Source organism: Geodermatophilus sp. SYSU D00815, from assembly GCF_054050035.1.
In genome coordinates, this window is sequence record NZ_JBJGYO010000013.1 from 57,008 (window position 1) to 114,152 (window position 57,145).

A 57,145-nucleotide genomic window follows, 5' to 3' on the forward strand; every position below is an offset into this window, starting at 1 on the left:
CGACCACGAGGGCGGGCGGGTCTTCGTGGTGGGCGGCGGCAACTCCGCGGGGCAGGCGGCGCTCTTCCTCTCCCAGTTCGCCGCCTCGGTCACCGTGCTGATCCGCGGCAGCGACCTGACGGCGACCATGTCGCGCTACCTCATCGACCGGCTGGAGGCCTCGGAGAAGATCACCGTCGAGAGCCACACCGAGGTCGCCGGCGCGCTGGGGTCGCGGCGGCTGGAGGGCCTGCGCCTGCGGACCGGGACCGACGAGCGCGAGGTGGCCGCCGACGCGCTGTTCGTCTTCATCGGCCAGGCCCCCCGCACCGCCTGGCTGGACGGCGTCGTCCGCCGCGACGAGCGGGGCTTCGTGCTCACCGGCATGGACCTCGGGGCGTCGCCGGAGGACTGGCCGCTGGCGCTGCCACCGCTGCCGCTCGAGACGTCGGTGCCGGGCGTGTTCGCCGCCGGCGACGTCCGGCACGGGTCGGGCAACCGGATCGCCGCGGCGGTGGGGGAGGGGGCCATGGCGGTCCGCTTCGCGCACCAGCGGCTGGCCACCCGGTGACCCCGCGGTGACCCCCCGGTGACCTCGGCCCCGGACCGCGACGTGCGGGCGGCGCTGCGCGGCTCGCGGCTGTTCGCCGAGCTGCCCGCCGAGGACCTCGACGACCTCGCGGCGACCAGCCGCACCGTCGAGGTCGCGCCCGGGGAGGTCGTCATGGCCGAGGGCTCGCCGCCCGAGGCCATGTACGTCGTCCTGGAGGGGGAGCTGGAGGTCAGCCGCGACGTCGGCGGGTCCGAGGTGCTGCTCAACGTCTGCGGGCCGGGCGAGCTGCTCGGCGAGCTCGGCATCGCCCACCGCCGGCCCCGCTCGGCCACCGTGCGGGCCCGCACCCGCAGCACGCTCCAGCGCATCGGCGCCGAGGCCCTGGACAAGCTGCTCACCCACCCCGAGTCGGCGCGCGCCCTGCTCCTGGCCGCCACCCGGCGGCTGGACCGGGAGGAGGGCCTGGTGCGCCAGCACGAGCGGATGGCGGCCCTCGGCGCGCTGTCGGCGGGGCTGCTGCACGAGCTGAACAACCCGGCGAGCGCGGTGCAGCGCGGCGCCGCCCGGCTGCGCACGCTGCTGGCCCCGCAGGACGGGGCGGCCAACCCCCTGCGGCCGCTCGCCGGCACCGTGCCCGTGCCGGCGGACCCCCTCGCCCGAGCCGACGCCGAGCGGCTGCTCACCGACGTGCTCGCCGCGGCGGGGGTGGAGCGGGGCTGGGAGGCGGCGGCGGAGCTGGTCCGGCTGGGCGTCGAGCCGGGGGCGCTGGGCCGGGCGCTGGCGGAGCTGCCCGCCGGGCAGCGCACCGCGGCGGTCCGGGAGGTCGCCCGCGACGGCGAGGTCGGCGCGCTGCTCGAGGAGATCTCCGCCGGCGCCGAGCAGCTCTCCCGGATCGTCTCCGGGGTGCGCCCGCTGGCGTACTCCTCCGACCAGTCGCTCACCGACGTCGACGTGCACGCGAGCCTGCGGCAGGCGCTGGTCCTGCTGCGGCACAAGGTGCCGCCCGGCGTGCGGGTGGTCGAGGACCTCGACCCGCGGCCGCAGACGGTCCAGGGCTGGCCGGCCGACCTGGCGCTGGTGTGGACCAACCTGCTCGACAACGCGCTGGCCGCGGTCGAGCGGGACGGCACGGTCACGGTGCGCACCCGCGGGGAGGACGCCGCCGTCGTCGTCGACGTCGACAACACCGGCCCGACGGTGCCGCCGGAGGTCCTGGCGCGGGCGTTCGACGCGTTCTTCACGACCAAGCCGGTCGGCCAGGGCACCGGGCTGGGCCTGGCGACGTCGCTGGCGGTGGTCGCCCAGAAGCACGGCGGCCGGCTGACGCTGACCTCCGAGGGCGGCGTCACCCGGGCCCGCGTCGTCCTCCCCCGGCGCCGCTGAGCCGGGCGCCGGCCGGTCAGGCCGCCGGCTGCCGGAACTCCGCGAGCCGGCGCAGGCCGAGCTCGTCGACGTCCCGGCGGGCCCGGGCGAGGTGCGCGGCGCGGTCCGGCGAGCCCTCCGGCAGCTGCGCGGCGAGCAGGAACCGCATCCGGGCGCCGTCGAGCAGCAGGCCGGCCTGGTCGGCGGCGCGCACCCCCCGGGTCCACGACCGGCGGGCGGCCCGCGGCCGGCCGACCGCGGCCCGGTAGCGGCCGGCGTGCAGCAGGTGGCGGGCGCGGGCGAAGGGGTACAGCCGGGCGTACCGCCGCAGGGCGCGCACCGCCCGCCGGGCCGTGGCGCGGTCCTCGCCGACCAGCTCCAGGCAGCCCCGGGCCAGCGCCGTCAGCCCGGGGAGGTGGAAGAACGACGGCACGCCGAGCCGGCGCAGGGCCGACCGCGCGGCGGCGAGCGCCTCGCCCGTGCGCCCGCGCAGGACGAGCGCCTCGACGTGGCTGCCGGCGAAGATCGGCGCGGCCAGCGCGTGCTCCTCGCGGAAGACCTCGGCGGCGTCCTCGTCGACCCCCAGGGCTTCGGCCCGGCGGCCGAGGTCGACCAGCAGCGGCACCAGCAGGGCCGTGCCCCAGACCTCGTGCTCGGTGTTGCCCCGCCGGCGGGCCGAGCGGAGCAGCTCCTCGAAGTCGGCGCGCGCCGCGCGCAGCCGCCCCGCCACCTCGGCGAACACGCCGCGGACGGCCAGGCAGATCTCGAGGTCCTGGGCCTGGCCGAGCGTCCGCGCCTGCCCGACGACCCGGTCGAGCATCGGCACCACGTCGACGCGGCGGTCCATCGTGCGCAGGTACACGGCCTCGGCGACCGTCGCGGTGAGGCCGTACTGCCAGGCGCGGTCGGGCAGGACGCCGAGGGTGAGGGTGCTGGCCGACCCGGTGGGCTGGGAGCGCATCGGCGCGCGCGAACGGCGGAGGTAGCGCGCGGCCAGGCGGTGCAGGCGCAGGGTGCCGACGAGGGCCGCCAGCCCGCTGTACGCCGGGGCCGCGACGCCCTGCTCGCCGGCCCGCTCGGCGCGGTTGACCGAGGCCAGGGCCGCGACCGCCCACGGCAGGGCGGCGGCCTTGAAGTAGTAGGCCTCGGCGAGCTTGGCGAGGATCCAGGCGGCCTGGCCGAGCGCCGCGGCGTCCCCGCGCCGCAGCCGGGGCGCCCGGGCGAGGTGGCCGAGCTGGACGATCGCCTCGCGGAGCAGGCGGAGCAGCATGCCGGGGCGGCTGCGCGGCAGCGGCCGGCCCACCAGCGCGAGCGCCGTGGCGAAGTGGGCGACGGCGTCGTCGAGCCGGTTCTGGTTGGTCAGCGCCTCGGCCAGCTCGTCGTGCCAGAAGGCGCGCCGGCCGTCGGGGACGCCGGGCAGCGGGGCGGGCTCGGCGGCCCGCGCCAGCGCGGTCCGAAGCAGCGCCGCCGCCTCCTCGTCGGCCCCCTTCGCCAGCGCGTGCGTGCCGGCCGCCTCCAGGTACTCGACCTCCCGCGCCGGGTCGCCCGCCTCGGCCCAGTGCCGGGCGAGCAGCGCGTAGTCCGCCGGGCCGGGGTCGTGGGCCTCGTACCACTCGGCCAGCGCGCGGTGCCGCTGCCGCAGCTCCGAGGGCAGGAACGACTGCCGCGCGACGTCGCGGAGCAGCGCGTGCACGAACTGCCACCCGTCGGGCGCGGCGGTGACCACCTTCCGGCGTTCGAGCTCGCGGAGGTCGTCGGTGAGGGTGCCCGGGTCCAGCGCCGGGTCGGCGCCCCGCAGCCGCCGCTCGTCGAACGTCGTCCCGACCACGCTGGCCGCGCGGACCACCGCCCGCTGGTGCTCCGACAGCACCCCCAGCCGGGCCCGGAACACCTCCTCGACCCGGACCGGCAGCCGGAGCCGGGCCAGCTCCTCCGGGGGGACGGCGAGGCGCGCGTGCTCGCGGCCCGGGCCGCCGGTCACGGAGACGACCTCGTCGGTGCGGAGCTGGAACGCCAGCTCGACGGCGAACAGGGGGCTGCCGTCGACCCGGCCGCGGAACAGCTCCCGGAGCGCGTCGTCGAGGACCGCCACCCCCAGGTAGTCCTGGGCGATCTCCTCCGTGGCGTCGGCCGGCAGGGGGTGCAGGCGCAGGGTGAGCGCGCCGTGCTCGCGCAGGTCGGCGAGGGCCCCGGCGGCGGCGTCGGCCGCCCCGCCGCCGTCGTCGGGCAGCGGCCGCGTGAACAGCACGAGCATCGCGGGGGACACCTCGCGGCGGACCGCGCGGAGCAGCTCCCACGACGCCGAGTCCAGCCACTGGCAGTCGTCGAGGAGGACCAGCAGGGGGTGCGCCCGCGCGGCGTCGGCGAGCAGCCCGGTGAGCAGCCGGACGGTGTTCTCCCGCCGGGCCGGCCCCGTCATCCCGGCCACCGCGGAGGCGTCGAGCGCCAGCTCGAGGACGTCGTCCAGCAGCGGGGCCCAGGGCGCCAGGTCGGGCCGGTGCGCGAGCCGCTGCTGCACCAGGCGGCCCCGTTCGGCGGGGTCGCGCACCGAGGTGAGGCCCAGGGCCTTGGCCGCGACGCGCCGCCAGGCGGAGAACGGCCGGCGGTCCACCTCGTCGGCGCTGCCGGCGAGGACGGTCACCGACCCGTAGGCGCCGCTGGCCTGGAGGAGGTCCACGGCCAGGTGGGTCTTGCCCACGCCCGGCTCGCCCTCCACGACCACGGCGGACGACGTCCCCGCGCCGAGGGCGACGAGCCGGCCGGCCAGCTCCTCGCGCTCCCGGTCGCGGCCCCGGGTGACCACCGAGCCGGCCGGGCCGGCCAGGCGGCGCAGCGCGAGCGGGCCGGGGTCGGCCTCGTGCCACTCCGGCCGGAAGACCTCCACCGGGCCCGCGAAGCCCTTGACGTCGACCCGGCCGTGGCCGGAGAACCGCAGCCGGTCGCGGCCGAGGTGCTGGGTGACCGGGTCGCAGAGGACCTCGTTCTGCGCGCGCTGCATGAGGCGCGCGGCGAGGTTGACGACGGGGCCGACCATCATGAACTGGCGGTAGGCCGGGCTGCCGCAGACGCCGCAGAAGGCGTGGCCGGTGGCGATCCCGATGCCGTGCTCGACGACCTCCCGCAGCCGGCGGCCGAGCTCGACGCCCGCCAGCGCCGCGTGCGCCGCCTCCCGCTCCCGGACCGTGGGCGGCAGCCCGTAGCCCGCGACCAGGGTCAGCCCGTCGGCGTCCTGCCCCGCGTCGACGACCGTCGCCCCGTACCGGCCGAGGACCTCCAGCGCCTGCTCGGTCGCGTCGCGGAGGAGCCCGAGCGACTCGTCGTCGCCCGGCCGGGCGCGCAGGGAGACGAACACCGCCGTCACCGGCGCGATCTCGGGCCCGAGCCGCACCTGGTCGGGCACGTAAGGGGCGGCCAGCTCGGGGACGGCGGGGCCGGGCGGGAGGCGCGGGGTCGGGTCGGCGGCCGCGTCCCCGTCGACGGCGACCAGCCGCCGCACGCCGGGGTGCGCGTCGGCCGGCTGCGTCGTCGCCCTCCCGTCGAGCAGGCCGGCGGCCGCCGCGCTCAGGCCGATCTCGGCGGCGGCGACGGACTTCTGCGCCCGCGCCATCCCCTCCAGCGCCGGCCCCACGGGGGCGAAGACGCGCCGGCCCCCGGCCGTCCCGACGTCGAGCAGCCACGCCGGGCCGGCGCCCACCCCGGCGCGCACCCGGATCGGGTAGCCACCGACCGGCGCCAGCCCGCCGATCCGGTCCTGCACCGCCACCGCCGCCCGCGCCGCCCGGACGGCCGCCGCCGGCCCGCCGGGGCCACCGGCCGGCCAGACCGCGACCACCTCGTCGCCGGCCAGGGTGAGCACCGAGCCGGCGTGCTCCACGACGGCGTCGGAGACGAGGGCGAACACGTCGTCGAGCGCGCGGGCGACGGCCTCCGGCCCCTCCGGGCTCCAGCGGACCAGGTCCTCCGTGATGGAGGTCGACTCGGAGACGTCCAGGCCGAGGACCACCAGCTCGGTGGCCTCAGGCGGCCGGCCGGGGAGGGGCTGCGGGCCCTCGCCGAGGCGCCGCACCAGCAGGTCCGGCACGAAGCCGGTGAGATCGTCCCTCGCGACCGGCACGGGCGCTCCCGTGGTGTCTGGCGGCACGGCTGCGCCAGGCTAGCGCCGTCGCCCCGCGCGCGGGTACGGTGAGCGGCCCTCGCGCCGGACGAACGGTGAGCGGCCATGCTCGATCGTCGGGAGACCAGACTCCTGGTCGACCAGCACCTGCGCGCCGCCGCCGACGCCATGCCGGCGCGCCTGCGGCGGTCGTTCGGCCGGCTGGTGCGCGAGCGGGGGCTCGTGGGCGCCGACCCGGACGCCTTCCCCGGACCGCTCGAGCACCCGGTCCTGGAGCTGCCCGTGTGGGTCGCCGACCGGCTGGACGCGGAGGGCACCGGCGTCGACGGCGGCGACCTCGCGGACGTGCTCGGGGTCAGCATCCTCGGCTACCTGCACGTCCGGGCGCACGACGACTGGCTGGACTCCGCCGCGCGGGACGACCCGGCGCTGGTCGCCCTCGCCGAGGCGCTCCTGGCCGCGTGCGACCGGCTGCTCGGCCCGGTCGTCGGCCCCTCCCGGCGCTTCTGGCAGCTGCGGGCGGAGGTGCTCACCGCGTACGGCGAGTCCCTGCTGCAGACGCAGGAGCTGCGCTCCCGGCGGGCCCCCGTGCCGCGCGCCGTCTTCGAGGAGCTGCTGGCCCAGTCCCGGCCGCTCGTGCTCCCGTCCGCCGCCCTGCTGGACCGGGCGGGCCGGTGGGAGCTGCTACCGGCCCTGGAGGAGTTCGTCTTCGCCGCCACCGCCGCCGCGCAGCTGGTCAACGACCTCACCGACGTGTTCCGGGACCGGCGCAACGGCCACCGGACGTGGACGCTGCAGGACGTCGGGGAGTCGGCCGCCGACGGGCTGTGGACCGAGGTGGCGGGGACGCCGCGCGCGCAGGGGCGCATCCACGGGCGGGTCGCCGAGGCCCTCCGCTTCCACGAGCGGTCGGCGCTGGCCGCGCGGGAGCTCGTCGCGGCCCGGGCCGACGCCTGGCTGACCGAGCGGCGGGCCGCCCTGGAGGGCCTGCCCGCCGCTCTCCACGACGGCCTGGTCCGCTCGTTCGTCCGGCGGCTGGGGGCGCCGGACCCGGCGGGGAGGGCACCGACCGGGAGGGCGCGGCCGTGACCGTGGACGAGGAGAACCTGTTCGCGCGGCTGCCCGCGGGGCTGCTGGCCCGGGCCGAGAGCGACCGGGACTTCGCGCTGGCCCTGCTGCACGAGGAGACCCGGGCGGGCGCGCTCGCGGACCCGGAGCTGGGGCTCCCGGTGGCGGAGCAGCGGGAGCTCTTCCCGGTGCTCGGGCGGATCGCGCAGCTGAGCTTCGAGGACGCCGTCGAGCAGATCCGCGACGCCAGCGTCGTCGACCTCGGTTGAGGGGGGGCGCCGCGGAGAGGACGACCCGGAGGAGGACGACCGTGGACGAGTACGAGAAGACCCTGTTCTCGCAGCTGCCGGCGCTGCTGGTCACCAAGGCGCAGGACGACCTCGACTTCGCGCTGGCCCTGCTGCACGAGGACACGCGGGCGGAGGCCCTCCGGCACCCCGACCTGCGGCTGACCGACGCCGAGCAGCGGGAGCTGCACCCGGTCCTCGAGCAGATCGCGCAGCTGAGCTTCGAGGACGCCGTCGAGCAGATCCGCGACGCGAGTGTCGTCCGGCTCGGCTGACGGCACCGCGGACGCGCTGGCCCGGATCGCCCGCTTCTACGACCGCTGGAGCCCCGTCTTCCTCGAGACGGCCGGCACCACGCTGCAGGCCGGGCTGGTCGCGCCGTCGGCCGGCGTCCCCGTCGCCCCCGAGGCGTCGGCGCGCTACCTGGCGCACCTGGCCGGCGTGGCACCGGGGGACCACGTCCTGGACGCCGGGTGCGGCGTGGGGGGACCGGCCGTCGCCATCGCGCAGGCCATCCCCGGCGTCGTCGTCGACGGCGTGACCCTGTCCGCCGTGCAGGCCCGGACGGCGCGGGCGCTGGCCGCGGAGGCCGGGCTGGCCGGCCGGGTGCGGGTCTGCGTCGCCGACTTCCACCGGCTGCCGTTCCCGGACGCTTCGTTCGACGTGGCGCTGCTGTTCGAGGTGACCGGCTACTCGCCCGACCTGCCGGCCCTCTACCGCGAGTGCGCCCGCATCCTGCGGCCCGGCGGCACGGTCTACGTCAAGGACGTCTTCTGCCGCGAGGAGCCCCTGACGGGGGAGGAGCGGGCGGCGATCGCGGCGTCCGACCGGCTGTGGGCCGCCGTCCGGAGCCCCACGCTGAGCGAGACCGCGGACGCGCTGCGGGCGGCGGGCCTCACCGACGTCCGGGTGCGCGAGTACCCCTGCGTCGACCGGCACCACTACTTCGAGTCGATGGTCACGCGGGACGCGGGCGGCGTCCGCCTCAACGCGTTCGGGCGGGCCTTCCTGCGGTTCCGGGACGTGCCGGCGTACTTCGGCGAGGCGCGGGCCCGCAGGTGAGCCTCACCGGCCCAGCAGGTCGTCGGCCGCCACCGTCTCCGGGGTGGTCGCCGGGACGTCTTGCCGCGCCTCGGCGAGCAGGTCGCGCCAGCGCTCCGGGCGGCAGGCGACGGGCAGGCGGGCCAGGTCGAGCGCGGCGCGCAGGCGGGACGTGCGGGCGCCCTGCCACTTCGCCGTCCGCATCGCGAGGGTCAGGTCGCCGACCACGCGGTCGGGATCGCCGTGGCGGGCGAGCGTGGCGTGGGCCCGCTGGCACAGCAGTTCGGGCAGGTGGAGGTCCTCGCCGGTGCGCTGCACCACCTCGAACGCCTGGGCGAGGTGCTCCTCGGCCCGCTCGCCCTCGCCGGCCGCCTCGTCCAGCCGCGACAGGTAGCACAGCATCGAGGCGGTGAAGGCCTCCAGCCCCATGAGCCGCAGGGTGCCGATGGCCCGCTCCAGGAACGCCCGGTCCGGCTGCCCGCCCGGCTCGCCGGTCGCGGCCCAGGCCTCGCCGAGGGCGGTCCAGAGCGCGTAGCCGTGCTCCTGGCCGATCGCCAGGGCCTGGGTGCCGAGCCGGGCGGCGGCCTCCTCGTCGCCGAGGAACCGGCGGATCCAGGCGGCGTACGTGGTGACGAAGGCCTCGGTGGCCGCGCGGCGCGACGGGTCGACGTCCTCGACCCGGCCGAAGGCCTCCTGCTCGCGGCGGGCGGCCTCGTCCGGCTCCCCCCGGGCGGCGCACACGCAGGCCAGCGCGATCGCCACGGCGGCCACCGGGTCGTTGGGCAGCGGCCAGGCGGGGGTCACCCGTCGCTCGGCCGGGCGGGCGGCGAAGCCGGCCAGCGCCCGCCGCAGGTGCGTCTCGGCCGACCGCAGCCGGCCCTGGTGGAAGTCCAGGAAGCCGGCGCAGGACTCCACCTCGGGCTCGAAGGAGGCGAAGGCCGGCTCCGCCAGCATCCCGGTGAGCCGGTCGTACATGCCGCGGGCCGTGGCGAGGGCGCCGCTGCTGAGCCAGAAGCCCCAGAGCGCGATGAGCGCGGGCACCACCTCGGGGCGCCCGAGCCGGGTGGCCAGCCGCTCGGCCCGCCGGTGGTCGGACTGCACCACCGGCGCGGCGTAGCCGTGGACGGAGCTCACCGACAGCCCGCGCAGCAGCCGGGCCGTGAGCTCGGCGAGGTCGCGGTCCTCGGAGGGCGGCAGCTGCTCGAGCAGCTCGAGGGCGCGGGTGACCAGCTTGGTGGCCTCGGCGTGCGCGCCGCGGCCCTGCTGGGCCTGGGCGGCGACGAGGTAGAGGCCGGCGGCGCGGTCGGCGGCCCCGGCGAGGTCGAGGTGCTGGGCGACCAGCGCCGGCTCGGCGTCCTGGCCGCCCAGCACCTCGGCCACGCGGGCGTGCGTCTGCCGGCGCACGTCGAGCACCTGGGTCTCGTAGGCGGCGTCGCGCATCAGGGCGTGCCGGAAGCGGTACGTGCCCGGCTGGAGCCCGACCGGGTCGACGATGCCGGCCTCGGCGAGGACCTGCAGCTGGTCGGCGACCGCGTCGGCGTCGCCGAGCACCGCCGCGACGGTGGCGGGGTCGAAGGTCGGCCCGACGGTGGCGGCGGCCTGCACGGTGCGCAGGTCGATGCCGGGCACCTTCAGCCGCCAGGTGAGCAGTTCCTGCAGCCGCAGCGGGATCGGCTCGGCGCGCTGGGTGTCGAGGCTGGAGCGGGTGAGCTCCTCGATGAACAGCGGGATGCCCTCGCCGTGCTCGATGATCGCGGCCCGCTGCTCGCCGGTCAGCTCCTTGCCGGCCGCGAGGTTGTCGACCAGCCGGGTGGCGGCGGACCCGTCGAGCCGGCCCAGCTCGAGCACGCACACCGACTCCAGCCACGGGATGCCCGAGTCGTCGCGCGTGGTGGCCACGGCGAGGACGCCGGGGGGACGGCGCTCGGCGAGGCGGCCCAGCAGCCCCAGCGTGGACGGGTCGGCCCAGTGCAGGTCCTCGACGACGAACAGGTGGGGCGTGCCGGCGGCGGTGCGGGCGAGCCAGTCGACGAGCCGGTCGAGGGTCTGGTCGAGGAAGGCGCGCGAGTCGAGCTCCGGCGCCGGGTACTCGGGGGTCGGCGGGATGCCGAGGAGCGGGCCGAGGAAGGGGACCGCCTGCGCCGGGTCCAGCCCCGCGGCGGTGAGCTCGCCGACCAGCCAGCCGAGCCGGTCGGTGTCGGCGTCGAGGCGGCCGAGCACGCGCTCGAGCAGCCGCGCGATCGGCCACAGCGAGACGTTGGCGTAGTAGGGCAGGCACGCCGCGCCGAGCACCCGCCCGCCGCTGGCCTCCACCCGGTCGAGGACCTCCGCCACCAGCCGGGACTTGCCGATGCCGGCCTCGCCGACGACGAGGAACGGGGCGGTGGCCGTGCCGGGCGCCTGCTGGAGGGCCTGCCACGAGGCGAGCAGCTGGTCCCGGGGCGCGTCGCGGCCGACCAGGCCGGCCTTGCGGTACCGCTCGGCCTGGAAGCGGGCCGCGGCGTACCGGGGGCGCTCGACGGCGAAGACCTCGACCGGCCGGCTGATCCCCTTCAGCCCGCGCTCGCCGAGCGACTGCAGGAAGAAGTCGGCGTCCACCAGCTGCCGGGTGACGTCGCTGATGACCACCGTGCCGGGGGCGGCCTCCGACTGCAGGCGGGCGGCGAGGTTGGGGACCAGGCCGACGACGGAGTCGCGCTCGGCGACGGCGGGGTCGGCGCTCAGGTCGGTCACCACGACCCGGCCGGTGTGGATGCCGACCCGCACCTCCGGGGCCACGCCGAAGCGGCGGTCCAGCTCGGCGCGGGCGTCGCGGACGGCGACGACCAGGTCCAGCCCGGCCAGGACGGCCCGCCGGGCGTCGTCCTCGTGGGGCTCGGGGTAGCCGAAGCCGGCGAGCACGCCGTCGCCGGCGTACTGCATGACCGAGCCGCTGTACCGGCTGACCGCCTCGCGGGCCGCGCTCCGGTAGAACGCGTAGAGGTCGCGCAGCTGCTCGGGCTCCACGCGCTCGGAGAGCGGGGTCGAGCCGACCAGGTCGGCGAAGACCAGGGTCATCAGCGCCCGCTCGCCGGACGGGCCGAGCTGCCGCCGGCCCACCCGGCGCAGGATCGCCGCGGCCCGCCGGTTGTCCGGGTCGACGGCGCGCACCTCCTCGGCGGTGGCGCGGGCCGGCTCCAGGTCGCCGGCGGTCAGCGACGCCTCCGCCGCGGTCAGCAGCCGCTCGAGCAGGCGTGCCAGTCTCGTCTCGGCGGAGCCGGCGAGCTCGGTCACGCCCCCATCGTCGCGGGCGGGGTGTCAGTCGTGGAAGACCTCGATGTCGGCGCCCATCTCGATCAGCCGCTCGTACAGGTGCTCGTACCCCCGGGCGATGATGTCGACGTTGCGCAGCACGCTGGTGCCCTTGGCGGCGAGCATGCCCAGCAGGATGCAGACCGCGGGCCGCAGCGCGGGCGGGCAGACCACCTCGGCGCTCGACCAGCGGGTCGGGCCGGTGACCAGCACGCGGTGCGGGTCGAGCAGCCGCACGCCGGCACCGAGCCGGGTGAGGTCCGAGAGGTGGATCGCCCGGTTGTCGTAGACCCAGTCGTGGATCAGCGTCTCGCCCGCGGCGTGCGCGGCGATGACCGCGAAGAACGGCAGGTTGTCGATGTTGAGGCCGGGGAACGGCATCGGGTGGATCTTGTCGATGGGCGCGCGCAGCGTCGACGGCCGGATCGTGACGTCGGCCAGCCGGGTGTGCCCGTTGTCGGCGAGGTAGTCCTCGGAGCGCTCGATCCGCAGCCCCATCTCGGCGAGGACGGCGAGCTCGACCTCGAGGAACTCCACCGGCGCGCGGCGGACGGTGAGCTCGGAGTCGGTGACGATGCCGGCGGTGAGCAGGCTCATCGCCTCGACCGGGTCCTCGCTGATCGTGTAGTCGACGTCGGCGTCGAGGACGGGCCTGCCGTGCACCACCAGCGTCGTCGTCCCGAAGCCCTCGATGCCCACGCCGAGCAGCTGCAGGTACAGGCAGAGGTCCTGGACCATGTAATTGGAGCTGGCGTTGCGGATGGTCGTGGTGCCGTCGGTGCGGGCGGCGGCGAGCAGCGCGTTCTCGGTGACGGTGTCGCCGCGCTCGGTCAGCACGATCGTGCGGCTGCGGGTGCCGGGCGCAGCGACGGTGGCGTGGTACTCGCCGCTGCGCGCCTCGACGTGCAGGCCGAAGGGCCGCAGCGCGATCATGTGCGGCTCGACGGTGCGGGTGCCGAGGTCGCAGCCGCCGGCGTAGGGCAGCCGGAACTGCTCGTACCGGTGCAGCAGCGGGCCGAGGAACATGATGATGCTTCGCGTGCGGCGGGCCGCGTCGGCGTCGATCGCGTCGAGGTCGAGCTGCTCGGGGACGACGAGGGTGAGGTCGCGGCCGGCGGCGTCCCAGGTGGCCTCGACGCCGATCGAGCGCAGCACGTCGAGGATGCGGTCGACCTCGACGATGCGGGCGACGTTGCGCAGCGTCGTCCGGCCGCGGTTGAGCAGCGCGGCGCACAGCAGGGCGACGGCCGCGTTCTTCGACGACTTGACCGTCACGCTGCCGCGCAGCGCCCGGCCACCGGTGACCCGCAGGTGGGTGGGGCCGGTGGACGCGGCGGGGCCCACGCTGATCAGCTCGCTGCCCAGCGCCGCCGACAGCCGGCCGAGGAGTTCGAGGGTGAGGTTCTGGCCGCCCTGCTCGATGCGGGCGACGGCGCTCTGGCTGGTGCCGAGGCGCTCGGCGAGCTCGCGCTGGGTGAGCCCCCGGTGGCGGCGGGCGTCGCGGACGAGGAGGCCGATCCGCCGCATGACGTCGTCGTGTGCCCGATCGTCGGCGGTGTCGGGAAGGAGGTCGGTCACCGTCACCAGGCCACGCTATCTCGCATGTGAGATGCGGACGGCGCGCCACGCTGTGACGGACCCGTCCGATCTCACCGGCCGGCGAAGCGGTCGGTGAAGGCGACGACGGCGTCGGTCATGCCGGGGCCGCCGTGGCCCTCCTCGACCACGACCAGCTCGGCGTCGGGCCAGCGGAGGGACAGCTCCCAGGCGGTGTCGAGCGGGCCGCTGATGTCGCGGCGGCCGTGGCTCAGGAGGCCGGGGATGCCGGCCAACCGGGTGGCGCCGGCCAGCAGGGCGCCGTCGGGGAGGAAGCCGGCGCCGGCCCAGTAGTGGGTGACCAGGCGGGCGAAGACGGCGCGGAAGACCGGGTCGTCGAAGCGGGGGTCGGGCGACCAGCCGGGGCCGAGGGAAACGTGGGTGTCCTCCCACGCGCACCAGTCGCGGGCCGCGCGCTCGCGGACGGCGGGGTCGGGGTCGGCGAGCAGGCGGGCGTAGGCGGCCGCGAGGTCGCCGTCGCGGTCGCCCGGCGGGACGCCGTCGCGGAAGCGGGCCCAGGCCTCGGGGAACACCCGCCCCATCGCGCGGGTGATCCACTCGACCTCGCGGCGGGTGGTGGTGGTGACGGCGGAGAGCACGAGCTCGGCGACCCGGTCGGAGTGCGCCTGCGCGTAGGCGAGCGCGAGGGTGGTGCCCCAAGAGCCGCCGGCGACGGTCCACCGCTCGACTCCCAGGTGCTCGCGCAGCGCCTCGGTGTCGGCGACCAGGGCCTGCGTGGTGTTGGTGGACAGGTCCACCGCGGGGTCGTCCACGCGCGGGGTGCTGCGGCCGCAGCCGCGCTGGTCGAACGCGACGACGCGGTACGCGGCCGGGTCGAACCAGCGGCGCATGCCGGGGGAGATGCCGCTGCCGGGCCCGCCGTGCAGCAGCACCGCGGGCCGGCCGGCGGGGTTGCCGCTGACCTCCCAGTGGACCCGGTTGCCGTCGCCGACCGCGAGCTCGCCCTGGTCGTGGGGCTCGGGAGGGGAGTAGGCCACGACCGCATCCTGCCGAACGCCGCGCCGGGGTGCGGCGTCGACACCTGGGCCCGCCTCGACCGATGAGATCCGGCGGCGGGCAGGGTCTTCCGCTCGTGAGCGTGGCCGGACGGGCCGCCGCGACGACCTCGGAGGACCACCGTGACGCAGTACCTGCTGTCCATGCCGCACGACTCGGCCGAGGAGCCCACGATGGCGTCGATGGACCCCGCCGAGCTGGAGGTCGCGTTGGCAGCGGCCGGCGCGTTCCTCGAGGAGCTGGCGGCGTCCGGCGCCCTGGTCTTCGCGGGTGGGCTGCACCCGCCGTCGACGGCGGTCACCGTCGACCACACGGGCGACGACCTCGCCGTCGCCGACGGGCCCTACACGCGTGCGCCGCAGTACCTCGGCGGCTTCTGGGTGGTCGAGGCGCCCGACCGGGAGGCTGCCGTGGCCTGGGCCGCGAAGGCGTCCAAGGCGCTCGGGGCCCGGATCGAGGTCCGCGCCTTCCAGGAGGTCCCGGCCTAGGCGTCGCTGACCGGCGCGGCACGCGGTCGCGCTCGGGCCCCTCGACCCGCCGGCGCCCATCTCGGCAGGTGCCGGCGCTCGATCGTCAGGCGGGGTACGGGCCGGGCCCTCGCAGTCCCCCTGAGGCCGCTCCCGGGGCCACGTCGCCCGGGCACGCTGCCCCGGTCAGGGCAGGGCGAGCGAGATGGTGAGGCAGCAGAGCGCCAGGACCAGCGCGACCGGGGTCATCACGAAGCGCTCCCGGCGGCTGCGGGAAGCGGCGTTGGCGAGCACGCCGACGGCGAAGTACGCGGTAAGCACCCAGACGAGCGGGTAGCCGGGCCGGTGGTCGCCGACCTCCTCGGCGCGGTCGGCGGCGGTCGCGATGATCCACGCGAACGCCGCGTAGAGCAGCACCGAGACCGCGCTGGCGATCCGCAGCCCTCGAGGGAGGACACGGTGCCGGCCGCCCCAGGCGAGGTGCCCCAGCGGCGCCCCGGCGGCGAGCGCTACCTGGAGGACCGTGAGGCCGGCGAGCAGCACGTGCGCGACGACCGCCGCGATCACGATCACGGCGCGCACGGTAGCCGAGGGCACATGTCGGTTCGTCGACTTCTCGGCGGGCCGACATGTGCCCTCGTCGATCAGGACGCTGGCGGGTCGTCGGGGTCGGGCGGTGGTGGTCGGCGGGGGCCGGGTGGTCGGGTGGTGCGGGTGGTCCCCGGACGGGGTGGTGACGTGCAGGGTGCCGTCGGGTTCCTTGACGAAGGCCCAGCCGTCGAACAGGGTTCCCAGCCGGTGGTGGGTGCGGCACAGGCAGCGGGGGTTGCCGGTGGCCGGGTCGAGCTCGAGCAGGACCGCCAGGATCCGCCGCTCCGGGGCGGTGAAGCCCAGCCCGGCCGCCTCGGGCAGCACGACCGCCTCGACCCGCCGGGCCAGCACCGGGGCGGTGCGGGCCAGGTGTCGGCCAGGACCTGCCCGCGCCGCTCGTCGAGCTGGCCGGCCCGCAGCGCGGCGAACGTGGCGGGCAGGGCGTCGCGCCAGGTCAGCGCCCGGCGGGCCCGGTGCGCGGCGGTGCCCCGGCCCACGCCGAGGACCGGGCCCAGCTCGTCGGGGGAGGATCCGGACACGCCGGGAACTCCGGCTCGCTCTGCCGCCAGGTGCGGCTGCGCGCCCCGGGTGTGCCCGGCGCGGGGTCGGCGTCGTCGGGGGTGAGCGCGGCCAGCCGCGGCACCAGCTCGGCCTCGTAGGCGGCCTCCCGGGCCCGGCGCTGCTGCACCCGCTGCAGCTCGGCGGCGGTCTGCTCCTCCGACAGCCAGGCCACCGGCAGCCGCGGCGGGGTGACCGGCCGCTCCAGCGACCAGTCGATCAGCACGCCCTCGACCGTCGAGGAGCCCGAGGTCCGCGGCACACCCCGGACCCACGGACCGGGTACGACAGTTCTGGGCCGCCGGCCCGCGCGGATGGAGGGATCCGCGGCTGCGGGGACGGCGCGCCGGGGCGGTGAGGGGTGCGCCGGCACAGGGACGCCGGTCAGACTGCGGGGCGTGGAGGTACTCGTCACCGGAGGAACCGGACGGCTCGGGCAACGGCTGATCGCCCCCCTGCAGGGGGCCGGCCACACGGTCAAGCAGATGTCCCGGCGGGGCGCCGGCCCCGGCGGCGTCCGCGCCGACCTCACGACGGGCCGCGACCTGCCCGAGGCGGTCCGCGGCGCCGAGGTCGTCGTGCACACGGCCAGCGACCCCCGCGACAGCCTGCAGGTCGACGTCGCCGGCACCCGGCGGCTCGTCCAGGCGGTCGACCGCGACCGGCTGCGGCACCTGGTCTACGTGTCGATCGTCGGCGTCGACCGGATCCCGTTCGGCTACTACCGCGCCAAGTTCGCCGCGGAGCAGGTGCTGCTCGCCTCCGGCCTGCCGGTCACCCTGCTGCGGGTCACGCAGTTCCACACCTTCGTCGACGACCTGCTGGCCTCCGCGCGCAAGGGCCCGGTGCTGCCCGTGCCGATGGGCTGGCGGGTGCAGCCGGTCGACATAGGCGAGGTGGCGGAGCACGTCACCGACGTCGTCGGCCGCCCGCCGTCCGGTGGCGTCGTCGAGTACGCGGGGCCGGAGGAACTCGCGGTCGCCGACCTCGCGCGGGCCTACGCCGCCGTCCGCGAGCCCGGTGCGCACGTCGTGGCCACCCCCATCCCGGGCAGGCTCAGCGCCGCCGTCCGCGAGGGCGCCGCGCTGCCGACGTCGGGCGAGCGCGGCCGGCGCACCTACGGCGAGCACCTGCACGGGTAGCGCGACCGCAGGGAAACTGCCGACCTCCGCACCGGGAGCGCCAGGACGACGTCGACGTCCGGAACCCGCCGGAGGACCGTCGGCACCGCCACCTAGGGTCCGGCCGTGGGTTCCGCACCAGCACGCACCGCACCGGCACGCACCGCCCCCGTCCTGGCCGCGGTGGCCGTCACCGTGGTCGCGTGGGCGTCGGCGTTCATCGGCATCCGCGGCGTCCGCGACGACCTCTCGCCGGGCGCGCTGGCGCTGGGCCGGCTCCTGATCGGCACGCTGGTGCTCGGCCTGCTGCTGACCCGGCGCGGGTGGGTGCGCCCGACGGCCGGCGAGTGGCGGCTGCTCGTGGTCTGCGGGGTCGGGTGGTTCGGCGTGTACAACCTGGCCCTCAACGCCGCGGAGCACCACCTCGACGCCGGCACCACGGCGATGCTGGTCAACGTCGGCCCCATCCTCATCGCGGTGTTCGCCGGGATCATCCTCGGCGAGGGCTTCCCGCGGTGGCTGGTCGTCGGCATGGCGGTCGCCTTCGCCGGCGTCGTCCTCATCGGGGTGGCCACCCGCGGCGCCGAGGCCGACCTGCTCGGGGTCGTGCTCTGCCTGGTGGCGGCGCTCACGTACGCGATCGGCGTGGTGGCGCAGAAGCCGGTGCTGCGCCGGCTGCCCGGCCTCCAGGTCACCGCCACCGCCTGCGCGATCGGCACGGTCTGCTGCCTGCCGTGGTCCGGCGCCCTGGTCGGCGAGCTGGGCAGCGCCTCGGCCGGCTCGATCGCCGGCATGGTCTACCTGGGCGTCGTCCCCACCGCCCTGGCGTTCAGCACCTGGGCCTACGCCCTGGCCCGCACCGACGCCGGCCGGCTCGGCGTCACCACCTACGTGGTGCCGCCGCTGGTGATCCTCATGGGCTGGCTGCTCCTCGACGAGGTCCCGCCGGTGCTCGCGGTGGTGGGTGGCGCGGTCTGCCTGCTCGGGGTCGCGGTCTCGCGGCGCCGGGCCCGCCCGCGCCCGCCGGTACCGGTGCCGCAGGAGGCCGCGACGACGTCCTGACCCGCCAGGATGACGACGTGCTGGTGATCACCGGGGCGCGGCTGCGCGGCGGCGGCGTCGTCGACGTCCACTGCGACGGCGGCACGGTCACCGCCCTCGTGCCCGCGGGGGAGCGGCCGGTGCCCGCGGGGGCGGAGGTGGTCGCCGCCGACGGCGGTCTGGTCACCGAGCCCTTCGTCGACGCGCACCTGCACCTGGACAAGGTCCGCACGCTGCCGTTGGCGGGCGATGCCGCGCTGCGCGCCTACACCGTCGCCGGCATGGCGGGCTCGGCCGCCGCGATCGACCTGGCCAGCGCGGTCAAGCGGCACTACACGGTGGAGCGGCTGCTGCCGAACATCCGCCGGGCGCTGGACGACGGCCTGCGGCACGGGGTGCTGCACGTCCAGGCCTTCGCCGACGTCGACACCGCCGCCGGGCTCACCGGCGTCCAGGCCGTGCTGGCCGCGAAGCGGGAGTTCGCCGGCCGGGTCGACGTCCGCGTCGTCGCCTTCCCCCAGGACGGCGTCCTGCGCGACCCGGGCGCGGCCGAGCTGGTCGAGCAGGCGCTCGACCTGGGCGCGGACGTCGTCGGCGGCATCCCCTGGATCGAGGCGACGCCCGACGACCAGCGCGCGCACGTGGAGTGGGCCTGCGCCCTCGCCGCCCGCCGCGGCCTACCGGTCGCGATGCTCACCGACGACGCCCCCGACCCGCGCTACGGGACCACCGGCATGCTCGCCGAGGCGATGCTGCGGCACGGGCTCGCCGGACGGGGGGTCGCCTGCCACGCCCGCGCCCTCGGCCACTACGACGACGACCGGCTGGCCGCCGCGCTCGCGCTGGTCCGGCGGGCCGGGCTGGGGCTGGTCAGCGATCCGCACACCGGCTCCGTGGCGCTGCCGGTCGAGCGGGCGCTGGCCGCCGGCGTGGCGGTCGCGCTCGGCCAAGACGACATCGAGGACGCGTTCTACCCGTTCGGCCGGCACAACCTGCTCGAGGTCGCCTTCCTCGCCGCGCACCTGCTCGACATGCGCTCCGGTCCGCAGCAGGAGGTGCTGGTCGACCTGGTGACGACGTCGGCGGCCCGGGTGCTCGGGCTGGACGGCTACGGCCTGCGCGCGGGCGGTCCCGCCGACCTGCTGGTGCACGACGCGGCCCGCACCGTCGACCTGCTGGCGCGGCACGACCCGCCGCGCGCGGTCGTCCGGTCCGGTGAGGTGCTGGAACGGCCGCCCTCCGGGGCCCCGCGCTGAGCGTGCGCAGCGTGGGGGAGGGGTGGTCCTCCTTCTGAGGTGGGCGCGTTCGTCGACGCCCCGGGGCAGCCGGCCGGGGACGATCCTGCGTCCGGTCACCTCGTGTGGTCGACCGGGATGATCAGCGGGCGTGGCCGGCGATGACGCCGAGCCGCCCCACCTCGTGGGCGCCCAGCAGCTCGTAGCACTCGTCGACGGGGATGGCGTCCAGCGATCCGGCACCCGTCATGGCCTGGTCCTGACCGCGGGGGCGGCGCCCCACACCCGGGCGTTTCGCAACGATGCGTCGGGACCAAGGACCTAGCGGAGCCGATCGACCCGGGAGGCAGGCTGGCATGGTGCAGGAGATCGACTGGGCGCAGGTCGTGGGTGCCGCGACGCGGGCGCCGTCCGTCCACAACACCCAGCCGTGGCGGTTCACCGCCGCGCCGGACCGGCTCGACGTCCACTACGACCCGCAGCGGGCGCTGCCGGTGCTCGACCCGAGCCGCCGCCAGCAGGTCATCAGCTGCGGCAGCGCGGTGGCCTTCGCCGAGGTGGCCCTGCGCGCCGCCGGTTCCGCCGTGGAGGTGGAGCTGCTGCCCGACCCGGCCGACGAGGACCACCTGGCCGCCCTGCGCGTGACCGGCCCGGCCACCCCCACCGACGAGGACCGCGCCCTCGCCGACGCCATCCCGCGGCGGCACACGGTGCGGGCCGCGTTCGAGCCGCGGGCCGTTCCGGGCGAGCTGCTCGACCGGCTGCAGCGGGAGGCCGGCGGCTACGGGCTGTGGGTCAAGGCGATCACGCGCTCGGAGGAGGAGACCGCCACGGTGTTCCTGCTCTCCCAGGCCGAGGAGGTGGAGCAGGGCGACCCGGCGTACCTGGAGGAGCTGGAGAGCTGGCTGCGCACCGACCCGACGGCCGTCGACGGCGTGCCGTTGGAGGCCGTGCCGGCCGGGGACCCGCGGGACCGGCCGTCGAACTGGCTGGTCCGCGACTTCGCCGTCGGCTCGCACGAGCACCCGCTGTTCCGCGCCGACCAGGACCCGGACGCGCCCCCGCCGGAGGTGGAGCGGCCGACGGTGGTGCTCATGGGCACCGAGAGCGACGACCGGACGGCGTGGCTGGATGCCGGGCGCGCCCTGGGCCGGGTGCTGCTGCTGGCGACGGCGGAGGGGCTGGTGGCCTCGCCGCTCACCCAGGCGCTGGACTGGCCGGCCGCCCGCGCCCGCCTGCGGCAGCGGCTGTCGCTCGTCGGCTACCCGCAGATGCTGCTGCGCATGGGCTACCCGCCGGCGGACCTCACGCCCGTCACCAGCGGCCGGCGGCCGGTGTCCGACGTCCTGACGATCACCGGGAGCTAGCGGCGGTCCTCCCGCTCGGTGGCCGCCCACAGGTCCTCGGGGTCGTCCGGCTCGCCGGCCGCCGCGGGGTCGGCCGGATCGGCGGTGCGGCGCTCGGCGGCCTGCCGGGCGGCCGCCGCCTCCAGGGCCTCGTCGCGGCGCCGGGCCTGCTCGGCCCGCTCGGCGCGCTCCTGCTCCTTCGCCGCGCGCCGCGGGTCCGCCGCGTCGTCGGCGCCGAACCGCCACAGCGCCATCCCGGCGAGGGCCAGCCCGATCGGGATGACGTAGGCGCCGACCCGCTCGGTGCCGCCCTCGCCCAGCCACTCCACGACCCCGGTGAAGAAGAAGATCGTCAGGCCGGTGCCCACCAGGCCCAGCAGCGCGAGCGTCGTGCCCACCGCCTCCGACCGCCGGCGGACGGCGTAGGCCAGGGCGATGACGGCCAGGCAGCCGCCGAGCAGGTGGGCCACCGCGCCGACGGCGTGCAGCGTGGCGTTGCCGTCGGAGGGGAAGACGCCGACCAGCAGCACGCCGGCCGCGGCGACGGCGAGCAGCACACGGGCGACCGTGCCGGCCGTGCTGCGCAGCGCCGGGGCGAGCAGCAGCGTCCCGCCGAGGATGAGCGCGGCCTGCACCACGAACGAGGCGTTCATCAGCGACCGCGCGGGGGAGAGGGCCGTGCCCAGGTCGCTGACGACCTGGTCGAGGCGGGAGTACGGACCGGGCCACCGCAGCTGCGCGATCGTCTCGACGACGAAGAACTGGAGGGTCAGCAGCCAGAGGAGCGCCCCGTAGCGGAGCCGGTTCGCGATCACCGCCCCATGGTCCCAGGGGACGGAGTCAGACCCGGGCGAGCACGGCGGCGTACTGGGCCGGCGACAGCCAGGAGGGGTTGCTGCCCGCCGGCATCCGCACGACCTCGGCGCCGGCGAAGGTGGGGTCGGCGAGCAGGTCGGCGCGGTCGACCGGCTCGGCCAGGGGCGTGAAGCGCACGGGCACCACCGGCCCGCCGTCGCCGGCGCGCACGCGGCCGGTCAGCACGCCCAGGGCGTGCACCCCCGGCCGGTCCCGGCCGCTGCGCCACAGCAGGCACGGCTGCCCGGGCGCCATGAGCTCGAGCCGGTAGGAGCGGCGCACGCAGCGGGTGGTCTCCCCGGCCGCCGGTGGTGGCGCGCCCGCCGTCTTCAGCACCCAGCAGGCGATGTCGCCGGCCGTCAGGCGCGCCACGGGTCACTCCGCGGCGGAGTGGTCCTCCGCGCCGGCCGGGTCGGCGTCGTCGGAGCCGACCAGCTGCCGCTCCTGCTCGGTGCGGTGCTGCAGCACGTCGTCGTCGGGCCGGTCGTAGCCCTTGGCGTGCTGCTCGCGGTCCCGCGGCGCGGACTCCGTGGTCTCCATGACGTCGTCGAGCGTGGGTCGGTCCGGTGTGGTCATGATCGAGCCATAGCCCGGACGGCCGCGGGGCTAACGCGGCTCCAGGCGTGCGGCCGGCAACCACGCCTCCACCAGCACCGGGCCGTGCGGGCCGGGCACGGTGTAGACGACCCGGCCCTGCCAGACGCCGTCCCGGCGGCGCCACTCGACCAGCAGCCCCGGCCACGTCCCGGGGAAGTCGGGCGGGTCGCGCACCCAGCAGTGCCGGCCCTCGGCGTCCTCGCGGGAGCGGGCCGGGGCAGCGGGCGGCGGGCCGGGCCGGACGCCGGACTCGGCCGCCCGCTCGCCCAGTGACCGCCCCGCCCCCCGGTACATGCCACCCGCCACCCCGGCAGTGTGGCACGCGGCTCGAACAGGCGTTCGACTCAGGACCGGCGTGCCGCCAGGGCGCCGGCGATCTCCTTCAGCAGCGGGTGGCCGGGCAGGTCCTCGACGGGGACGGGCAGCGGAAGCGACCAGTTGGGCCGCTCGGTGGTGCCCGGCATGTTGGGACGGCGCACCTCGCCCACGGCGTCCTCGAGGGTGGCCGAGAGCAGCAGGCTCGGCGCCGTGGCGAGCCGCTCGTAGGCACGGCGGACCGCGGTCGCGGGCCGTGCGTTGCCGCGCACCCCCTGGAGCTTGCGCAGCAGGGCGAGGCGGCCGCTCTGCAGCTCCTCGGCGCTGCCGGTGCCGAGCTCGCGCTGCTCCTCGACGTCGGCGCCGGTCCACAGCCCGGCGACGGTGGGCAGGTCGTGGGTGGTCACGGCGGCCATCGCCGCCTCCGGCCACTGCGCCGGGTCGTCGTCCTCGAACCACAGCAGCCGGTAGGACAGGATCGCGTGCTCGGCCAGGGCCTCGCGGACGCCCTCCTCGACCGTGCCGAGGTCCTCCCCGACGACGAGCGCCCGCGCCCGGTGGCTCTCCAGGGCGACGATGTCGAGCAGGTCCTCGGCGGGGTAGCGGACGTAGGCGCCGTCGGCGGCGCTCCCGTTCCCGGGCACCCACCACAGCCGGAACAGGCCCATGACGTGGTCGATGCGCAGCCCGCCGGCGCCGGCCATGGTCGCCCGGATCGACTGGACGAACGGCTCGTAGTCGGCCAGCCGCAGCCGCCAGGGGACAAGCGGCGGCGAGCCCCAGTCCTGGCCCTGGGAGTTGAAGGCGTCCGGCGGCGCGCCGACGCTGGCCCCCTGCGCCAGGACGTCCTGCCAGGTCCAGGCGTCGGCGCCGCCGCCGGCCACCCCGATCGGCAGGTCCTGGATCACCGTCATGCCGTGCGCGGCCTCGTCCAGCTGGCGGCTCAGACACCACTGCAGCCAGACGTGGAAGGCGACGTCCTTCTCGTGGGCGGCGGCGAAGTCGCGCACCGCCTGGCCGCGGGGGTCGCGCAGCTGCTCGGGCCAGGTGTGCCAGTCGGGGCCGTGCTGGTCGGCGATCGCGCACCAGGTGCCCCAGTCCTGCATCGGCTGGCCCTGGTGCCACCACCAGTCGGGGAACGCGGGGTCGTCGCCGCCGGCGGCGTCGAACACCCGGCGCAGCGCCTCCCGCTTGCGGGCCCAGATCGCGTCGCGGTCGATCAGCTCGGCCGCGTTCAGGTCGCTGCCGTCGCCGACGTCGGCCTTGTCGGCGCCGGGCACCTCGGGCACCCGCAGGTAGAGCGGGTTGCGGAAGCGGCGGGTGGCCGGCAGGTACGGGCTGGACTCCTGCGGGGTGGTCGGCGCGACGGCGTGCAGCGGGTTGATCAGCAGGAAGCCCGCGCCCTGCAGCGCGGCCATCTTGCGCAGCGCGCGCAGGTCGCCGAGGTCGCCGATGCCCCAGCTGTCGCGGCCGCGCGTGGCGTAGAGCTGCACGGCCCAGCCCCAGGTGCGCTCGTCGGGCAGCCAGCAGCGGCCGGGGGAGACGATCAACCGCCGCTCCCGCCCGTCGGGGGTGCGCAGCCGGTGGTAGCCGAGCGGGAAGTCGTCGGGCAGGTGGCCGTCGACGTGCCGGGTCCGCCCGTCCTCGCAGGAGACCTCGGCCTCGTCGACCTCGAGGGGGTCGCCGGGGCGGGCCACGATCGGCGCGCGCTCCTCGAGGTCGGCCGGGGGCTCGCCGATGATCTCCCGCAGCCGCTCGATGGTCGCCTCCGCGACCTCGTGCTCCTCGTCGTTGGCGTCCAGCCAGGTGGCGTCGATGCCCCACGCGTCGGTCGTCGGCGTCATGCCCCGCACCTTGCCCCGTCGCGGCCGGTCCATGCCCGCAGCGACAGGGGTGAGGATGGCGACATGCCCTCCTGGCTGCTCGTGCACCCGCCGCTGCTGGGCCCGGCGACCCTCGGGCCGCTGGCCGCGGAGCTGCGGTCCCGCGGGCACGCGGTCGTCGTGCCGGACCTGCGCGCGGCGGTGGACGTCGCCGCGGGCTGGCCGGCCCGCTGGACCGCCGCGACCGCGACCGGCCGTGCCGACGTGGTGCTCGGGTTCTCCGGCGCCGGGCCGACGCTGCCGGCGGTCGCCGTCGCCGTCGGCGCCCGGGAGGTCGTGTGGCTCGACGCACCGGTGCCGTCCCGGGCCGGCGCGACGGCGCCGTCGCCGCGGGTGCGGGAGCTGGTGCGGCCGCTCGTGCGGGACGGCCGGATCGCCGAGTGGACGACGTGGTGGGGGCCGGGCGCGTTCGCGCGGCTGGTGCCCGATCCCGCGCCGCGGGCCGCGATCGAGGCGGAGGGGCACGAGCTGCCGGCCGGCTTCTACGACGTCGCCGTCCCCCTGCCGGACGCGTGGCCCGAGGACGGCGCCCGCTACGTGCACCTGTCGGCGGCCTACGACGACGACGCCGCCGAGGCGGCGCGCCGCGGCTGGCCGGTCGCCGGCGACGGTTCCGGCGACCACCTCGACGTCGTCACCGCCCCCGCCCGCGTCGCCGACCTGCTGGCCTGACCGCGGCGACATCGGCGCTCTCGCACGCTTTCGCCGGCCGAGGCGTGCGAGATCGTCGATCTCGCCGCGTCACCCGTGCGGCGCCGGGGAGGACCCGTTCGGATCAGGTGAGCTGATCCCGGCGCGGCCGACTGGTTGCGCAGCGCACCGCACCCTGCGGACCGGCGCGTTTCCCGGTAGGGAGAGCGCGTGAGCGTGATCGGCTTCCACAACTCGCACGAGCAGGTCCACCCGGCGCAGCTGCTGGAGGCGGTCCGGCACGCCGAGGAGGTGGGCTTCACCGCGGCGATGTGCAGCGACCACTTCGCGCCCTGGAACCCCCGCCAGGGGCACTCCGGGTTCGCCTGGTCCTGGCTCGGCGCGGCCCTGGCGACGACGTCGCTGCCGTTCGGCGCGGTCAACGCGCCCGGCCAGCGCTACCACCCGGCGATCGTCGCCCAGGCCATCGCCACCCTCGGCGCGATGTTCCCGGGCCGCTTCTGGGTCGCGCTGGGCAGCGGCGAGGCCATGAACGAGCACATCACCGGCGACCCGTGGCCGCGCAAGGACGTCCGCGACGCCCGGCTGCGCGAGTGCGTCGACGTCATCCGCGCGCTGCTGGCCGGCGAGGAGGTCACCCACGACGGGCTGGTCACCGTCGACCGCGCCCGCATCTGGACCCTGCCCGAGGTGACGCCGCAGCTGGTCCTCCCCGCCGTCACCGCCGCCACCGCCGGCCGGCACGCCGAGTGGGCCGACGGGCTGGTCACGATCAACCAGCCGCACGACACCCTGCGCGACGTCCTCGCCGCCTACCGCGACGCCGGCGGCCGGGGCACCGCCGCCCTGCAGCTGCACCTCTCCTACGACCCCGACGAGGAGAAGGCCCTGGCCATGGCGCACCAGGAGTGGAGGAGCAACGTCTTCCCGCCGCCGCTGTGCTGGGACCTCGACACCCCGCAGGCGTTCGAGCTCGCCAGCGCGCACGTGACGCCGGAGCACGTCGCCGAGGTCGTCCGGGTCTCCAGCGACCTCGGGCAGCACGCCGAGTGGATCGCGGAGTACCAGGAGCTCGGCTTCGACGCCGTCTACCTGCACCACGTCGGCGTCGAGCAGCGCGCCTTCCTCGACGCCTTCGGCGAGCACGTGCTGCCGCAGCTCGACGTCGACACCCCCGAGCCCGCGGTCGCGCTGCAGTGAGGATCACCGACACGTCCGACCTGTGGTGGAAGACCGCGGTCGTCTACTGCCTCGACGTCGAGACGTTCATGGACTGGGACGGCGACGGCTGCGGCGACCTCGCCGGCCTCGCCCAGCGGCTGGACCACCTCGCCGACCTCGGCGTCACCTGCCTGTGGCTGATGCCCTTCTACCCGACCGCCGAGCGCGACGACGGCTACGACATCACCGACTTCTACGGCGTGGACCCGCGGCTGGGCACGCACGGCGACCTGGTCGAGGTGATCCGGACGGCCAACGACCGCGGCATGCGGGTGATCGCCGACCTGGTCGTCAACCACACCTCGGCGAAGCACCCCTGGTTCCGGTCCGCCGAGGCGAGCAAGGACTCGCCCTACCGCGACTTCTACGTCTGGCGGTCGGACCCGCCGCCGGACACCTCGGGCGAGGTGGTCTTCCCCGACCAGGAGGACGGCGTCTGGCAGTTCTCCGAGAAGACCGGCGAGTGGTACCTGCACCGCTTCTACAAGCAGCAGCCCGACCTGAACATCACCAACCCGCTGGTGCGCGACGAGATCGCCAAGGTGATGGGCTTCTGGCTGCAGCTGGGCCTGTCCGGCTTCCGCGTCGACGCCGTCCCGTTCCTGCTGGAGACCGAGGGCGCGAGCGCCGAGGCGCTGCCCGACCCGCACGAGTACCTGCGCGACCTGCGGTCGCTGGTCGGGCGCAGGTCCGGCAACGGGGTGCTGCTCGGCGAGGTCAACCTGCCCCACGAGCAGCAGGCGCAGTTCTTCGGCGGCACCGACGGCGACGAGCTGACCATGCTGTTCGACTTCATCGGGATGCAGGCGCTCTACCTCTCGCTCGCCCGCGCCGACGCCGGGCCGCTGGCCACCGCGCTCACCGGCCGGCCGCCGGTCGACCCCGACAGCCAGTGGGCCACCTTCGTGCGCAACCACGACGAGCTCACCCTCGACAAGCTCTCCGACGACGAGCGGGCCGAGGTGTTCGCCGCGTTCGGCCCCGAGGAGCGGATGCAGGTCTACGGCCGCGGCCTGCGCCGCCGGCTCCCGCCCATGCTCGACGGCGACCCGAGGCGGATCCGCATGGTCTACAGCCTGCTGTTCTCCCTGCCCGGCACGCCGGTGCTCTTCTACGGCGAGGAGATCGGCATGGGGGAGAACCTCGACGCCGAGGGCCGCAACGCCGTCCGGACGCCGATGCAGTGGACCTCCGGCCCGAACGGCGGCTTCTCCACCGCCGACCCGCGGAGGCTGACCGCGCCCGTGGTGACCGGCGGGTTCGCGCCCGAGCACGTCAACGTCGCCGACCAGCGCCGCGACCCCGACTCGCTGCTGTCGTTCGTGAAGCTGCTCGTCCGCCGCTACCGCGAGTGCCCGGAGCTCGGGTGGGGTGAGTTCGAGCTGCTCGAGCAGCCGCACGCGGCGGTGCTGGCGCACCTCGTCCGGTGGGACGACGGCTCGATGGTCGCGCTGCACAACCTCGGTCCCGAGCCGCTCACGGTGCCGCTCACCCTCGACGGCTGCGACGCCTCGCACCGGCTGGAGGACCTGCTGCGCGAGTGCACCACGCCGCTGTCGGAGAAGGGCGGGGCCGAGCTGCAGCTCGAGGGCTACGGCCACCGCTGGCTCCGGGTGGTCGCGGAGGGCAGCCGCCGCCTGCTCTGAGCGCGGTCAGGCCGCGGGCACGGCCCCCGGGCGCAGCACCGCCCGCCGCGCCGCCCCCGAGCCCGCGGCCACCAGCCGTTCCAGCGGCCCCTGGCCGAGCCACCGCCGCCAGGCCACCGCGACCACCAGGGCGGCGCCCACCAGGAGCAGGTAGAGGGTCCCGGGCCGGTCCTCCAGGACGTCGGTCTCCAGGACCAGCAGGTGCGCGGTGTACAGCGTCAGGGGCATCGTCCCCGCCGCGGCCACGGGGCCGAGCAGGCGCCGGGTCGGGGCCCACCGGGCCAGGAGCAGCGCCGCGCCGAGCACGGCCAGCGCCGACCCCAGCACGTGCGCGCCGTCGAGCGGGGTGTGCGAGTGGGGCGCGGCCAGCGCCAGGTACCACCACGACGAGCCCTGGTCCGGGTTCCACAGCAGCTGCGCCTCGGCCCGGGCGGTCGCGCCGAACGGCTGCTCGGCCAGCAGCCGTTCCAGGCCGCCGCCCGGGTGCAGCAGGAGGTGGGACGCCACCCGCGCCGCGACGGCCAGCGCGACCCCGCCGCCGAGCAGCCGCCGGGCGACCCGCCGGGAGCCGAGGTCCAGCCGCCCGACGGCCATCCCGGCGCAGAGGAAGCCCGCGTAGAAGACGACCGGGTAGAACCCCACCAGCAGCTGCCCGAGCACGCCCAGGGGATCGGTGAGCAGCGAGACGGGGTCGGGGTTGCCGTGGCGGGGGGCGTCCCGCCCGCCCCGCTCGAGCGCCACCAGCAGGACCGGGCCCAGCCCGAGGAAGACGGCGGCCAGCGCGGCGAGCGCCTTCGGCAGCAGGCCCAGCAGCGGGATCGCCAGCAGGAACAGCAGGCCGTAGTAGACGAGGATGACCAGCACGTGGTCGGTGAGGCCGAGCAGCAGCCCGATGGCCGCGATCAGCACCGCCCGCACGGCGAGCCCCGCCGCGGTGGCCGCGCGGGCGCGGCCGCGCACCGGGTGCCGGCCGCCGGAGAGCAGCGCGATGCCGACGCCGGCGACCGTGGCGAACGTCGCCGCCGACCGCCCCGAGGCGAGGACCGTCGTGGCGGTGGGCGCGCCGGCCTCGTCGAAGGTGTCGAGCACGTGCGTCGCCATCATCCCGAGCAGGGCCGCACCCCGGGTGAGGTCCACACCCACCACCCGGCCGGGGGCCTCCGGGCCGGGCGTCCCCACCCGGTCCGGCCGGCCCACCTCAGGTCCCCGTCGCGCGCCGTCCGGTCACGAGGCTCAGGATGTACGGCCGGCCCGAGCGGGTCCAGGTCTGCTGCCAGCAGTCCGGCGCCCCGGCGAACCCCGCCTCCACCACCGGGCCGGCCGCGCCCACCGGGTCGAGGGAGGTGGCGACCCGCTCCGGACCGGCGGCGAGCCCCTCGCCGGTGCACTTGAGCACGGCCTCCTTGAGCGTCCACATGCGCAGGAACAGCTGCGGGCGCTCGGCCGGCGGCGCCGCCCGCAGCGCGGCCCGCTCCTCGTCGGTGAGCGCGGAGTCGAGCACCGGATCGGGCGCGCCGGCCGCCAGGTGCTCGACGTCGATGCCGACCGCCCGGTCGCGGGCCACCGCGGCGGCGACGACGCCGTCGGTGTGCGCCAGGCTCACCTCCGGCCCGTCGGCCACGACCGGCCGGTCGGTCGCCGACCGCCCGATCGCCCAGTCCGCCGGCGCCCGGGAGGGGTCCTCCGCCGAGAGCAGCAGCCGCAGCAGCGCCCGCCCGGTGACCCACTGCTCGCGCCGGTGCGGGGAGGAGAAGGCCTCGGCGGTGGCGCGCTCCTCCGCGGACAGCAGCGCGCTGAGCTCGGCCAGCCGCGGCCGGCAGGTGGCGAGCTCCACCAGCGCGACCCGGACACCGGGGTCGGCCGGCAGCGCGGGCCGCCCGGCGGCCTGCAGCTCGGCCGCCTGCAGCTCGGCCAGCAACGCCTCGGCGGCCCCGCCGGCAGCGGCCGGCAGGGGAGCCGGCGGCGGGGCAGGCGGGCCGCCCGCGGCGGGCCGGGCCGGGTTGCCGGCCCAGTGCTGACCGGCCCCGACCGCCTCGCCCTTCATGAGGAACGAGTCCGCCGCCAGCACGGCGCCGTCGCCGATCGTCGTCCCGTAGTGCACGTAGGCGCCGACGCCGAGCGTGGCGCCGGCACCCACGACGACGTGGTCGGACTTGAAGACGCCGTCCTCCAGGGAGTGGCTCTGCAGCGTGGTGTCCTGGTTGAGCGTGACGTCGTCACCGATCTCGACCAGGTTGCGCTCGGTGAGCCAGGCGCCGTCGTCGAACACGCGCTTGCCGATCCGCACGCGCAGCGCCCGCCACACCAGCGGCTTGATCGGCGTCCCCGTGTACATCTGCACGAAGACCATGCCGGCGACCTTCCAGTAGCGCTCGTGCCGCCAGAACTCGCGGTCGTAGATCGAGCAGGTCATCGGCCGACGCGGGCGGAAGCAGCGGTCGACGGCGGTGAAGTACGCGGTCGAGAACACCACGACGCCCACGAGGCCGAGGAAGACCACCAGCACGCCGTGCCGGCCGTGGTGGTCGAAGCTGACGACGGCGATCAGCGTGGTGCTGACGAAGTAGGCCCAGCGCACGAGCAGGAACAGCAGCGCGGTCACCGCGTTGTGGCGGTTCTTGGCGGCGAGGGCCGCCCGGCGGACCGCTGGATCGGCGAAGCGGGGGTCCTCGCGGTCGCGGTCGACCGAGCGGGGGATCTCGAACGGCGGCGAACCCAGCAGCCCCACGTCCTGCCGCACCGGGCCCTCGACCGGGACGTGCACCTTGGTGGCGTACAGGACGTTGGCGCCGGTGCGGGCGGCCGGGGGGATGCCGAGCGCGTTGCCGAGGTAGCTGTGCTCGCCGACCTCGGTGCGGCGGAGCCGGAACGACGTCGCCGAGAACTCGGCGTTCATCATCGAGATGTTGTCCGAGGCCATCGTGCCGCGGCCGACCCGGCACAGCGTGGGGACCTCGTGGGTCACCGACATGCCGAAGTTGGACCCGGTCTGCTCCAGGCGGCCGAGGTCCCAGCCCAGCGCCCGCAGCCAGTGCGGGATGGCTGAGCTGTCGCCGAACAGCCCCGTGTAGAACGGCAGGTTGGTGAACCGGAACACGGTGCGCTGCGCCGACCAGCGCCAGCCGTAGAGGCGGAACACCCGGTCCGGCGCGAGGGCTCGGCGCAGCGCGCGCGGCAGGGCGACGACCAGGACCAGGCCGCCGACCGCGGCGCCCCAGAACAGCATCGAGGCCTCGGCGACGTGCAGGGCGTAGAAGTCGGGCTCGGTCAGGCCCACCCGCCCGAGCTGGTCGTACTCCGGCAGCAGGAGCCCGAGGGCGCCGAAGAGGAGCGGCGTCCAGAGGAACATCGCGGTGAGCACCTGCAGGGTGCCGTACACCAGCCGGCGCGGCGTGCCGCCCCGGGCGCCGGGCACCGGGGGGAGCGCCGCGCCGGCGGGCTCGGCGGGGGAGCCGACCCAGCGCTCGCCCGCCGGGATCGACTGCCCCGGGTGCAGCGCGGAGGCGTGGGCGAGCTCGGCGCCGTCGCCGATCGCGGTGTGGACGTCGAGGACCGTCATCTCGCCCACGACCGCGCCCGCGCCGACGTGCACCGGGCCCAGCTCCACCATGCCGTCGACGACCCGGTACCCGTAGAGGTGCGACTCCTTCCGGATCACCGCCCCCTCGCCGATGGTCAGCAGGTCGGTGCACACCGGCACGTGGTTGGTGAGCAGCAGGGCCCCCCGGCCGACCCTCGCCCCCATCAGCCGCAGGTGCAGCGCGCTGAGCGGGGAGCCGTGGAACAGCGCCAGCGGGTTGCTCCGCATGAGCGTCTTGACCAGCCACAGGCGCAGGTAGCGCGGGCCCCACACCGGGAAGCGGTCGCCGGCCCGCCAGCGGCCGACCAGGAGCCACTTGGCCAGGACCGGCAGCAGGCACATGCCGGCGAAGGTGCCGGCGCCGAAGAAGGCGGCCCGCCAGTAGGAGTCGAGGACGCCGTCGGCGGTGGTGATCCACTCGTGACCGGTGACGGCGACGACGGCGGCGAGCCAGCTGTAGGCCAGGAACAGCAGCGCCTGCGCCGCCCCGCAGACCACGTGCCGGTAGCGCGCCGCCCGCCCGACCGGCCGCGCGGCGACGGCTGCGGGTTCGGCGCCCACCGCGGCGCGGCCGGTGACGGCGGTCGCGAGGTCGCGCACGGTGGGGTGCTGGTAGACGTCCTTGATCGACACCGCGGGCAGCTCGGGGCGCTCCCGGACGCGCGCGCAGACGTGGGCGAGCAGCAGCGAGTTCGCGGCGAGGTCGTCGAAGAGGTGGGCGGTGACCGAGACCCGGTCGACGCCGAGGACGCCGGCCACGATCGCGGCGAGCTTCTCCTCGAGCGGCGTCCCCGGCGCCGCGTACGGGGTGTCGACGGCGAGGCTGCGCGGCCCCCGCGGCGGCGGCAGGGCGGCGCGGTCGGCCTTGTCGCTGGTGGTCATCGGGATGACCGGCAGCTCCTCGAGGTACGCCGGGACCATGTACGCGGGCAGCCGGCTGCGCAGGTGCGCGTACGCCGCCGCGGTGTCCAGCGGGCCCGTCCCCGGCCGGCGGGAGACGTAGGCCACCAGCTCGGTCCCCGCGGGCCCCTCGTGCGGGGCCACCACGGCCTGGGCCACGCCCGGCACCTGCAGCAGGACCGACTCGACCTCGGTCAGCTCGATCCGGTACCCGCGGACCTTGACCTGCAGGTCGATCCGCCCGTGGTACTCGACCTCCCCGTCGACGACCCGGACGAGGTCGCCGGTGCGGTACACCCGCCCCGACGGGTTGGCCGGCAGCCCCAGCCCGTCGGGCACGAACGCCTTCGCCGTCAGGTCCGGGCGGTTCAGGTAGCCCCGGGCCAGGCCCACGCCGGCGATGCCCAGCTCGCCGAGCGCGCCCGCCGGCAGCGCCGTCCCGGTGTCGGGGTCGAGGACGGCGACCGCGTAGCCCGGCAGCGGCCGGCCGAGGGTCACCGGGCGGTCCGGCGAGAGCACCGCCCACGTGGCGGTCACCGTGGTCTCGGTGGGCCCGTAGACGTTGAGGAACCGCCGGTCCGGCCGGTGCCAGCGGGTGACCAGGTCGGGCGGGCAGGCCTCTCCCGAGACGAGCAGGAACCGCAGGTCCGGCAGGTCGTCGGGCACCGTGGCCAGCAGGGTCGGCACGCAGCACAGCGCGGTCACCCGCCGGCGCGCTAGGAACTCGTGCAGCTCGGCACCGAGCAGCTGCGCACCGCGCGGGCGGGGGACGAGGGCCGCGCCGACCGCCCACGCGACCCAGATCTCCTCCACGGAGAAGTCGAAGGCGATCGTCAGGCCCTGGTACACCCGGTCGTCGGGCCGGACCCCGTAGACCTCGGCGGCCACCCGCACGAAGTGGCAGATCGAGGAGTGCGCCACCGCCACGCCCTTGGGCCGCCCGGTCGTCCCCGAGGTGTAGACGGCGTAGCAGAGCTCGTCGTCCGGGGCCGCCGGGTCGCGCGCGGGCCGGCCGGGGTCCTCCGCGGTCAGCGCCGCGGCGGCGGCGTCGAGGTCGAGCAGGCGCACCCCCGCGCCGTCGAGCCGGTCGCGGCCGCCGGCCGTGGTGAGGACCAGGTCCACCCCGGCGTCCTCGACGATGAAGGTGCAGCGGTCGGGCGGGAAGGCCGGGTCGAGGGGCACGTAGGCGGCGCCGGCCTTGAGCGCGCCGAGCAGGGCGGTGTAGGTCGCCACGGGGTCGGCGCACAGCAGGCCGACCCGGGCGCCCTTGCCGACGCCGAGCCGGCGCAGGTGGTGCGCCAGCCGGTTCGCCCGGGCGTCGAGCTGCGCGTAGGTCAGCCGCAGCTCGCCGTCGTCCACCGCGACCGCGTCGGGTCGCCGATCGCAGGTGGCCTCGAAGACCTGCTCCAGCCGCTGCCCCGGCGCCCACCGCACGCCGGCGGGGCCGAGGTCCCCGACGAGGACCGCGGGCGCGGCGGTGTCCGGGGACGCCGGGGCGGAGGAGGGCGGGCCGGTCCGCGTCGCGGGGCGGAGGTCCATGCCGGCGCCCGCGGTCAGGCCGGCAGCGGCCGCTCGAGGGGGACGGTCGACGGGGGCGGGACCGCCGGGTCGGCGGCGGTGATGCAGTCGACGAGGATCTCGCAGGCGAGGGCGACGACCTCCGCGGAGACGTTCAGCGGGGGCAGCATGCGCACGACGCAGTCGTCGCGGCCCCCGCACTCCAGGATCAGCCCGCGGCGCAGCGCGCGGGACTGCACGCCGCGGGCCAGCGCGCCGGCCGGGAGCCCGGTGACCGGGTCGGCGAGCTCCACCCCCCACATCAGCCCCGTGCCCCGGACCTCGCGCACCCACGGCAGGTCCTGCAGCGGCGCGAGCAGCTCGTCGATCTGGTGCCCGCGGGCCCGGACGTTGTCGAGGATCCGCTCCCGGCGGACCACCCGGACCGCCTCGGCGCCGGCCGCGAAGGCCAGCTGGTTGCCGCGGAAGGTGCCGGTGTGCGCGCCGGGCGCCCACGTGTCCAGCTTCTCGTCGTAGATGATGATCGCGACGGGCTGGCCGATGCCGCTGAGGGCCTTCGAGGCCACGATGACGTCGGGCTCGATGCCGTACTGCTCGAAGGCGAACCAGGTACCCGTGCGGCCGCAGCCGGTCTGCACCTCGTCGACGACGAGCGGGATGCCGAGCTCCCGCGTGAGGGCGCGCACCCGCTGGGCGAACTCCACCGTCGCCGGGATCACGCCGCCCTCGCCCTGGACCAGCTCGAGCAGCACCGCCCCTGGCAGCGGCACGCCGCCGTTGCTGTCGGTCAGCGACCGCTCCAGGTAGGCCACGCAGTTCGTGGTGCAGTGCTCGGGGGTGAGGTCCAGCGGGCAGCGGCTGCAGTAGGAGAACGGGAAGAAGTGCACGCCGGGCATCCCGTTCGGCACCGGGCTCTTCTGCTCGACCAGGCCGGTCACCGCCATCGCCGCGTGGCTGCTGCCGTGGAAGCCGCCCTGGAAGGAGACCACGTCGCCGCGGCCGGTGGCGGTCTTGCACAGCTTCAGCGCCGCGTCGACGGCGTTCGCGCCGGTCGGGCCGCAGAAGTGGATGCGCATCCGGTCGCGCATGCCCAGCGGCAGCATCGACAGCTGGGCCTGCACGAAGGCGTCCTTGGCCGGCGTCGGGAAGTCCAGGCCGTGGCAGTGCCGGGTGAGCTGGTCGGCGGCCGCCCGGACGAGATCGGGGTGGTTGTGGCCCAGCGAGAGCACGCCGGCGCCGGTGAGGAAGTCGATGAACACGTTGCCGTCGACGTCGCGGACGAAGCTGCCCTCGGCCTCCTCGATCGCGATGGGCAGGTGCCGCGGGTAGGTCCGCGCGCTGGACTCCCAGCGCTGCTGGTGGGCGAGCAGCTCCCGCGAGCGGGGCCCCGGCAGGTCGCCGACGACGCGCGGCCGGGTGGGCATCGGCGGTCGATCCGAGGCGGAGTGGACGTGCGGCTGGGCGGAGATGGTGGTCATCGGGCAGATCCCGTCTGCTCAGGGCGTCGTTGCACGGACAGACGTGGGCGGCCGCACCGGCCGGGGCGGCACCGTCCACCGGGACGAGGGGAGCGATCCGGTACGTTCCGGTACCGGTACTGGCGGCATGCTGCCTCGGAGTCGGATCCGGGCAGCGCCGCTCCCCCCATGACGGGAACCACGGGGGCGATCTCGTTCCGGTTCACCCGGCTCCGTGACGATTCGAGGACATCCCGGTGTCGTCACCGCACGCATCGGGGGTGTCGCGGAACGCACCCCGCCGGTTCCCGCGGATCGTCGGCTCGCGCTCGTACCGTCCAGGGGGAGCGAGGGGGGAACGGCGATGAGCCGGAGGCGGAGCGGTCGGCTGTCCGGGCTGGGCGTCCTGGTGGTGGCGCTGCTGGTGCTGGCGGTCTACCTGAGCTCGGACCGGTCGGACCCCACGTCCTACAACCCGCCGGGCCGCGACGCCGCGGTGCCGGCCGGCACCCTGGACCCCGGCGCCGCGGCCGCGGCGCTCGAGGCCCTGCCGGTGGCCGCCAAGGGCACGCTGGCCGGGTACGAGCGCGACTGCGGCGAGGGTGCGGGCTGCGTGTTCGGCCCCGCCTGGTCCGACGTCGACCGCAACGGCTGCGACCAGCGCAACGACGTCCTGCACCGCGACCTGACCGGGGTGGAGGTGCGCGAGGGCACCGGTGGCTGCACCGTCGTCGCCGGCGTGTTCGTCGACCCCTACACCGGCGAGGTCGTCGAGTTCCGCAAGGACGACGCGAGCGAGGTCCCGGTCGACCACGTCGTCCCGCTGGCCGCCGCGTGGACGCAGGGGGCGGCCGGCTGGACCGACGGCGAGCGCGAGGCCTTCGCCAACGACCTGGGCAACCTGCTGGCCACGACGCGGGCGCAGAACTCGGCCAAGGGCGACTCCACCGCCGAGGAGTGGGTGCCGCCGGACCCCGCGTACGGCTGCGAGTACGCGTCCGTGGTCGTCACCGTGAAGCAGCGCTACGAGCTGTCGGTGACCGCGGAGGAGGCCGCCGCCCTGCGCGAGCTGCTGGCCACCTGCTGAAGGCGCGGATCGCCGGGCGCGGTTCCCGGGACCGCGGGGCGGGTGGGCCTAGCGTGACGGGTGAGGTGAGGAATGACTGGATCCGACGTGCCCCCGCCCGCGGGGCAGCCGGGCGGCGCCGAGCCCGACCCCGGCACCCACCCGATCGAAGGGGTCGCCTTCGCCGCGCCCGAGACGCCGCCGGCTCCCGGCTCCGCGCCGCCGCCGGCCGCCGGGTCCGCGCCGCCGCCGGCGGCCGCGTCCCGGCCGGCGGTGCGGGTGCGCGGCCGCGGCCCGGTGACCCGGATGGGCCCGTGGGCGCCGGTGGCCGGTGCCCTGCTGGGCACGGCCCTCGGGCTGCTCGCCGTGCTGCTGCTCTCCGGGACGGCGGACGGTTTCCGCGAGCGGCTGGCGCTGGTCCTGCTCGTGGTGGGCATGGGCCTGCTCGGCGCGTCGGGCCCGCTGCTGGCCGACGAGGTCCGGCTGGTGCGCCGCGGGGTCCGGGAGGCCGCCGTCCGGCCGGCCTCGGTCGAGGTCGCCGCGGGCCTGCTCAACGGGCTCACGCCGGCGCGGCTGCTGCTCCTGGTCAGCGGGTTTGTGCTCTTCCTGGCGGCCTACGTCGTGCGCGGCTGATCCCGGCCGCCCGCGGCGGGCCCGGTCCGGGTCAGCCGTAGGCCTGGACGGCGAGCGCCACGGCCAGGCCGAGACCCGCCACCCCGATCAGGCGGCGCAGCAGCGTCTGCGGGGCCCGGCGCACGACGGCCGGGCCGAGCAGGCCGCCGCACAGCAGCCCGATCGCCAGGGGCAGCACCGCCGACCAGGCGATCGAGGCGAGCACCACGTAGCCCACGGCGGCGGTGGCGTTGGCCACGCCGAGGACGACGTTCTTCAGCGCGTTGGCGACCGGGAGCCGCTCGCCGGTGCCGAACAGGTACGCCGCCAGCATGAGCACGCCGGCCGCGGCGCCGAAGTAGCCGCCGTAGATGGCGATGGCGAACGTGCCCGCGAGCAGCCACGGCGAGTCGCCGCGCGGGTGGGGGTGGCCGGCCGCCTCGGCGGCGAGCTCACCGGGTGGCTTCTGCACCAGCAGCAGCACCGACGCCGCGCCGATCAGCCACGGCACGATCCGCTCGAACGCCTCGGACGGGGTGAGCAGGAGCAGGGCCATGCCGGCGGCGCCGCCCAGCACCGCCGCGACGGCGAACCGCGACAGCCGCCGCCGCTGCCCCCGCAGCTCCGGCCGCGACGCGCTCACCGCCCCGACGCTGCTGAGCACCAGCGCCACGGTGTTGGTGACGTTCGCCGTCACCGGCGGCAGCCCGGCGGCGAGCAGCGACGGGTAGCTGATCAGCGAGGCCAGCCCGGCGATGCTGCCCGCCAGGCCGGCCCCGACCCCGGCCAGCACGAGCAGGCCGAACTCGAGGACGCTCACCCGGTCACCAGCACGCCGATCGCGGTCAGTCCGAGCACCACGACCGCCGTGCGCAGCACCACCGGCGGCAGCCGCCGTCCCACGCTGGAGCCGACGTACCCGCCGACCAGCGCGCCGGCCGCGACCAGGCCGGCCGCCCGCCAGTCGACCCGGTCGGTGGCCACGACCACGTACGTCGCCGCGGCGACGGCGTTGACGCCGAGGGTCAGCACGTTCTTGAGCGCGTTGATCCGCTGGAGGGTCTCCCGCAGCAGGAGGCCGAAGACGCCGATCTGCAGCACGCCCTGGCTGGCGGCGAAGTAGCCGCCGTATGCGCCGGTGGCGTACGCGCCGGCGACCAGCCCGGCCAGCCGCCAGCCGCGCGGCCGGGTGGGCGCGGAGCCCCCGCGCCGGCGCAGCCAGCGCTGCAGGAGCGGCTGGGTGGCCACCAGGACGACGGCGAGGCCGACCAGGGCCGGGACGATCGTCTCGAACGCCTCGGCCGGCAGGTGCAGCAGCAGGAAGGCGCCGGTGAGCGCGCCGAGCACCGAGGCGGGCAGCAGGCGCACGACCAGCCGGCGCTGCCCGGCCAGCTCGCGCCGGTAGCCGATGGCGCCGGTGAGGTTGCCCGGCACGAGGCCGAGGGAGTTGGAGACCGTGGCCGCCACCGGCGGCAGGCCCACCGCCAGCAGCACCGGGAAGGTGACGAGGGTGCCGGAGCCGACCACGGCGTTGATCGAGCCCGCGGCGAGGCCGGCCGCAGCCACCGCGACCATCTCCCACACGGTCATCGCCTGCGAGGGTGTCACAGGCGTCCGTGTGACCGGCCGCACGCCCGGCAGACCGCCGGGGTGAGCGCCCCCGCCGTCCGGCTGCTGGTGGCGCCGTACGACTCGGGCGCCCGCGACGTCCGGATGGGCGCCGGGCCGCTCGCGCTGCTGCGGGCCGGCGCCGCGGCCCGGCTGGCCGCCGGCCGGCTGCCCGCGGTCTCGGCCCCGCTCGCCTCCTGGCACCCCGCGCTCGACCGCGACGGCCGCATGCGCCGGACGGCGCTGGACCTGCTCGAGGAGGTCGCCGGGCTCGCCGGCCCCGCCCCGGGGGCCCGCGCCGGGCGGGCGGGGCGGGAGCGCGCGTGATCAGTCGCCCGCGGCCTCGACGTCGTCCCCGTCGAGGGCGCCGGCCTCGACGAGCACGTCGAGCGCCTCGGGGAGGTCGGCCAGGGCGCGGGCCACGTCCTCGGGCCGGGCGATCGACCACGCCTGCTCGTCGACGTAGCAGCGCACGGCCGCGTCGAAGGCCTCCTCGCCGGCCGCCTCCCGGGCCGCGGCCAGGGCGGCGGAGCCCTTGCCGTAGACGCGGTCCTCGTAGTCGTCGTCGTCCGCGAAGTCGGTCATCGCACCGGCCACGTCGCCGCGGACGCGCAGGTCGTCGTCGTCCGTGCCGTGGTCGCCGACGTCCTCGGCGTAGGTCGCGAACGCCTCGTCCAGCCACGGGTCGCGGAACTGCGAGTTGCCCACCATGCCGAAGAACCACATGTGGCCCAGCTCGTGCAGCAGCAGGCCGAAGTCGTCGTCGCCCATGAGGATCGTCGAGGAGTACTCGTTGCCGCCCTCGTCGTCGGCCACGTACGGGACGGTGAGCGTGTCGTACGGGAACGCGCCGAAGCGCTCCTCCAGCAACCCGATCGCCCTCACCGTGTCCTCGGCCAGCTCGTCGGCCGGCTCCTCGGAGAAGGGGAGGACGCCCACGGTGATCGCGGTGCCGCCCGCCCGGGCGGTCGCCGTCTCGAAGGCGCCGGCCGCCACGCTCACGTCGCGGGCCACCGGGTCGTGGGACTCCCAGACGCGCCGGCCGCCGGGCTCCGGGCGCGGCTCCTCCTGCGCCCCCGACATCAGCACGACGAGGTCCTCCGGCACCGAGACGCGGATCGTCGTGTCGGCCACCTCCGCCGCCGTGGTCTCGCCGGCGACCTCGACGAACGGGTCGCGCGCCCAGCCCGACCCCGACTCCCAGGTCAGCAGGGGGAAGCCGCTGCCCCACCAGGTGACGTCGTCCTCGACGCCGAACCGGTCGAAGCCGACGGGGGTGCGGCGGTCGGTGAGCCGGAGGGTGAAGTCCAGCTCCACCCGCACAGAGCCGCCGGCCGGCACCGGCTCGCGCAGGTCGACGCGGTAGAGCCCGCCCGGGCTGCCGACGGCGGCCCCGGCGGAGACGTAGCCGCCGCCGGCGACGTCCTCCCCGCGCACCTCGTCCACGCTGAGCCGGTGGGGGGAGGACTCCGGCGCGTTGGGGACGAGCCGGAACCACATCTCGTCGATGTCGAGGTCGGGTGTGAAGGTCACCGTCTCGGTGCCGGTCACCGTGCGCAGGTCGTCGTCGAGGCGGAACTCCAGCTCCACGACCGGCCGGTCGGGGTCGGGCTCGGCGCGGCCGGTCGGGCACGCCGGCGCGGGCTCGCCCGCCGACCGCTCCTCCGCGGAGGTGCAGGCGGCGAGCACCACGGTGGCCGCGCCCGCGGCCGCCCAGCGGCGTGCGTCCGTGAGGTGCCGCGCTCCGCGCATGGTCGCCCACCCACCCGCGGTGCCGGCCGGCCCGCCGTCGACGGATCTCCCTCGACCGCCCGCTACCCGCGCAATCTAGGAACGCGTCGCGCCGGCGTACAGGTGCGGCCACCTGTGAGGTCGCTGTGGACCGCCGTCAGCGGCCGTCGGGGGCGCCGTCGAGCGCGGTGACGTCGAGGCGGTGCGCCACCAGGTCGGCGGCGACGTCGTCCACCACCCGGCCGGTGGCGAAGGCGTGGGCGCGCAGCACCTCGAGGGCGTCGGCGGGGGTCAGCTCCCGCAGCACCGTGACCATGCCCATGGCCTGCCACACCGTCGTCCTGCGCTGGGCGTCGGGGCTGCGCCACCACCCCGGGGCGCTGCCCGCGTCCCGCGGCTCCAGGAGGGCGTCGGCGAGCTTCCGCGTCAGGCCGGCGGCGACCTCCTCGACGTCGCGGCGGTCCAGCGCGGTCATGGCGGCGAGGTCGACCTGGTAGAGGTCGAGGACGACGAGCGGCCCGAGCGGGGGCAGCAGCGGCACCGAGAGCACCGCCCGGTACGGCGTCTCGGTCGTCAGCGACGCGTGCAGCTCGGCCCAGTTGCGCCGGATGTCCTCCTCGTCGAAGGCGATGGCGACGCCGTCGTCGGACGCCCGCAGGCAGGGCCCCGCGCCGAAGGTGAACTGCAGCCGCTCGGCGTGCGCGGTCGCCGGGTCGCTGGCGCCCAGGGGGGCGCGCACCCCGCCGTCGACGTGCAGCGTGAGCCCGGCGCCGTCGACCGGGAGGCTGGCGGCGACGGCGTGCGCCAGGCGGGCGGGCAGCAGCTCGGGCGCGGCCAGCTGCGGGGGCGGGGCCTGCCGCACGGCCTGCTCGAACCGTCCGGCTGCCGACTCGGGTGCGGTCACGGCCGCACCCTCTCACCCGTCCGTGCGTCCGGCACCCACGAGGTGGAGCACCGCGTGCCCCTCCTCGTCGGAGGCGTCGAGGTCGACCTCGACGTCGAAGCCCCAGTCGTGGTCGCCGGCCGGGTCGTCGATGATCTGCCGCACCCGCCACACGCCCGGCTGCCGGTCCCAGACCAGCAGCCCGGGGCCGCGGGCGTCGGCGCCGGTGCCCACCTCGTCGTGCTCTGCGAAGTAGGCCCGCACCACCTCGCCCCAGCGCTCGGCGTCCCAGCCGGAGGCGGAGTCGAGCTCGCCGAGGTCGTACCAGCGGCGGCGGGCCCACAGCTGCACGCGGTGGAACAGCGCGTTGCGGACCATCGCGGTGAACGCGCGCTCGTTGCCGGTGAGCGGGCGAGGGCGGGCGGGAACGGCGACCTCGTCGATCGCGCCGGTGTCGGGGTTGGTCAGCGCCTCCCACTCGTCGAGCAGCGACGAGTCCACCTGGCGGACCAGCTCGCCGAGCCACTCGACGACGTCGGTGACCTCCTCGGTGCGCGCGGCGGCCGGGACGCCCGAGCGCAGCGCCTTGAACGCGTCGGACAGGTAGCGCAGCACCGCGCCCTCGGAGCGGGTCAGCCCGTAGGTGGAGACGTACTCGCGGAAGGTCATCGCCCGCTCCCACATCTCGCGGACGACGGACTTCGGCGACAGGTGCGCGTCGCGCGCCCACGGGTTGGACCGCGAGTAGACGGCGAAGGCGTGCTCGAGCAGCTCGGCCAGCGGCTGCGGGTAGGTGACCTCCTCGAGCAGCTCCATGCGCTCCTCGTACTCGATCCCCTCGGCCTTCATCTGCGCCACGGCCTCGGCCCTGGCCTTGTTCAGCTGCGCGGCGAGGATCTGGCGCGGGTCGTCGAGGGTGGCCTCGAGGACGCTCACCACGTCCAGGGCGTACGTGTCGGAGGCCGGGTCGAGCAGCTCGATGGCGGCCAGGGCGAAGGTCGACAGCTCCTGGTTGAGGGCGAAGTCCGGCGGCAGGTCGACGGTGAGCCGGTAGCGCCGGCCGTCGGGCTCGGGCTCGTCGAGCCGGACCAGGACCCCGGCCTGCAGCAGCGAGCGGGCGATGCCGACCGCCTCGCGGATGTGCCTGAGCTGCCGCTTGCGCGGCTCGTGGTTGTCGGTGAGCAGGTGCCGCAGCGCCGCCACCGGGTCGCCGGGCCGGGCGACGACGTTCAGGATCATCCCGGTCGTCACCTGGAAGTGGCTGGTCAGCTGCTCGGGCTCGGCCTCGACCAGCCGCTCCATGGTCGCCTTCGACCACGGCACCATGCCCTCGGGCGCCTTCTTGCGCACCAGCTTGCGGCGCTTCTTCGGGTCGTCGGCGACCTTGGCGAACTGCTTGAGGTTCTCCACCTCGTGCTCCGGCGCCTGGACGACGACGGTGCCCGCGGTGTCGTACCCGGCCCGGCCGGCCCGCCCGGCGATCTGGTGGAACTCGCGGGCGTTGAGCAGCCGCATCCGGGTGCCGTCGTACTTGGAGAGGGCCGAGAAGACGACGGTGCGGATGGGCACGTTGATGCCGACGCCGAGGGTGTCGGTGCCGCAGATGACCTTGAGCAGGCCGGCCTGGGCCAGCTGCTCCACGAGCCGCCGGTACTTGGGCAGCATCCCGGCGTGGTGCACGCCGATGCCGTGGCGCACCAGCCGCGACAGCGTCGTCCCGAAGGCGGAGGAGAAGCGGAACCCGCCGATCATGTCGGCGATCGCGGCCTTCTCCTCCTTGGTGCTGACGTTGACGCTCATCAGCGCCTGCGCCCGCTCGAGCGCCGAGGCCTGGGTGAAGTGGACGACGTAGACCGGCGCCTGCTTCGTGTCGAGGAGCTCGCCGATCGTCTCGTGCATCGGCGTCGTCGCGTAGTAGTGGTGCAGCGGCACGGGGCGTTCGGCGTGCGCGACCAGCGCCGTCGGCCGGCCGGTGCGGCGGGTGAGGTCCTCGCGGAGCTTCTCGGTGTCGCCGAGGGTGGCCGACATCAGCAGGAACTGCGCGTCGGGCAGCTCGATCAGCGGCACCTGCCAGGCCCAGCCGCGGTCGGGGTCGCCGTAGAAGTGGAACTCGTCCATGACGACGAGGCCGATCCCGGCGTCGCGGCCCTCGCGCAGCGCGATGTTGGCCAGGACCTCGGCGGTGCAGGCGATGATCGGCGCGTCGTGGTTGACCGCCGCGTCGCCGGTGAGCATCCCCACGTTCTCCGCGCCGAAGACCCCGCAGAGGGCGAAGAACTTCTCGCTCACCAGCGCCTTGATCGGCGCGGTGTAGAAGCTGCGCCGGCCGGCCGCCAGGGCCGCGTACTGCGCGCCGGTGGCCACCAGCGACTTGCCCGAGCCGGTCGGCGTGGCCAGCACCACGTTGGCGCCGCTGACCAGCTCGATCAGCGCCTCCTCCTGCGCCGGGTAGAGCGTCGTGCCGCCGGCGTCGGCCCACGCGGCGAAACGGGCGAACAGCTCGTCGGGGTCGTCGCCGAGGGCCCGCAGCGACGCGAGGTCGGCGGGGTCGTCGAGCAGGGGCGGGGCGGCGATCGCAGTCATCGTGGGGAACAGCGTGCCCGACGCCGCCACGCTTCCCGCCACCGCCGGGCCGACACGGTGACCGCGCTCCACCGCGCCGACGGTGTCGCGCGCCACCCATCGGCGCACGGTCTCGTCCCGGATCACGACCGCCCGGACGATCACGATCCGGTAACGAAGCTCCGTCCGAGGCGTCGGACGAACCGCCGGTGGAGAGAAGGTGAACAAAAGGTGAACGGAAGGGGGCGCGACGGTGCGCATCAGTGAGTGTCCGGAGTGCCGCTGGGTGCCGATCGTGGACGAGACCGGCCGGCGCCGCCTCGTGCTGCGCTGGCAGCTGCCGGTCGCCGCACCCGCCGAGTCGTCGGTCTCCCGCGCCGCGTAGGGAGCGGTCGACCCGCTTCCGGGGCCGAATCCGTGCTCCAGGGGTCCTGCCGGACTCATCGGGCACGGGTTCGGCCCCGGAGCCGTGTCGGGGCGTGCCCCCGCGACGTGCCGATCCGGTTCCGGGCGGCGCGGCGCGGGTAGGCGGGCGGGGACGCAGGTGCGGGTCAGCAGCGGCCCGGACCGGCACCCCGCCCACCAGCCTCCCGGAGGAGATCCGTGTCCTCACCCCGCCCCGAGTCCCAGCCCGCCCAGCAGCAGACCCCGCCCGGCACGCTGGGCGAGATGGACCCCAAGCCCGACCACGGCGAGGAGAGCTACCGGGGGTCCGGCCGGCTCACCGGCAAGGCCGCGGTCATCACCGGCGGCGACAGCGGCATCGGCCGCGCGGTCGCCATCGCCTTCGCCCGCGAGGGCGCCGACGTCCTGATCTCGTACCTGAACGAGCACGAGGACGCGCAGGACACCGCCCGGTACGTCGAGGAGGCGGGCCGCAAGTGCGTCCTCGTCGCCGGCGACCTGGCCGACCGCGCACACGCCAAGACGATCATCCCCAAGGCCGTCGAGGCCTTCGGCAAGGTCGACATCCTGGTGAACAACGCGGCCTACCAGATGAGCCACGACACGCTGGACGAGGTCTCCGACGAGGAGTGGGACCACACCGTCGCGCTCAACCTGACGGCGATGTTCACCCTCTGCAAGGACGCCGTCCCGCACATGCCCGCGGGCGGCGCGATCATCAACTCGTCGTCGGTGAACTCCGACATGCCGAGCCCGAACCTCGCGCCGTACGCGATGACCAAGGCCGGGATCGCCAACTTCACCGCGAGCCTGGCGCAGATGTACGCGGACAAGGGCATCCGGGCCAACAGCGTCGCGCCGGGGCCGATCTGGACGCCGCTGATCCCGGCCACCATGCCCGAGGAGAAGGTGGAGAGCTTCGGCCAGCAGGTGCCGCTGGCCCGCCCCGGACAGCCCGCCGAGCTGGCGCCGGTCTACGTGCTGCTGGCCAGTGACGAGGCCAGCTACGTCTCGGGCGCGCGGGTGGCCGTCACCGGCGGCAACCCGATCCTCTGACGCGGCGCGGGGTCCCACGGGTGCGCCGCCCGCGTCCGTGGGACCCCGCTAGGCGCGGCGCTCGGCGGTGACGAGGGCGACGGCGATCGCGAACGGCGCCGCCCCGGCCAGCAGCGTCGTCGACACGACCTCCGACACCGGCAGCGCGATGCCGCCCGGGGACGCGAGCAGGGCCCAGCCGAGGGCGAACAGCGGCAGCGTCACCACGCCGGTGCCCAGCGCCGCCCGCGTGCGCGCCGCCCGGCCGTCGCCCCGGGCCAGCACCCCGCCGACCAGGGCGGGCACGAAGGGCACCGTCCAGCGGACCAGCAGGTCGGCCGGGTGGGCGCCGAACCCGCCCCAGGAGGCGAGGGACAGGGCGGCGGCCAGCGATCCGACCGCGGCGGCGGACACCACCGCCCACCAGGCGTGCGCGTCGGTGGGAGAGCGGAAGGTGCGGGCCGGGCGGGTCACCCGGCCCGCCGCCCACAGGCACAGCGCGGCGCAGACGAGCAGGAAGTGCACCAGCGACCGGGGGACGTCGGTGACGCCGTCGGCGGTCCGCCCCGGCAGCGGCCATCCCTGGCTGCCGAGCAGCCCGAGGACGACGGCCAGCGCGACGGTGGTGCCGGCGATGCGCAGCACGCCCGCGGTCGGCGCCGTCGCCGGGGCCGGCTCCGCCGGGGGCGCCGCCACCGCCGGCTCCGCCGGGGGCGCCGCCACCGCCGGCTCGGCGACCTCGTCGGTCACCAGCTGCAGGTGCGCGGTCCCCCGGGTCGTCACCGGCCGAGCGTCACACGCGGTACCCGGGCGGGCGAGCCGTGCCGGCGCCGATCACCGGTCCGGGCGACGGGGCGTCACCCGCCGTGATCAGCGGGGGAGGGCCGCGGCGATCCGCCGGACCTCCTCGGGGCCGACCCGGCAGCAGCCGCCGACCAGCCGCGCCCCGGCGGCCACCCACCCGGGCACCCGGTCGGCCGCCCGCGCCGGCTCGCCCGTCCACCGGCGGGCGGCGGCGTCCCAGGTCTCCCCGCTGTTCGGGTAGACGACGACCGGCACGCCCGACGCCGCGGCGGCGTCCACGGCCGGCAGCACCCCGGCCGGGTCGGTGCAGTTCACGCCCACCGCGACCAGGCCGGGCGTGTCCGCCGCCAGCGCGAAGACGTCGGCGGCCGGCTCGCCGCGGCGGGTGCGGACCACGCCGTCGTCGTCCACGACCGTGGTCAGCGACAGCCAGACCGGCACGTCGAGCACGGCCGCCTCGGCCAGCACCGCGGCGGCCTCGGCCGCGGCCGGCACCGTCTCGCAGGCCAGCACGTCGACCAGGCCGGCGAGCAGCTCCATCCGCGGCCGGTGGAAGCGGCGCAGCTGCGCCACGGTCATGTCGTCGGCGTAGGCGCCGGTGTACTCGGACCCGTCGGCCAGCACCGCGCCGTAGGGCCCGATCGAGCCCGCCACCCAGGCGTCGGGGGCGGCGCGGCGGGCCAGCCGCACGGCCCGCGCCAGCAGCCGGTCGGTGTCCGCGTGCTCCAGGCCGGCGCGGGCGAAGCCCTCGTAGGTGGCCTGGTAGGTCGCCGTCGTGACCACCTGCGCGCCGGCGGCGGCGAAGGCGGCGTGGGCGGCGGCGATCGCCGCGGGAGCGTCGCGCAGCAGCCGGGCCGACCACAGCTCCCCGGACAGGTCGTGCCCGCGCCGCTCCAGCTCCGTGGCCAGGCCGCCGTCCAGGACGACGGGCCCGGCGGCGAGCGCGTCGGCCAGCGGGGTGCGGGGTGCCACGACCGGTATTCTCCGCGCCGTCCTGCGGCCGCCGCCCCGCTCACCGAGGATCGGGGGATGGTGTTCGTGTGGGGGTGGGGCTCGGGCCCGCGTCGGCGCCGGCCGCGGTACGGCCGGCCGTACGGGCCGCCGCCCGGCTACGGCTACGGCAGGCGCGGCTACGGCCCGCCGCCCGGCTACGGCTACCGCCGTCGCGACGACGGCAACTGCCTGCGCGACCTGCTGTTCCTGCAGACCGGCTGCTGCGTGGCGCAGCTGCTGGGCTGCGGACCCGAGGCGCTGCTGGTGGCGCCGGGCACGCTGCGCCGGGCGCTGCGCGAGAGCACGGGCGGCCGGGCAGCCGACCGCATGGTGGCCGCGATCGGCGTCTACCAGCGCGAGATCAGCCCGCGCCGGCCGCCGTGCTGCCGCTTCGCGCCGACCTGCTCGGCCTACGGGCTCGAGGCGATCAGCACCCACGGGGCTCTGCGCGGCGGCTGGCTCACGCTGCGCCGGCTGCTGCGCTGCCGGCCCGGCGCCGCCGGCGGCCCCGACCCGGTGCCCGCGGCCGGCTGAGCCCCGGTGATCCGCCTCGGCGAGACTGGGCGGCGTGCCCGCCAGCGACGACGCCTCCGGTGACCTGCCCGTCACCGACCGCCTCGTCGTGCCCGCCGCGGCGCTGGCCTGGCGGTTCTCCCGCTCGTCCGGCCCCGGCGGGCAGGGCGTCAACACCGCCGACTCCCGGGTGGAGCTGTCGGTGGCGGTCGGCGACCTGCCCGGGCTCACCGACGAGCAGCGGCGGCGGCTGACCGAGCGGCTGGGCTCCCGGCTCACCGACGGCGTCCTCACCATCGTCGCCGCCGAGCACCGCCAGCAGCTGCGCAACCGCCAGGCGGCGCGCGACCGGCTGGCGGCCGTGCTGCGCGCCGCGCTCGCACCGCCGCCACCGCCCCGGCGCCGCACCCGGCCGACCCGGGCCGGTCAGGAGCGGCGGCTGCAGGCGAAGAAGGCGCGCGGGGAGCTCAAGCGCTCGCGTCGCCGCTGGGACTGACGCCGGGCTCGCGCACCAGCACCCACAGCGGCAGCTCGTCGTCGGTCGTCCGGGTCGCCTCGGCCACGGTGAAGCCGAACCGGCGCAGGAACGCCGCGTCGGCCCAGGCGGTCACGGCCGCCACGGCGGGCAGCGCGCTCGCGTCGACCTGCGCCAGCCCGGCCTCCAGCAGCGCCGTCGCCGCCCCCTGCCGGCGGGCGGTCGGCCGCACGCCCAGGTGCGCCAGTTCCCAGCGCGGGCCCGCGGGGCCGGTGCCGGCGATCAGGTCACGGGTGGCCGCCACCACCGGCCAGCGCTCCGCGTGCAGGAACGGCAGCTCGCGCGCCAGCGCCGCGCGGACGTCGTCCGGCAGCGGGCGGCTGCCCGGCACGCCGGGCGGCGGCACCCACGCGGCGACGCCGGTGACGTCGTCGGTCACCCACGCGGTCCCGGTGGAGACGGCGCGGTGCCCGGCCGACAGCTCGTGCAGGCGGGTCAGCCGCTGCACGCGCCCGTCGGCCGGCAGCGCCCAGCGCACCCAGCGCGAGTCGCCGAGCGCGAGCGTCATCGTCGCGGCGATCCGCGGGACGTCCCGCAGCTCCGCCGGGCGCACCGGTGGCGGCGGGGGCGGGGGCGGGTCCTCGATCCGGCGGACGGTGGGGCGCCGGTCGCTCACCGGTCCATTCGACCACGGACGTATCTGCCGGCCGGCCCGCGCCTCCTCCCGGGTGACCGCCCCGGCCCCCACCCCGCCGGCGGTGCGGGCGCCCACGGGGAGGCCGCACCGCGGTCCCCGTCCCGACGGCCCTGCCCCCGCCGCCGGGACGGGGCCCGGGTGTCAGCCGACGGCGATCCAACCGGTCAGCGCGCGGGCGCCGCCGCTGCCGAGGAACAGCAGCCGGAACTCCTCCCGCGGCGGCGGCGCGACGGTGAACCAGCCCAGCTCGTCGACCGGGACCCGCCGCGGTCGGCCGTCGGCCGTCTGCAGGTCCACCTCGCCGGCCTGGGGCGGCACCACCTGACCCGAGACGCCGCGCCCGCTGACCTCCACGTGCAGGGTGAGCCCGCCGGTGGTGAAGTCCAGCTCGCGGGTCCCCGCGGGGGCGGCGCGCACGCCGGCCGGCGCCGCGGCGTCCGACGCCAGCGCGGCGAGGTCGGCGTCGAGGGTGTACAGCCCGAACAGCGCCTTGCCGGTCTCGGTGATCCGCGGGGGGACGGCGTCCGCCTCGCGCAGCGCCTCGCCCAGCGCGCGCAGCAGGTCCTCGTCGGCCGGCCGCTCGGCGGGCACGTCGCTCACCTCCGGTCCCCGTCGGGTCCGGGGGAGAGCAGGGCGGTCACGGGGTCGCTGCGGCGCAGCTTGTCCAGGCAGCGGGCCCGCGTGGGCCCGAGCCCGCCGACCGGCGTGTCCAGCCGCCGGCCGATCTCGACGTAGGACAGCGGTGGGTCGTGCAGCAGCAGCTTCAGCAGCTCCTGGCAGCGGGGGGAGAGCAGCGCGAACCCGGCCCGGATCGCCGCGTTGCGCTCAGCGTCCTCGACCAGGCGCTCGGCGGACGCCGGGCCCGGGTCGGCCGGGACGTCGTCCTCGATCGCCTGCTCGCGGTCCAACCGCCGCCGGCCGAGCTCGCGCACCCGCAGGCACTCCCGCTCGGTGGTCGTGGCCAGCCAGCCGGGCAGCGCGGCGGGGTCGTTGATGGTGGTCAGCCGCTCGAGCAGCTTCAGCCACACGCTCTGGGCGACGTCGTCGGCGTCGGCGTCGGGCAGCCGGTAGCGCCGGCAGATCGACCACAGCAGCGGCGCCAGCCGCTCCACCAGCGCGTCCCAGGCCAGCCGCTCGCCGAAGCGCGCGCTCAGGAACAGGTCGCCGATCGGTGTGTCGTCCCCCATGGCCCCTCCCGGCGCGCTCCCGCCGACGGCGGTGCGCCCGGTGCCCGCCGCCGTCACGGTCGCGGCAGATCTTGCCGGACGGCCTGGACAGCCTCCTGGGGCGTGCGGCCCTCGGCGATGCGGGCGGCGACCATGCCGGTCACGTGGGCGGCGGCGAACGAGGTGCCCGACCAGCTCGCCCAGCCGCCGAACGGCACGGTGTCGTAGGCCGGCGGGCTGCCGTCGCGCGGCACGAGCACCTTCTGGTCGCCGAGCTCGTCGAGGTAGGCGCTCACCACCTCCACGCCCGGGGCGAGGACGTCGATCCAGGGGGCGGGCCTGGTCGGGTCGGTGCCGTCGACCGGGTTGAACGACGCGGGGCGGCCCGAGGCGTCGACCGCCCCGACCGCGAGGACGCCGTCCAGCGCCGCGGGGAACAGCGGCGCCGCGCGGCGGGGCATGCCCTGGTCCTCCCGCTCGTCGTCGCCGAGGGCGTCGGTGCCGTGGTTGCCGGCGGCGGCGACCACCGCCATGGCGGGGGTCAGCTGGGCGACGGCCCGTTCCAGCACCATCGGCGGCCGGCCGTCGGCGGTCGAGCAGCCCAGGGACAGGTTGAGCACCTGGACGCCGGAGTCGCGGTAGTCGGCGAGCCGCTGGGCCAGGGTCCACAGCGGCATGGTCCAGCCGTCGGTCGGCTCGGCCCCGGGCAGCAGCGCCGTCCGGACGTCGAGGTCGGCCGTGGGCGCCAGGCCCAGCACGATCCCGGCGATGAAGGTCGCGTGGCCCTCCCACCACAGCCGCTGCTGGCCGGGGCGGGGCCGGGCCAGCGCGTCGGGGTCGGCCAGGAAGCGGCCGGCGAGGCGCGAGTGCGGCTCGAGCCGGGTGTCGAGGATGCCGACCCGCACCCGGCGGCGGCTGCGGGGGGCGACCGGGTACTCGCCGGGCACCTGCTCGGCCCGCGTCGGCCTCGTGAAGCCCCCGGCGTTGGTGTACGGCTTGAACTGGACGCCGGTGAGCACGCGGTTCTTGCCCATCGTGGGCGACCAGCCGGCGTAGCGGGCCTCGGTGATCGCCCGGACGTTCGCCAGCACGCGGTCGAGGGGCCCGGCGGTGCGGCCCGGCTCGCGGGCGCCGTCCTGCTGCTCCCGTGCCGCCTCCAGGCGCTGCGCCATGCCCCGGACGTCGGCGAGCTCCACCAGCGTGAGCCCGAGGCGCGGGTCGGTGTCCTCCGGCGTCGCCCCGCGGCCCAGCAGGTCCAGCACCATGCCCAGGTGCTCGTCGGCCACGACGACGTGCCGGTCGTGCGCGTTCGCGCCCATCGGTGTTCTCCAGTCTGCTCGCAGGGGTCCCGGGAGGGAGGAGGGCGGGAGCGCCGCCCAGATTCGTGTGCCGGGCGGATCGTTGACAAGCGCCCGCCGTCGGGCAGGGTGGGGCGTCGTGGACGGCCCGACGTTGCAGCTCGCGCGCGAGGCGCTGCGCCTGGCCGAGGCCGCGCCCGCCGAGGCCGTCGACCGGGCCCGTGCGGTGGCCCGGACGGCGGCCCGGGCCGGCGACGGCGTGGCCCGGGCCGTGGCCGAGCGGGCCTGGGGCCTGGCCCTGCGCCACGGCGGCGACCTCGACCGGGCGCTGGTGCACCTGCGGCGCGCGGTCGCCGTGGCGCTGGGCGCCGGGGCGGCGGAGTGCGCCGGCGAGGCCCGGGTGTCGCTGGCGTACGCGCTGGTGGAGCGCGGACGCCCGCGGCAGGCGCTCGACGAGATCGACCGGGCGCTGAGCGAGCTGTCCGGGGCGGCCGCGGCGCGGGCGCGGGCCCAGCGCGGCGCGATCCTCCTCGACCTCGGCCGGCACGCCGACGCGCTGCGCGACTACGAGGCGGCGCTGCCCGCGCTGCAGGAGGCCGGCGACCTGCTGTGGAGCTACCGGGTGGTGTGGAACCGCGGGCTGGCCCGGGCCTACCGGTACGAGTTCGCCGGCGCCGAGGAGGACCTGCGCCGCGCCGAGGAGCTCGCCGACCGCCTCGAGCTGCCGCTGTCGGTCGGGTTCGCGCAGGCCAACCTCGCCTTCGTCCTCGGGCTGCGCGGCGACGTGCCGGCGGCGCTGGGGTTCTCGGCCCGCGCCGAGGAGCGCATCCGCGCCCACGGCGCCCAGCTCGGCGAGCTGCTCAAGGACCGCAGCGAGCTCCTGCTGTCGGTGCGGCTGGTCGCCGAGGCCCGGGAGACCGCCGAGCGGTCGGTCGCCGAGTACGAGCGCGAGCGCCGCAGCATCAAGCTGCCCCAGGTGCGGCTGGTGCTCGCCCAGGCGGCGTTGCTGGAGGGGGACGCCGCCGGCGCCCTGCGGCACGCCCGCCGGGCCGTCGCGGAGTTCACCCGCCAGCACCGCCCGGAGTGGGCCGCGCTGGCCCGCCTCGGCGTGCTGCGGGCGCAACGGCTGGCCGGGGACGTCCCCGCGGCCGGGGTGCGCACCGCCGAGGACGCGGCGGCCACGCTCGCCGGCGTGCGCTGGCCGTCGGCCGCGATGGACGCCCGGCTGCTCGCCGCCGCGCTGCTGCGCGACCGCGGCCGGGCCCGCGACGCCGCGCGCCACCTGCGCGCGGCCGCCGCCGGCCGGCGCAGCGGCCCGGCGACCCTGCGCGCCCGGGCCTGGTACGCCGAGGCCCGGCTGCGGGCCGACGGGGGCCGCCGGGCGGCGGCGTGCGCAGCGCTGCGCGCGGGGCTGCGGATCCTCGACGAGCACCGGGCGGCGCTGGGCGCCACCGACGTGCGCGCGCACGCCGCCGCGCACCGCGGCGAGCTGGTCGAGCTGGGCCTGCGCCTCGCCCTGGAGGCCGCGCGCGACGGCGGCAGCCCCCGCCAGGTGCTCGAGTGGGCCGAGCGCGGCAAGGCCACCGACCTGCTGCAGCAGCGGCCGGTCCGCCCGCCCGAGGACCCGGAGGTGGCGCAGGCACTGGCCGAGCTGCGGGCGACCGTGCTGCGGATCAACGAGCTGCACACCGGCGGGACCGGAGGCGGCGCGGAGGTGGCCGGGCTGGTGGCGCACCAGGCGGCGCTCGAGGAGCGCGTGCGCGACGCGGCCCGGCGCGTCGAGGGCGGCGGCGCCGGACCGCTGCCCGCACCGGTCGCGGTCGCCGACCTCGCCGAGCGGCTGGACGGGGCGGCGCTCGTGGAGTTCTCCGCCCTGGACGGCGAGCTGTCGGCGGTGACCGTCGTCGGCACCCGCACCCGGGTGCACCGGCTCGGCCCGGTCGCCGACGTCGACGGGCTGGTCGACCGCGTGCTGCACGCGCTGCGGCGGCTGGTGCGCCGCGACGGCGATCCCGCGGGTCGGGCCGCTGCCACCGCGCTGCTCGGCGCCGCCGCGGCCCGGCTCGACGGGCTGCTGCTGGGCGGGCTCGCGGAGCTGGGCGACCGCCCGCTGGTCGTCGTCCCGACCGGCGCCCTGCAGTGCCTGCCGTGGGCCGTGCTGCCCTCGTGCGCGGGGCGTCCGGTCGCGGTCGCCCCGTCGGCGACCCTCTGGCACGCCGCCCGCGGCCGGCCGGTGGACCCCGCGGCCCCGGTCGTCGTCGCGGCCGGCCCGTCGCTGCCGGGCGCGGTGGCCGAGGTGCGGGACGTGGCCGCGCTGCGCGGCGCCGACCCGCTGCTGCCGCCGGAGGCGACGGTGCAGCGGGTGCTCAAGGAGATGGAGGGCGCGTCACTGGTGCACCTGGCGGCGCACGGCCGGCTGGCCGCGCACAACCCGCTGCTCTCCGACGTCCTGCTCGCCGACGGGCCGCTGCTCGCCTACGACGTCGAGCGGCTGGACCGCGCCCCGCACACCGTCGTGCTCGCCGCGTGCGACAGCGCCCGCTCGGTGGAGTGCGGCGGCGGCGAGCTGCTGGGCCTGGGGGCGGTGTTCCTCGGCGCGGGCACCGCGCAGCTCGTCGCCCCGGTGCTGCCGGTGCCCGACGAGGAGACCGGGGAGGTCATGCGGATCCTCCACGGGCACCTCGCCGCCGGCCGGCCCGCCGCGGAGGCCCTCGTGCGCACCCGCGCCGCGGTCGCCGACGACGTCTCGGCGGCCGCGGCGGCGAGCTTCGTCTGCCTCGGCTCGGGCCTCTGACGACCTCCCCGCAGGGAGGCCCTCGCTCAGTCCTGCGGCTCGGCCATCTGCCGGTGCATGACGGCCTTGACCTTGTCGGGGACGACGTCACCCACCGCCTTCTGCGCCTTGGTCTTCAGCGAGCCGCCGACCACCTTGTTCTTGCCGTCCATGAGGGCGGCGAAGCCCTGGGCGGCCACCTGCGCCGGGTCGTCCTTCTTCGACTGCCCGACGGGGGTGTCGTCCATCTCGGCGCGGTGGAAGAAGTTCGTCTCGGTCGGGCCCGGCATCAGCGAGGTGATCGTGACGCCGGTGTCCTTGAGCTCCTCCTGCACCGCCTCGGCGAAGGACTGCAGGAACGACTTCGAGGCGTTGTAGACCGCCTGGAACGAGCCCGGCATGGTCGAGGCGATCGACGAGGTGATCAGCACCTTGCCCTCGTCGCGGCCGGCCATGTCCTTGAGCACCAGCTTGGCCAGGTGCACCGTCGAGGTGATGTTCAGGTCGATGATGTCCTGCTCGTCGGCGAGCGGGGTGTCGATGAACGCGCCCCCGCGGCCGACGCCGGCGTTGAGCGCGACGGCGTCGAGGAACCGCCCGTCGGCGGTCGCGGCGGCGTAGAGCTGGGTCACGCCCTCCGGGGTCCGCAGGTCCACCTGCACGGTCTGCACCTGCGCGCCGGTCTGCCGCAGCTCGGCCGCGGCGGCGGAGAGCCCCGCGTCCTCGGCGGCGATCACCAGGTCGAAGCCGTTCTGCCCGAACTGGCGCGCCAGTTCCAGGCCGATCCCGCTGGAGGCACCGGTCACCAGTGCCAGGGGCTTGCTCGTCGAAGTCATGCGCGGGCCCCTACCCGGGGTCCGCCGGTCCGATTCAGGCCGCCGGCGTGGACCTCGACGACGCGACGGTGGGGCTCCTGGTCGGCGGGGTCGGGGAGGTCGTCGTCGACGTCCGAGCCGGAGGGGCTGGCAAGGTAAGGCTTACCTAAGGTAGAAGTACGCGCATGATCGTCGCGCGCCGCCGCCTGGTCCCGGCCCTCGCCCTGCTCGTCGTCCTCGCCGGTTGCGGCTCGGGGTCCGGCGGGTCGTCCGACGCCGCGCCGGAGGAGGGCTCCGGTGGCGCCTTCCCGGTGACGATCGAGCACGCCTACGGCGAGACGGAGATCCCCGCGGAGCCGGAGCGGGTCGTCTCCCTGGGCTACACCGAGCAGGACGCGATCCTCGCCTTCGGGGTCGTGCCGGTCGCGGTGCGCTACGCCTTCGGGCCCGAGGACGACGTGTTCTTCCCGTGGGCCGACGAGGCCGCCGGCGACGCCGAGCCGGTGGTCATGCCGCGGGCCGAGGTCGACTTCGAGGCGGTCGCGGCGGCCGAGCCCGACCTGATCATGGCCGTGACCGCCGGGCTCACCGAGGACGAGTACGACACGCTGTCCGGCATCGCGCCGACGGTGGTGCAGCCGGCCGACCACGTCGCCTTCGGCACGCCCTGGCAGGAGCAGACCCGGATCACCGGGCAGGCGCTCGGCCAGGAGGAGCGGGCCGAGGAGCTGATCGGCGAGGTGGAGGCGCTCTTCGACGAGGCCCGCGCCGCGCACCCGCAGCTGGAGGGCGCGAGCCTCACCCTGTCGGGCCCGGCGTTCGAGGGCGAGTACCCGTTCCACGCCTCCGACGACACCCGCACCCGCTTCTTCGTCGACCTCGGCATGACCGTCTCGGCGGAGCTGGACGAGATCGCCGGTGACCAGTTCTTCGGGACGGTCAGCCGCGAGCAGGCGGACCTGCTCGACGCCGACGTGATCGTCTGGCAGTCGGGCGCGCCGGAGGAGCGCGCCGGCATCGAGTCCGACCCGGTGCTCGCCGCGATCCCCGCCGTCGCGGAGGGCCGGTCGGTGTTCATCGAGGGCTCCGACTACGACGCCCTGCAGTTCTCCAGCGCGCTGAGCCTGCCCTACCTGCTGGAGAACTTCGTGCCGAAGCTGGCCGCCGCCCTCGGCACCCCCTGACCCCTGCGGGTCGATCACCGGGTCGTTGCCGCCCGCCCCGGCGAGTCGCCGCGTGTCGGCGGCAAGAGCCCGATGATCGACGTCGAGGGCGCGTCGACGCCGGGGCGGTGGCGCTCAGCCGCTCAGCGGCCGCGCGGGGCGGCGCGCACGTGCAGGCGCTCGCCCTGCGGGCCGAACAGGCCGAGCACCTCGGCCGGCTCGTCGAACGGGTTGTCGATCCAGTGCGGGGTGCGGGTGTCGAACTCGGCCACCTCGCCCGGCGCCAGGACGACGTCGTGCTCGCCCAGCACCACCCGCATCCGGCCGGAGAGCACGTACAGCCAGTCGTAGCCCTCGTGCACCTTGAGCTCGAGCTCGGTGCCGGCGGGCGGCGTCCGCGGCGGGTAGACCATCTTGAACGCCTGGATGCCGCCCGGCCGCCGGGTGAGCGGGACGACGGTCGTGCCGTGGTGGCTGGCGCGCGGGCGCAGGTGCACCCGCGGATCGCCGGTGGGCGGCGCGCCGACCAGCTCGTCGAGCGGCACCTGGTGCGCCCGGGCCAGCGGCAGCAGCAGCTCCAGGGTGGGCCGCCGGTCGCCGGACTCCAGCCGCGACAGCGTGCTCACCGAGATGCCGGTCGCCGCCGACAGGTCGGCCAGCGTCGCGCCGGCCTCCCGGCGCAGCGCCCGCAGCCGCGGCCCCACCGCCGACAGCACGTCCTCGTCCACGCCTCCATTTGCCATCCCGGCAATGAAGTTTGTCAAGTCGGCGGCCGGAGGTGCACCGTCGTCGGCATGGAGAACGCATACGACGTGGTGGTGGTCGGCGGCGGGGCCGCCGGGCTCTCCGGAGCGCTGGCGCTGGCCCGGGCCGGCCGGTCGGTCCTGGTGGTGGACGCGGGGCAGCCGCGCAACGCACCCGCCGGGCACGTGCACAACTACCTCGGCCGGGAGGGCACGCCGCCCGCCGAGCTGTACGCCATCGGGCGGGGCGAGGTCGCCTCCTACGGCGGCGAGGTCGTCGACGGGGTGGTCACCGGCGCCCGTCGGGACGGCGACGGCTTCCTGGTCACCCTCGGCGACGGCGAGGTCCGCGCCCGCCGGCTGCTGGTCACCACCGGCCTGGTCGACGAGCTCCCCGACGTCCCCGGGGTCGCCGAGCAGTGGGGCAGCGGCGTGCTGCACTGCCCGTTCTGCCACGGCGCGGAGGTGCGCGACCGGCCGATCGGCGTCCTCGGCACCAACCCCTTCGCGGTG

General features: G+C 76.7%; 50 protein-coding genes (2 of these 50 cut by a window edge). 23 read left to right on the top strand and 27 right to left on the bottom strand.

The window, feature by feature from the left end:
• On the top strand, positions 1-550 hold the 3' portion of the coding sequence (locus tag ACI78S_RS15525; protein ID WP_456974847.1) for an FAD-dependent oxidoreductase. It extends 1,091 nt beyond the left edge of the window; 550 of the gene's 1,641 nt are visible here — the last part of the coding sequence; its start codon lies off the left edge, out of view; its stop codon occupies positions 548-550.
• Between the two features lie 18 nt (positions 551-568).
• On the top strand, positions 569-1,915 hold the full coding sequence (locus tag ACI78S_RS15530; RefSeq protein ID WP_456974849.1) for a sensor histidine kinase: 1,347 nt from the start codon (positions 569-571) through the stop codon (positions 1,913-1,915).
• A gap of 16 nt (positions 1,916-1,931) precedes the next feature.
• On the opposite strand, the gene ACI78S_RS15535 is transcribed toward ACI78S_RS15530, so the two are convergent.
• Positions 1,932-6,008: an AAA family ATPase gene (locus ACI78S_RS15535; RefSeq protein ID WP_456974851.1), complete on the bottom strand. Its 4,077-nt coding sequence runs from the start codon at positions 6,006-6,008 to the stop codon at positions 1,932-1,934.
• 105 nt (positions 6,009-6,113) lie between these two features.
• On the opposite strand from ACI78S_RS15535, the gene ACI78S_RS15540 reads away from it, so the two are divergent.
• Genes ACI78S_RS15540 through ACI78S_RS15555 form a run of 4 tightly spaced genes read left to right on the top strand, consistent with a single transcriptional unit; the run spans position 6,114 to position 8,425 of the window.
• Positions 6,114-7,097, top strand: a complete 984-nt coding sequence (locus ACI78S_RS15540; RefSeq protein WP_456974853.1) for a hypothetical protein — start codon at positions 6,114-6,116, stop codon at positions 7,095-7,097.
• Positions 7,094-7,345 carry a hypothetical protein gene (locus tag ACI78S_RS15545; protein ID WP_456974855.1) on the top strand — a complete coding sequence of 84 codons (252 nt, stop codon included), beginning with the start codon at positions 7,094-7,096 and terminating at the stop codon, positions 7,343-7,345. Before ACI78S_RS15540 ends, ACI78S_RS15545 begins: the two co-directional genes overlap by 4 nt.
• Positions 7,346-7,386: 41 nt before the next feature.
• Positions 7,387-7,638 carry a hypothetical protein gene (locus tag ACI78S_RS15550; RefSeq protein WP_456974856.1) on the top strand — a complete coding sequence of 84 codons (252 nt, stop codon included), beginning with the start codon at positions 7,387-7,389 and terminating at the stop codon, positions 7,636-7,638.
• A complete protein-coding gene (locus ACI78S_RS15555) occupies positions 7,619-8,425 on the top strand; it encodes a methyltransferase domain-containing protein (protein WP_456974858.1) in 807 nt (268 codons plus the stop codon). The genes ACI78S_RS15550 and ACI78S_RS15555 overlap by 20 nt, the downstream gene beginning before the upstream one ends.
• 3 nt (positions 8,426-8,428) lie before the next feature.
• On the opposite strand, the gene ACI78S_RS15560 is transcribed toward ACI78S_RS15555, so the two are convergent.
• From ACI78S_RS15560 to pip, 3 genes are all read right to left on the bottom strand, one after another.
• Entirely contained in the window at positions 8,429-11,677 is a 3,249-nt protein-coding gene (locus tag ACI78S_RS15560; protein ID WP_456974860.1) for an ATP-binding protein, read from the bottom strand.
• A 24-nt stretch (positions 11,678-11,701) separates the two neighbouring features.
• Positions 11,702-13,279 carry a helix-turn-helix domain-containing protein gene (locus ACI78S_RS15565; RefSeq protein ID WP_456974862.1) on the bottom strand — a complete coding sequence of 526 codons (1,578 nt, stop codon included), beginning with the start codon at positions 13,277-13,279 and terminating at the stop codon, positions 11,702-11,704.
• A 65-nt stretch (positions 13,280-13,344) separates the two neighbouring features.
• Complete coding sequence (gene pip, locus ACI78S_RS15570; protein WP_456974864.1) at positions 13,345-14,289, bottom strand: prolyl aminopeptidase; 945 nt, start codon at positions 14,287-14,289, stop codon at positions 13,345-13,347.
• A 141-nt stretch (positions 14,290-14,430) separates the two neighbouring features.
• On the opposite strand from pip, the gene ACI78S_RS15575 reads away from it, so the two are divergent.
• Positions 14,431-14,796, top strand: a complete 366-nt coding sequence (locus ACI78S_RS15575) for a YciI family protein (protein ID WP_456974866.1) — start codon at positions 14,431-14,433, stop codon at positions 14,794-14,796.
• A gap of 165 nt (positions 14,797-14,961) precedes the next feature.
• Here the strand turns inward: ACI78S_RS15575 and ACI78S_RS15580 are convergent, their stop codons facing one another.
• On the bottom strand, positions 14,962-15,717 hold the full coding sequence (locus ACI78S_RS15580) for a hypothetical protein (protein ID WP_456974868.1): 756 nt from the start codon (positions 15,715-15,717) through the stop codon (positions 14,962-14,964).
• A gap of 103 nt (positions 15,718-15,820) precedes the next feature.
• A complete protein-coding gene (locus ACI78S_RS15585; protein ID WP_456974870.1) occupies positions 15,821-16,150 on the bottom strand; it encodes a hypothetical protein in 330 nt (109 codons plus the stop codon).
• A gap of 172 nt (positions 16,151-16,322) precedes the next feature.
• Here ACI78S_RS15585 and ACI78S_RS15590 point away from each other — a divergent pair, with 172 nt between their 5' ends.
• The 4 genes from ACI78S_RS15590 (at position 16,323) to ACI78S_RS15605 (ending at position 20,688) form a co-directional block, all read left to right on the top strand.
• A complete protein-coding gene (locus tag ACI78S_RS15590; RefSeq protein ID WP_456974872.1) occupies positions 16,323-17,066 on the top strand; it encodes an SDR family oxidoreductase in 744 nt (247 codons plus the stop codon).
• Between the two features lie 105 nt (positions 17,067-17,171).
• Positions 17,172-18,107, top strand: coding sequence for a DMT family transporter (locus tag ACI78S_RS15595; RefSeq protein ID WP_456974874.1), 936 nt, complete (start codon positions 17,172-17,174; stop codon positions 18,105-18,107).
• Positions 18,108-18,124: 17 nt separating this feature from the next.
• Positions 18,125-19,342, top strand: a complete 1,218-nt coding sequence (locus ACI78S_RS15600; RefSeq protein ID WP_456974876.1) for an amidohydrolase family protein — start codon at positions 18,125-18,127, stop codon at positions 19,340-19,342.
• Positions 19,343-19,677: 335 nt separating this feature from the next.
• Positions 19,678-20,688, top strand: a complete 1,011-nt coding sequence (locus ACI78S_RS15605; RefSeq protein WP_456974878.1) for an Acg family FMN-binding oxidoreductase — start codon at positions 19,678-19,680, stop codon at positions 20,686-20,688.
• Here the strand turns inward: ACI78S_RS15605 and ACI78S_RS15610 are convergent.
• From ACI78S_RS15610 to malQ, 5 genes are read right to left on the bottom strand one after another with little or no spacing between them, the layout of a single operon-like run.
• Positions 20,685-21,482 carry a DUF998 domain-containing protein gene (locus tag ACI78S_RS15610; protein WP_456974880.1) on the bottom strand — a complete coding sequence of 266 codons (798 nt, stop codon included), beginning with the start codon at positions 21,480-21,482 and terminating at the stop codon, positions 20,685-20,687. The genes ACI78S_RS15605 and ACI78S_RS15610 overlap by 4 nt on opposite strands.
• A 25-nt stretch (positions 21,483-21,507) precedes the next feature.
• Positions 21,508-21,894: a hypothetical protein gene (locus ACI78S_RS15615; protein WP_456974882.1), complete on the bottom strand. Its 387-nt coding sequence runs from the start codon at positions 21,892-21,894 to the stop codon at positions 21,508-21,510.
• Positions 21,895-21,897: 3 nt separating this feature from the next.
• A complete protein-coding gene (locus ACI78S_RS15620) occupies positions 21,898-22,098 on the bottom strand; it encodes a hypothetical protein (RefSeq protein WP_456974884.1) in 201 nt (66 codons plus the stop codon).
• A 30-nt stretch (positions 22,099-22,128) separates the two neighbouring features.
• Positions 22,129-22,425: a hypothetical protein gene (locus ACI78S_RS15625; protein WP_456974886.1), complete on the bottom strand. Its 297-nt coding sequence runs from the start codon at positions 22,423-22,425 to the stop codon at positions 22,129-22,131.
• 38 nt (positions 22,426-22,463) lie between these two features.
• On the bottom strand, positions 22,464-24,278 hold the full coding sequence (malQ, locus tag ACI78S_RS15630) for a 4-alpha-glucanotransferase (protein WP_456974888.1): 1,815 nt from the start codon (positions 24,276-24,278) through the stop codon (positions 22,464-22,466).
• A gap of 63 nt (positions 24,279-24,341) precedes the next feature.
• Here malQ and ACI78S_RS15635 point away from each other — a divergent pair, with 63 nt between their 5' ends.
• The 3 genes from ACI78S_RS15635 (at position 24,342) to ACI78S_RS15645 (ending at position 27,835) form a co-directional block, all read left to right on the top strand.
• Positions 24,342-24,989, top strand: coding sequence for a hypothetical protein (locus ACI78S_RS15635; protein WP_456974890.1), 648 nt, complete (start codon positions 24,342-24,344; stop codon positions 24,987-24,989).
• A 189-nt stretch (positions 24,990-25,178) separates the two neighbouring features.
• Positions 25,179-26,168 carry a TIGR03885 family FMN-dependent LLM class oxidoreductase gene (locus tag ACI78S_RS15640; RefSeq protein ID WP_456974892.1) on the top strand — a complete coding sequence of 330 codons (990 nt, stop codon included), beginning with the start codon at positions 25,179-25,181 and terminating at the stop codon, positions 26,166-26,168.
• Positions 26,165-27,835, top strand: coding sequence for an alpha-amylase family protein (locus ACI78S_RS15645; RefSeq protein WP_456974894.1), 1,671 nt, complete (start codon positions 26,165-26,167; stop codon positions 27,833-27,835). Before ACI78S_RS15640 ends, ACI78S_RS15645 begins: the two co-directional genes overlap by 4 nt.
• Before the next feature lie 6 nt (positions 27,836-27,841).
• Here the strand turns inward: ACI78S_RS15645 and ACI78S_RS15650 are convergent, their stop codons facing one another.
• The 3 genes from ACI78S_RS15650 to ACI78S_RS15660 all read right to left on the bottom strand — a co-directional run bounded on the left by ACI78S_RS15650 (position 27,842) and on the right by ACI78S_RS15660 (position 35,311).
• Entirely contained in the window at positions 27,842-28,972 is a 1,131-nt protein-coding gene (locus ACI78S_RS15650; protein ID WP_456974896.1) for a heparan-alpha-glucosaminide N-acetyltransferase domain-containing protein, read from the bottom strand.
• Positions 28,973-29,033: 61 nt separating this feature from the next.
• Complete coding sequence (locus ACI78S_RS15655) at positions 29,034-33,854, bottom strand: Pls/PosA family non-ribosomal peptide synthetase (RefSeq protein ID WP_456974898.1); 4,821 nt, start codon at positions 33,852-33,854, stop codon at positions 29,034-29,036.
• Between the two features lie 14 nt (positions 33,855-33,868).
• Positions 33,869-35,311, bottom strand: a complete 1,443-nt coding sequence (locus ACI78S_RS15660; RefSeq protein ID WP_456974899.1) for an aspartate aminotransferase family protein — start codon at positions 35,309-35,311, stop codon at positions 33,869-33,871.
• Between the two features lie 343 nt (positions 35,312-35,654).
• Between ACI78S_RS15660 and ACI78S_RS15665 the strand changes: the two genes are divergently transcribed.
• Together ACI78S_RS15665 and ACI78S_RS15670 are read left to right on the top strand one after the other, a co-directional pair.
• Entirely contained in the window at positions 35,655-36,377 is a 723-nt protein-coding gene (locus tag ACI78S_RS15665) for an HNH endonuclease family protein (RefSeq protein WP_456974901.1), read from the top strand.
• Between the two features lie 72 nt (positions 36,378-36,449).
• On the top strand, positions 36,450-36,989 hold the full coding sequence (locus tag ACI78S_RS15670; RefSeq protein ID WP_456974903.1) for a hypothetical protein: 540 nt from the start codon (positions 36,450-36,452) through the stop codon (positions 36,987-36,989).
• Positions 36,990-37,020: 31 nt separating this feature from the next.
• Here the strand turns inward: ACI78S_RS15670 and ACI78S_RS15675 are convergent, their stop codons facing one another.
• Together ACI78S_RS15675 and ACI78S_RS15680 are read right to left on the bottom strand one after the other, a co-directional pair.
• Entirely contained in the window at positions 37,021-37,788 is a 768-nt protein-coding gene (locus ACI78S_RS15675) for a sulfite exporter TauE/SafE family protein (RefSeq protein WP_456974905.1), read from the bottom strand.
• A complete protein-coding gene (locus ACI78S_RS15680; RefSeq protein WP_456974907.1) occupies positions 37,785-38,558 on the bottom strand; it encodes a sulfite exporter TauE/SafE family protein in 774 nt (257 codons plus the stop codon). The genes ACI78S_RS15675 and ACI78S_RS15680 overlap by 4 nt, the downstream gene beginning before the upstream one ends.
• 60 nt (positions 38,559-38,618) lie before the next feature.
• Between ACI78S_RS15680 and ACI78S_RS15685 the strand changes: the two genes are divergently transcribed.
• On the top strand, positions 38,619-38,903 hold the full coding sequence (locus tag ACI78S_RS15685) for a hypothetical protein (RefSeq protein WP_456974909.1): 285 nt from the start codon (positions 38,619-38,621) through the stop codon (positions 38,901-38,903).
• Here the strand turns inward: ACI78S_RS15685 and ACI78S_RS15690 are convergent, their stop codons facing one another.
• From ACI78S_RS15690 to ACI78S_RS15700, 3 genes are all read right to left on the bottom strand, one after another.
• Positions 38,904-40,328 carry a M1 family aminopeptidase gene (locus tag ACI78S_RS15690; RefSeq protein WP_456974911.1) on the bottom strand — a complete coding sequence of 475 codons (1,425 nt, stop codon included), beginning with the start codon at positions 40,326-40,328 and terminating at the stop codon, positions 38,904-38,906. It lies immediately after the preceding gene.
• A 136-nt stretch (positions 40,329-40,464) separates the two neighbouring features.
• On the bottom strand, positions 40,465-41,211 hold the full coding sequence (locus tag ACI78S_RS15695; protein WP_456974913.1) for an ANTAR domain-containing protein: 747 nt from the start codon (positions 41,209-41,211) through the stop codon (positions 40,465-40,467).
• Positions 41,212-41,223: 12 nt separating this feature from the next.
• Positions 41,224-43,899: a DEAD/DEAH box helicase gene (locus ACI78S_RS15700; protein WP_456974915.1), complete on the bottom strand. Its 2,676-nt coding sequence runs from the start codon at positions 43,897-43,899 to the stop codon at positions 41,224-41,226.
• Positions 43,900-44,355: 456 nt separating this feature from the next.
• On the opposite strand from ACI78S_RS15700, the gene ACI78S_RS15705 reads away from it, so the two are divergent.
• Positions 44,356-45,213: an SDR family oxidoreductase gene (locus ACI78S_RS15705; RefSeq protein ID WP_456974917.1), complete on the top strand. Its 858-nt coding sequence runs from the start codon at positions 44,356-44,358 to the stop codon at positions 45,211-45,213.
• A gap of 48 nt (positions 45,214-45,261) precedes the next feature.
• On the opposite strand, the gene ACI78S_RS15710 is transcribed toward ACI78S_RS15705, so the two are convergent.
• Entirely contained in the window at positions 45,262-45,975 is a 714-nt protein-coding gene (locus ACI78S_RS15710) for a hypothetical protein (RefSeq protein ID WP_456974919.1), read from the bottom strand.
• A gap of 87 nt (positions 45,976-46,062) precedes the next feature.
• Positions 46,063-46,968 (bottom strand): homocysteine S-methyltransferase, encoded by a 906-nt coding sequence (gene mmuM, locus ACI78S_RS15715; RefSeq protein WP_456974921.1) that lies wholly within the window; start codon positions 46,966-46,968, stop codon positions 46,063-46,065.
• Between the two features lie 57 nt (positions 46,969-47,025).
• Here mmuM and yidD point away from each other — a divergent pair, with 57 nt between their 5' ends.
• Complete coding sequence (gene yidD / locus ACI78S_RS15720) at positions 47,026-47,523, top strand: membrane protein insertion efficiency factor YidD (RefSeq protein WP_456974923.1); 498 nt, start codon at positions 47,026-47,028, stop codon at positions 47,521-47,523.
• 34 nt (positions 47,524-47,557) lie between these two features.
• Entirely contained in the window at positions 47,558-47,998 is a 441-nt protein-coding gene (gene arfB, locus ACI78S_RS15725) for an alternative ribosome rescue aminoacyl-tRNA hydrolase ArfB (RefSeq protein WP_456974925.1), read from the top strand.
• Here the strand turns inward: arfB and ACI78S_RS15730 are convergent.
• The 4 genes from ACI78S_RS15730 to ACI78S_RS15745 form a co-directional block, all read right to left on the bottom strand.
• Positions 47,970-48,653 carry a GNAT family N-acetyltransferase gene (locus tag ACI78S_RS15730; RefSeq protein ID WP_456974927.1) on the bottom strand — a complete coding sequence of 228 codons (684 nt, stop codon included), beginning with the start codon at positions 48,651-48,653 and terminating at the stop codon, positions 47,970-47,972. The two genes, arfB and ACI78S_RS15730, sit on opposite strands and share 29 nt — an antisense overlap.
• A gap of 162 nt (positions 48,654-48,815) precedes the next feature.
• Positions 48,816-49,274, bottom strand: coding sequence for a hypothetical protein (locus tag ACI78S_RS15735; protein WP_456974929.1), 459 nt, complete (start codon positions 49,272-49,274; stop codon positions 48,816-48,818).
• Positions 49,271-49,861 (bottom strand): RNA polymerase sigma factor, encoded by a 591-nt coding sequence (locus ACI78S_RS15740; protein ID WP_456974931.1) that lies wholly within the window; start codon positions 49,859-49,861, stop codon positions 49,271-49,273. Before ACI78S_RS15740 ends, ACI78S_RS15735 begins: the two co-directional genes overlap by 4 nt.
• Positions 49,862-49,914: 53 nt before the next feature.
• The gene (locus ACI78S_RS15745) at positions 49,915-51,159 is read right to left on the bottom strand and encodes a S8 family peptidase (protein WP_456974933.1); all 1,245 of its coding nucleotides are present in this window, start codon (positions 51,157-51,159) and stop codon (positions 49,915-49,917) included.
• Between the two features lie 118 nt (positions 51,160-51,277).
• Here ACI78S_RS15745 and ACI78S_RS15750 point away from each other — a divergent pair, with 118 nt between their 5' ends.
• On the top strand, positions 51,278-53,932 hold the full coding sequence (locus ACI78S_RS15750) for a CHAT domain-containing protein (RefSeq protein ID WP_456974935.1): 2,655 nt from the start codon (positions 51,278-51,280) through the stop codon (positions 53,930-53,932).
• Between the two features lie 26 nt (positions 53,933-53,958).
• Here the strand turns inward: ACI78S_RS15750 and ACI78S_RS15755 are convergent, their stop codons facing one another.
• A complete protein-coding gene (locus tag ACI78S_RS15755; protein WP_456974937.1) occupies positions 53,959-54,747 on the bottom strand; it encodes an SDR family NAD(P)-dependent oxidoreductase in 789 nt (262 codons plus the stop codon).
• A gap of 164 nt (positions 54,748-54,911) precedes the next feature.
• Here ACI78S_RS15755 and ACI78S_RS15760 point away from each other — a divergent pair, with 164 nt between their 5' ends.
• Positions 54,912-55,910 (top strand): iron-siderophore ABC transporter substrate-binding protein, encoded by a 999-nt coding sequence (locus tag ACI78S_RS15760; RefSeq protein WP_456974939.1) that lies wholly within the window; start codon positions 54,912-54,914, stop codon positions 55,908-55,910.
• Between the two features lie 122 nt (positions 55,911-56,032).
• Here ACI78S_RS15760 and ACI78S_RS15765 read toward each other — a convergent pair whose 3' ends face one another.
• On the bottom strand, positions 56,033-56,617 hold the full coding sequence (locus tag ACI78S_RS15765) for a helix-turn-helix domain-containing protein (RefSeq protein WP_456974941.1): 585 nt from the start codon (positions 56,615-56,617) through the stop codon (positions 56,033-56,035).
• Positions 56,618-56,683: 66 nt separating this feature from the next.
• On the opposite strand from ACI78S_RS15765, the gene ACI78S_RS15770 reads away from it, so the two are divergent.
• On the top strand, positions 56,684-57,145 hold the 5' end (the start) of the coding sequence (locus ACI78S_RS15770; protein WP_456974943.1) for an FAD-dependent oxidoreductase. 1,131 nt of this gene lie beyond the right edge of the window; 462 of the gene's 1,593 nt are visible here — the first part of the coding sequence; the start codon lies at positions 56,684-56,686; its stop codon lies off the right edge, out of view.

Bases quoted from the DNA above. Each gene is read 5' to 3' on its own strand.
- malQ (WP_456974888.1), bottom strand. From the start codon at position 24,278: ATGACGCCGACGACCGACGCGTGGGGCATCGACGCCACCTGGCTGGAC.
- yidD (WP_456974923.1), top strand. From the start codon at position 47,026: ATGGTGTTCGTGTGGGGGTGGGGCTCGGGCCCGCGTCGGCGCCGGCCG.
- ACI78S_RS15670 (WP_456974903.1), top strand. From the start codon at position 36,450: ATGACTGGATCCGACGTGCCCCCGCCCGCGGGGCAGCCGGGCGGCGCC.
- ACI78S_RS15745 (WP_456974933.1), bottom strand. From the start codon at position 51,159: ATGGGCGCGAACGCGCACGACCGGCACGTCGTCGTGGCCGACGAGCAC.
- ACI78S_RS15605 (WP_456974878.1), top strand. From the start codon at position 19,678: ATGGTGCAGGAGATCGACTGGGCGCAGGTCGTGGGTGCCGCGACGCGG.
- ACI78S_RS15540 (WP_456974853.1), top strand. From the start codon at position 6,114: ATGCTCGATCGTCGGGAGACCAGACTCCTGGTCGACCAGCACCTGCGC.
- ACI78S_RS15740 (WP_456974931.1), bottom strand. From the start codon at position 49,861: ATGGGGGACGACACACCGATCGGCGACCTGTTCCTGAGCGCGCGCTTC.
- ACI78S_RS15660 (WP_456974899.1), bottom strand. From the start codon at position 35,311: ATGACCACCATCTCCGCCCAGCCGCACGTCCACTCCGCCTCGGATCGA.
- ACI78S_RS15690 (WP_456974911.1), bottom strand. From the start codon at position 40,328: ATGCGCGGAGCGCGGCACCTCACGGACGCACGCCGCTGGGCGGCCGCG.
- ACI78S_RS15620 (WP_456974884.1), bottom strand. From the start codon at position 22,098: ATGACCACACCGGACCGACCCACGCTCGACGACGTCATGGAGACCACG.
- ACI78S_RS15760 (WP_456974939.1), top strand. From the start codon at position 54,912: ATGATCGTCGCGCGCCGCCGCCTGGTCCCGGCCCTCGCCCTGCTCGTC.
- ACI78S_RS15755 (WP_456974937.1), bottom strand. From the start codon at position 54,747: ATGACTTCGACGAGCAAGCCCCTGGCACTGGTGACCGGTGCCTCCAGC.
- ACI78S_RS15680 (WP_456974907.1), bottom strand. From the start codon at position 38,558: ATGACCGTGTGGGAGATGGTCGCGGTGGCTGCGGCCGGCCTCGCCGCG.
- ACI78S_RS15665 (WP_456974901.1), top strand. From the start codon at position 35,655: ATGAGCCGGAGGCGGAGCGGTCGGCTGTCCGGGCTGGGCGTCCTGGTG.
- ACI78S_RS15635 (WP_456974890.1), top strand. From the start codon at position 24,342: ATGCCCTCCTGGCTGCTCGTGCACCCGCCGCTGCTGGGCCCGGCGACC.
- ACI78S_RS15655 (WP_456974898.1), bottom strand. From the start codon at position 33,854: ATGGACCTCCGCCCCGCGACGCGGACCGGCCCGCCCTCCTCCGCCCCG.